The sequence below is a fragment of the Nonomuraea deserti genome (genome assembly GCF_004348685.1).
GTDB classification, from domain to species: Bacteria; Actinomycetota; Actinomycetes; order Streptosporangiales; family Streptosporangiaceae; genus Nonomuraea; species Nonomuraea deserti.
In genome coordinates, this window is record NZ_SMKO01000034.1 from 1 (window position 1) to 54524 (window position 54524).

60 protein-coding genes and 3 pseudogenes (1 of these 63 running past the window's edge) are annotated in these 54524 nt (G+C 70.0%); 23 read left to right on the forward strand and 40 right to left on the reverse strand.

What is annotated here, in order from left to right:
* Nucleotides 1-193: 193 nt before the first annotated feature.
* On the forward strand, nt 194-772 hold the full coding sequence (locus E1292_RS15590) for a dihydrofolate reductase family protein (protein ID WP_132595867.1): 579 nt from the start codon (nt 194-196) through the stop codon (nt 770-772).
* On the opposite strand, the gene E1292_RS15595 is transcribed toward E1292_RS15590, so the two are convergent.
* Complete coding sequence (locus tag E1292_RS15595; protein ID WP_132595868.1) at nt 748-3591, reverse strand: helix-turn-helix transcriptional regulator; 2844 nt, start codon at nt 3589-3591, stop codon at nt 748-750. The genes E1292_RS15590 and E1292_RS15595 overlap by 25 nt on opposite strands.
* A 168-nt stretch (nt 3592-3759) precedes the next feature.
* On the opposite strand from E1292_RS15595, the gene E1292_RS15600 reads away from it, so the two are divergent.
* The 4 genes from E1292_RS15600 (at nt 3760) to E1292_RS15610 (ending at nt 7019) form a co-directional block, all read left to right on the forward strand.
* The gene (locus E1292_RS15600; RefSeq protein WP_132595869.1) at nt 3760-4311 is read left to right on the forward strand and encodes a dihydrofolate reductase family protein; all 552 of its coding nucleotides are present in this window, start codon (nt 3760-3762) and stop codon (nt 4309-4311) included.
* Nucleotides 4312-4368: 57 nt separating this feature from the next.
* Nucleotides 4369-5841 carry a DUF6298 domain-containing protein gene (locus E1292_RS51090; RefSeq protein WP_165974556.1) on the forward strand — a complete coding sequence of 491 codons (1473 nt, stop codon included), beginning with the start codon at nt 4369-4371 and terminating at the stop codon, nt 5839-5841.
* Between the two features lie 5 nt (nt 5842-5846).
* Nucleotides 5847-6308, forward strand: coding sequence for a pyridoxamine 5'-phosphate oxidase family protein (locus tag E1292_RS51095; RefSeq protein WP_246090142.1), 462 nt, complete (start codon nt 5847-5849; stop codon nt 6306-6308).
* A 96-nt stretch (nt 6309-6404) separates the two neighbouring features.
* Nucleotides 6405-7019, forward strand: a complete 615-nt coding sequence (locus tag E1292_RS15610) for a dihydrofolate reductase family protein (RefSeq protein ID WP_132595870.1) — start codon at nt 6405-6407, stop codon at nt 7017-7019.
* A 143-nt stretch (nt 7020-7162) separates the two neighbouring features.
* Here E1292_RS15610 and E1292_RS15615 read toward each other — a convergent pair whose 3' ends face one another.
* The 4 genes from E1292_RS15615 to E1292_RS15630 form a co-directional block, all read right to left on the reverse strand.
* Nucleotides 7163-8041, reverse strand: coding sequence for an alpha/beta fold hydrolase (locus E1292_RS15615; protein ID WP_132595871.1), 879 nt, complete (start codon nt 8039-8041; stop codon nt 7163-7165).
* 3 nt (nt 8042-8044) lie between these two features.
* On the reverse strand, nt 8045-10795 hold the full coding sequence (locus E1292_RS15620; RefSeq protein ID WP_132595872.1) for a helix-turn-helix transcriptional regulator: 2751 nt from the start codon (nt 10793-10795) through the stop codon (nt 8045-8047).
* A gap of 83 nt (nt 10796-10878) precedes the next feature.
* Entirely contained in the window at nt 10879-11799 is a 921-nt protein-coding gene (locus E1292_RS15625) for an RNA polymerase sigma-70 factor (RefSeq protein ID WP_132595873.1), read from the reverse strand.
* Complete coding sequence (locus E1292_RS15630) at nt 11796-12704, reverse strand: NAD-dependent epimerase/dehydratase family protein (RefSeq protein ID WP_132595874.1); 909 nt, start codon at nt 12702-12704, stop codon at nt 11796-11798. The genes E1292_RS15625 and E1292_RS15630 overlap by 4 nt, the downstream gene beginning before the upstream one ends.
* A 197-nt stretch (nt 12705-12901) precedes the next feature.
* On the opposite strand from E1292_RS15630, the gene E1292_RS15635 reads away from it, so the two are divergent.
* Complete coding sequence (locus E1292_RS15635) at nt 12902-13660, forward strand: SDR family oxidoreductase (RefSeq protein ID WP_132595875.1); 759 nt, start codon at nt 12902-12904, stop codon at nt 13658-13660.
* A 293-nt stretch (nt 13661-13953) separates the two neighbouring features.
* Entirely contained in the window at nt 13954-15375 is a 1422-nt protein-coding gene (locus E1292_RS15640; protein ID WP_132595876.1) for a purine-cytosine permease family protein, read from the forward strand.
* A 28-nt stretch (nt 15376-15403) separates the two neighbouring features.
* Here the strand turns inward: E1292_RS15640 and E1292_RS15645 are convergent, their stop codons facing one another.
* The 3 genes from E1292_RS15645 to E1292_RS15650 are packed head-to-tail and all read right to left on the reverse strand — an operon-like array spanning nt 15404 to nt 17342.
* On the reverse strand, nt 15404-16009 hold the full coding sequence (locus E1292_RS15645; RefSeq protein WP_132595877.1) for a TetR/AcrR family transcriptional regulator: 606 nt from the start codon (nt 16007-16009) through the stop codon (nt 15404-15406).
* 19 nt (nt 16010-16028) lie between these two features.
* Nucleotides 16029-16193: a hypothetical protein gene (locus tag E1292_RS51100; RefSeq protein WP_165974558.1), complete on the reverse strand. Its 165-nt coding sequence runs from the start codon at nt 16191-16193 to the stop codon at nt 16029-16031.
* A gap of 3 nt (nt 16194-16196) precedes the next feature.
* Nucleotides 16197-17342: an FAD-dependent oxidoreductase gene (locus E1292_RS15650; RefSeq protein WP_132595878.1), complete on the reverse strand. Its 1146-nt coding sequence runs from the start codon at nt 17340-17342 to the stop codon at nt 16197-16199.
* Between the two features lie 179 nt (nt 17343-17521).
* Here E1292_RS15650 and E1292_RS15655 point away from each other — a divergent pair, with 179 nt between their 5' ends.
* The gene (locus tag E1292_RS15655) at nt 17522-18118 is read left to right on the forward strand and encodes a nitroreductase family protein (protein WP_132595879.1); all 597 of its coding nucleotides are present in this window, start codon (nt 17522-17524) and stop codon (nt 18116-18118) included.
* A 165-nt stretch (nt 18119-18283) separates the two neighbouring features.
* Here E1292_RS15655 and E1292_RS15660 read toward each other — a convergent pair whose 3' ends face one another.
* From E1292_RS15660 to E1292_RS51105, 6 genes are all read right to left on the reverse strand, one after another.
* Complete coding sequence (locus E1292_RS15660; protein WP_132595880.1) at nt 18284-19510, reverse strand: cytochrome P450; 1227 nt, start codon at nt 19508-19510, stop codon at nt 18284-18286.
* Between the two features lie 103 nt (nt 19511-19613).
* Entirely contained in the window at nt 19614-20513 is a 900-nt protein-coding gene (locus E1292_RS15665; RefSeq protein WP_132595948.1) for an RNA polymerase sigma-70 factor, read from the reverse strand.
* Nucleotides 20514-20827: 314 nt separating this feature from the next.
* Nucleotides 20828-21679 (reverse strand): SDR family NAD(P)-dependent oxidoreductase, encoded by an 852-nt coding sequence (locus E1292_RS15670; protein WP_132595881.1) that lies wholly within the window; start codon nt 21677-21679, stop codon nt 20828-20830.
* Nucleotides 21680-21954: 275 nt separating this feature from the next.
* Nucleotides 21955-22368 (reverse strand): DUF6463 family protein, encoded by a 414-nt coding sequence (locus E1292_RS15675; RefSeq protein WP_220446858.1) that lies wholly within the window; start codon nt 22366-22368, stop codon nt 21955-21957.
* 170 nt (nt 22369-22538) lie between these two features.
* On the reverse strand, nt 22539-23048 hold the full coding sequence (locus E1292_RS15680) for a hypothetical protein (RefSeq protein WP_132595882.1): 510 nt from the start codon (nt 23046-23048) through the stop codon (nt 22539-22541).
* Between the two features lie 4 nt (nt 23049-23052).
* Nucleotides 23053-23205: a hypothetical protein gene (locus tag E1292_RS51105; RefSeq protein ID WP_165974559.1), complete on the reverse strand. Its 153-nt coding sequence runs from the start codon at nt 23203-23205 to the stop codon at nt 23053-23055.
* A gap of 282 nt (nt 23206-23487) precedes the next feature.
* On the opposite strand from E1292_RS51105, the gene E1292_RS53745 reads away from it, so the two are divergent.
* Both E1292_RS53745 and E1292_RS15690 read left to right on the forward strand, forming a co-directional pair.
* A complete protein-coding gene (locus tag E1292_RS53745) occupies nt 23488-23829 on the forward strand; it encodes an SRPBCC family protein (protein WP_132595883.1) in 342 nt (113 codons plus the stop codon).
* Entirely contained in the window at nt 23826-24224 is a 399-nt protein-coding gene (locus E1292_RS15690) for a VOC family protein (RefSeq protein ID WP_132595884.1), read from the forward strand. The genes E1292_RS53745 and E1292_RS15690 overlap by 4 nt, the downstream gene beginning before the upstream one ends.
* Nucleotides 24225-24352: 128 nt before the next feature.
* Here E1292_RS15690 and E1292_RS15695 read toward each other — a convergent pair whose 3' ends face one another.
* The 7 genes from E1292_RS15695 to E1292_RS15730 all read right to left on the reverse strand — a co-directional run bounded on the left by E1292_RS15695 (nt 24353) and on the right by E1292_RS15730 (nt 30714).
* Complete coding sequence (locus E1292_RS15695) at nt 24353-25537, reverse strand: MFS transporter (protein ID WP_165974560.1); 1185 nt, start codon at nt 25535-25537, stop codon at nt 24353-24355.
* 228 nt (nt 25538-25765) lie between these two features.
* A complete protein-coding gene (locus E1292_RS15700) occupies nt 25766-26137 on the reverse strand; it encodes a DoxX family protein (protein ID WP_132595886.1) in 372 nt (123 codons plus the stop codon).
* Nucleotides 26138-26606: 469 nt separating this feature from the next.
* Nucleotides 26607-26828 (reverse strand): hypothetical protein, encoded by a 222-nt coding sequence (locus E1292_RS15710; RefSeq protein WP_132595887.1) that lies wholly within the window; start codon nt 26826-26828, stop codon nt 26607-26609.
* Nucleotides 26825-27256 carry a S26 family signal peptidase gene (locus E1292_RS15715; RefSeq protein WP_246090143.1) on the reverse strand — a complete coding sequence of 144 codons (432 nt, stop codon included), beginning with the start codon at nt 27254-27256 and terminating at the stop codon, nt 26825-26827. The genes E1292_RS15710 and E1292_RS15715 overlap by 4 nt, the downstream gene beginning before the upstream one ends.
* Nucleotides 27256-29067 (reverse strand): ABC transporter ATP-binding protein, encoded by a 1812-nt coding sequence (locus tag E1292_RS15720; protein WP_132595889.1) that lies wholly within the window; start codon nt 29065-29067, stop codon nt 27256-27258. The genes E1292_RS15715 and E1292_RS15720 overlap by 1 nt, the downstream gene beginning before the upstream one ends.
* Nucleotides 29064-29573 carry a TlpA family protein disulfide reductase gene (locus E1292_RS15725; protein ID WP_165974561.1) on the reverse strand — a complete coding sequence of 170 codons (510 nt, stop codon included), beginning with the start codon at nt 29571-29573 and terminating at the stop codon, nt 29064-29066. Before E1292_RS15725 ends, E1292_RS15720 begins: the two co-directional genes overlap by 4 nt.
* A gap of 622 nt (nt 29574-30195) precedes the next feature.
* Nucleotides 30196-30714, reverse strand: coding sequence for a hypothetical protein (locus E1292_RS15730; RefSeq protein WP_132595891.1), 519 nt, complete (start codon nt 30712-30714; stop codon nt 30196-30198).
* 120 nt (nt 30715-30834) lie between these two features.
* Between E1292_RS15730 and E1292_RS15735 the strand changes: the two genes are divergently transcribed.
* Complete coding sequence (locus tag E1292_RS15735) at nt 30835-31539, forward strand: TetR/AcrR family transcriptional regulator (RefSeq protein WP_132595893.1); 705 nt, start codon at nt 30835-30837, stop codon at nt 31537-31539.
* 373 nt (nt 31540-31912) lie between these two features.
* On the opposite strand, the gene E1292_RS15740 is transcribed toward E1292_RS15735, so the two are convergent.
* On the reverse strand, nt 31913-32356 hold the full coding sequence (locus E1292_RS15740; RefSeq protein ID WP_132595895.1) for a GNAT family N-acetyltransferase: 444 nt from the start codon (nt 32354-32356) through the stop codon (nt 31913-31915).
* 157 nt (nt 32357-32513) lie between these two features.
* Here E1292_RS15740 and E1292_RS15745 point away from each other — a divergent pair, with 157 nt between their 5' ends.
* Nucleotides 32514-33239 carry a VOC family protein gene (locus E1292_RS15745; protein ID WP_132595904.1) on the forward strand — a complete coding sequence of 242 codons (726 nt, stop codon included), beginning with the start codon at nt 32514-32516 and terminating at the stop codon, nt 33237-33239.
* Nucleotides 33240-33453: 214 nt separating this feature from the next.
* On the forward strand, nt 33454-34059 hold the full coding sequence (locus E1292_RS15750) for a hypothetical protein (protein WP_132595906.1): 606 nt from the start codon (nt 33454-33456) through the stop codon (nt 34057-34059).
* A 167-nt stretch (nt 34060-34226) separates the two neighbouring features.
* Here the strand turns inward: E1292_RS15750 and E1292_RS55405 are convergent.
* A pseudogene (locus E1292_RS55405) lies at nt 34227-35032 on the reverse strand (SDR family NAD(P)-dependent oxidoreductase).
* Nucleotides 35005-35139 carry a hypothetical protein gene (locus E1292_RS54925; protein WP_281284036.1) on the reverse strand — a complete coding sequence of 45 codons (135 nt, stop codon included), beginning with the start codon at nt 35137-35139 and terminating at the stop codon, nt 35005-35007. The pseudogene E1292_RS55405 and the gene E1292_RS54925 overlap by 28 nt, the downstream one beginning before the upstream one ends.
* 445 nt (nt 35140-35584) lie before the next feature.
* On the opposite strand from E1292_RS54925, the gene E1292_RS15760 reads away from it, so the two are divergent.
* Nucleotides 35585-37093: an alpha/beta fold hydrolase gene (locus E1292_RS15760; protein ID WP_165974562.1), complete on the forward strand. Its 1509-nt coding sequence runs from the start codon at nt 35585-35587 to the stop codon at nt 37091-37093.
* Between the two features lie 250 nt (nt 37094-37343).
* Here the strand turns inward: E1292_RS15760 and E1292_RS15765 are convergent, their stop codons facing one another.
* Complete coding sequence (locus tag E1292_RS15765) at nt 37344-38084, reverse strand: IS66 family transposase (protein ID WP_165974563.1); 741 nt, start codon at nt 38082-38084, stop codon at nt 37344-37346.
* Between the two features lie 11 nt (nt 38085-38095).
* Entirely contained in the window at nt 38096-38410 is a 315-nt protein-coding gene (locus E1292_RS15770; protein ID WP_132595910.1) for an IS66 family transposase zinc-finger binding domain-containing protein, read from the reverse strand.
* A gap of 799 nt (nt 38411-39209) precedes the next feature.
* On the opposite strand from E1292_RS15770, the gene E1292_RS15775 reads away from it, so the two are divergent.
* Together E1292_RS15775 and E1292_RS15780 are read left to right on the forward strand one after the other, a co-directional pair.
* The gene (locus E1292_RS15775; RefSeq protein WP_246090135.1) at nt 39210-40187 is read left to right on the forward strand and encodes a zinc-binding dehydrogenase; all 978 of its coding nucleotides are present in this window, start codon (nt 39210-39212) and stop codon (nt 40185-40187) included.
* Between the two features lie 22 nt (nt 40188-40209).
* A complete protein-coding gene (locus E1292_RS15780) occupies nt 40210-40623 on the forward strand; it encodes a PPOX class F420-dependent oxidoreductase (protein ID WP_132595912.1) in 414 nt (137 codons plus the stop codon).
* A 14-nt stretch (nt 40624-40637) separates the two neighbouring features.
* Here E1292_RS15780 and E1292_RS15785 read toward each other — a convergent pair whose 3' ends face one another.
* The gene (locus E1292_RS15785) at nt 40638-41297 is read right to left on the reverse strand and encodes an MBL fold metallo-hydrolase (protein ID WP_132595914.1); all 660 of its coding nucleotides are present in this window, start codon (nt 41295-41297) and stop codon (nt 40638-40640) included.
* Nucleotides 41298-41329: 32 nt separating this feature from the next.
* Here E1292_RS15785 and E1292_RS15790 point away from each other — a divergent pair, with 32 nt between their 5' ends.
* The 3 genes from E1292_RS15790 to E1292_RS15800 all read left to right on the forward strand — a co-directional run bounded on the left by E1292_RS15790 (nt 41330) and on the right by E1292_RS15800 (nt 43812).
* Nucleotides 41330-42382 carry a P1 family peptidase gene (locus E1292_RS15790; protein WP_132595915.1) on the forward strand — a complete coding sequence of 351 codons (1053 nt, stop codon included), beginning with the start codon at nt 41330-41332 and terminating at the stop codon, nt 42380-42382.
* Nucleotides 42383-42460: 78 nt separating this feature from the next.
* On the forward strand, nt 42461-42790 hold the full coding sequence (locus E1292_RS15795; protein WP_246090136.1) for a PadR family transcriptional regulator: 330 nt from the start codon (nt 42461-42463) through the stop codon (nt 42788-42790).
* Nucleotides 42787-43812 (forward strand): hypothetical protein, encoded by a 1026-nt coding sequence (locus tag E1292_RS15800; RefSeq protein ID WP_132595917.1) that lies wholly within the window; start codon nt 42787-42789, stop codon nt 43810-43812. The genes E1292_RS15795 and E1292_RS15800 overlap by 4 nt, the downstream gene beginning before the upstream one ends.
* 160 nt (nt 43813-43972) lie before the next feature.
* On the opposite strand, the gene E1292_RS15805 is transcribed toward E1292_RS15800, so the two are convergent.
* Nucleotides 43973-44518 (reverse strand): TetR/AcrR family transcriptional regulator, encoded by a 546-nt coding sequence (locus E1292_RS15805; RefSeq protein WP_165974564.1) that lies wholly within the window; start codon nt 44516-44518, stop codon nt 43973-43975.
* Between the two features lie 77 nt (nt 44519-44595).
* Between E1292_RS15805 and E1292_RS15810 the strand changes: the two genes are divergently transcribed.
* Nucleotides 44596-45012 carry an SRPBCC family protein gene (locus E1292_RS15810; RefSeq protein WP_132595920.1) on the forward strand — a complete coding sequence of 139 codons (417 nt, stop codon included), beginning with the start codon at nt 44596-44598 and terminating at the stop codon, nt 45010-45012.
* Nucleotides 45013-45040: 28 nt separating this feature from the next.
* On the forward strand, nt 45041-45169 hold the full coding sequence (locus tag E1292_RS54930) for a hypothetical protein (protein ID WP_281284037.1): 129 nt from the start codon (nt 45041-45043) through the stop codon (nt 45167-45169).
* A 96-nt stretch (nt 45170-45265) separates the two neighbouring features.
* On the opposite strand, the gene E1292_RS53750 is transcribed toward E1292_RS54930, so the two are convergent.
* From E1292_RS53750 to E1292_RS15835, 6 genes and pseudogenes are all read right to left on the reverse strand, one after another.
* Complete coding sequence (locus tag E1292_RS53750) at nt 45266-45520, reverse strand: serine hydrolase family protein (protein WP_246090137.1); 255 nt, start codon at nt 45518-45520, stop codon at nt 45266-45268.
* Nucleotides 45521-45588: 68 nt separating this feature from the next.
* A pseudogene (locus E1292_RS55765) lies at nt 45589-46416 on the reverse strand (serine hydrolase domain-containing protein); the annotation flags it as partial.
* Nucleotides 46417-46457: 41 nt separating this feature from the next.
* Nucleotides 46458-47765: a hypothetical protein gene (locus E1292_RS15820; RefSeq protein WP_132595922.1), complete on the reverse strand. Its 1308-nt coding sequence runs from the start codon at nt 47763-47765 to the stop codon at nt 46458-46460.
* 66 nt (nt 47766-47831) lie between these two features.
* Nucleotides 47832-48467 (reverse strand): hypothetical protein, encoded by a 636-nt coding sequence (locus E1292_RS15825; protein ID WP_246090138.1) that lies wholly within the window; start codon nt 48465-48467, stop codon nt 47832-47834.
* 45 nt (nt 48468-48512) lie between these two features.
* Nucleotides 48513-48773 carry an ATP-binding protein gene (locus E1292_RS53755; protein ID WP_281284038.1) on the reverse strand — a complete coding sequence of 87 codons (261 nt, stop codon included), beginning with the start codon at nt 48771-48773 and terminating at the stop codon, nt 48513-48515.
* A gap of 246 nt (nt 48774-49019) precedes the next feature.
* Nucleotides 49020-49451: a MarR family winged helix-turn-helix transcriptional regulator gene (locus tag E1292_RS15835; RefSeq protein WP_132595925.1), complete on the reverse strand. Its 432-nt coding sequence runs from the start codon at nt 49449-49451 to the stop codon at nt 49020-49022.
* 104 nt (nt 49452-49555) lie between these two features.
* Between E1292_RS15835 and E1292_RS15840 the strand changes: the two genes are divergently transcribed.
* Nucleotides 49556-50941 (forward strand): MFS transporter, encoded by a 1386-nt coding sequence (locus E1292_RS15840; protein ID WP_132595927.1) that lies wholly within the window; start codon nt 49556-49558, stop codon nt 50939-50941.
* Nucleotides 50938-51339 (forward strand): PNPOx family protein, encoded by a 402-nt coding sequence (locus E1292_RS15845; RefSeq protein WP_132595929.1) that lies wholly within the window; start codon nt 50938-50940, stop codon nt 51337-51339. Before E1292_RS15840 ends, E1292_RS15845 begins: the two co-directional genes overlap by 4 nt.
* A 422-nt stretch (nt 51340-51761) precedes the next feature.
* On the opposite strand, the gene E1292_RS15850 is transcribed toward E1292_RS15845, so the two are convergent.
* The 6 genes and pseudogenes from E1292_RS15850 to E1292_RS15875 all read right to left on the reverse strand — a co-directional run.
* Complete coding sequence (locus E1292_RS15850) at nt 51762-52499, reverse strand: hypothetical protein (protein WP_132595930.1); 738 nt, start codon at nt 52497-52499, stop codon at nt 51762-51764.
* The gene (locus E1292_RS15855) at nt 52496-52993 is read right to left on the reverse strand and encodes a SigE family RNA polymerase sigma factor (protein WP_132595932.1); all 498 of its coding nucleotides are present in this window, start codon (nt 52991-52993) and stop codon (nt 52496-52498) included. Before E1292_RS15855 ends, E1292_RS15850 begins: the two co-directional genes overlap by 4 nt.
* 88 nt (nt 52994-53081) lie before the next feature.
* A complete protein-coding gene (locus E1292_RS15860; protein ID WP_246090139.1) occupies nt 53082-53198 on the reverse strand; it encodes a hypothetical protein in 117 nt (38 codons plus the stop codon).
* 181 nt (nt 53199-53379) lie between these two features.
* A complete protein-coding gene (locus E1292_RS52670) occupies nt 53380-53922 on the reverse strand; it encodes a hypothetical protein (RefSeq protein WP_246090140.1) in 543 nt (180 codons plus the stop codon).
* A gap of 37 nt (nt 53923-53959) precedes the next feature.
* Nucleotides 53960-54091: pseudogene (locus E1292_RS55770) on the reverse strand (PLP-dependent transferase); the annotation flags it as partial.
* 79 nt (nt 54092-54170) lie between these two features.
* Nucleotides 54171-54524 carry the end of a class I SAM-dependent DNA methyltransferase gene (locus E1292_RS15875; RefSeq protein WP_132595934.1) on the reverse strand. The gene runs 414 nt beyond the window's last position, so 354 of the gene's 768 nt are visible here — the last part of the coding sequence; its start codon lies beyond the right edge, outside the window; the stop codon is at nt 54171-54173.

A 54524-nucleotide genomic window follows, 5' to 3' on the forward strand; every position in this document is an offset into this window, starting at 1 on the left:
ACCTGCTGCCCGCCACCCGCGCGGACCTGCTCAGCCGCCTCGGCCGTACCGCCGATGCCGTCGCCGCCTACGACGAGGCCATCACCCTGGCCACCAACGACACCGAACGAACCTTCCTGCAGACGCGGCGGGCACGCCTGACCCGGGACACCTGACCACCGCCCCACCCGACCAGCACTTGAAGGAGAGCATCATGACCGCTACCTACACCTTCGACGTCTTCTCCAGCCTCGACGGCTTCGGCGCCGCCGGCGGCGACTGGACCGGCTACTGGGGCAAGCAGGGCCCCGAACTCCTGAACCACCGCCTCGCCTTGTACGACGAGGAGCAGCGGATGGTCTTCGGGGCCAACACGTATCGGGCGTTCGCGCAAATGCTGGCCTCGAGCACCGAGGAGTCCGAGGTGCGTGACCCATGGGTCACCCGGATGAGGAACCTGCCGGCGACGGTGGTGTCGACGACACTCGAAGGACCCCTCGACTGGCCGGACGCGACCCTCGTGAGCGGTGACGCCGTCAACGTCGTCGCCCGGCTCAAGGAGGAGTCCGAGGTGCCGTTGCGCTCGCACGGCAGCCTGTCGATGAACCGGGCGCTGATGGCCGCCGGCCTGGTCGACCGCGTCCAGGTGACGGTCTTCCCGGTGATCACCGGTCGGACCGGGGCGGACCCCGTCTTCCAGGGTGCGGCCGACTTCGACCTCGAGCTGATCGGGAGCCGGACGCTCGACGGCCGTACCCAGGAGCTCGTCTACCGGCCCACCCTGCATGCCTGAGTGTTCCGGCCACCTCCCGATGGTCCGGTGGACGGAGCCGTAGCGAGCGCGGCGAGTTCGGTGCGGTTGGCGACACCGAGCTTGGCGTAGACGTGGGAGAGGTGAGTCTTGACGGTGCTTCGGCTCATGAAGAGGCGCGCTCCGATCTGCGGGTTGTTGAGGCCCGCCGCGGCCAGCCGCACCACGCTCAGCTCGGTCGGGGTGAGGCTGTCCCAGCCGGATGCCGGCCGGTCGCGGGCACCCCGGCTACGGCGGACGTAGGCGACCGCGTCGTCGAGGGACAACTCGGCGCCCGCCGCCCATGCCGTCGCGAACTCGTCACCGAGCGCCTGCCTGAGCCGGTCGACCAGCTCGTCGTACTCGCGTCGTTCGGCGACGCGCCGGGGATACCCCATGGCGGCGCGTGCCGTGGTGCTCGCGGCCAGGGTCCGCACCGCGTTCGGCGGGGCCAGGTGGGCGGCGATGGCGTCCAGGCTGTCCACCCAGAACGTGCGTAGCCCGTGGGCGACGCGAATGATCAGTGCCTCGTGGTGCAGGTCGGGGTCGCCGGTGAGGTGGGCCCGTTGTTGCAGCACGTCCGCGAGGACGCGTGGCATGCCGAGCTCGCCGGCGATGGCTGCCGCCCGGTCGAGCTCGCCGCGGGCGTCCTCGTACCGGCCGGCGAGCCGTAGCGCCTCTGCGTAGCCGGCGTGCGCCTGCGCTGCGAGGTAGGTCGGCGCGACGTGCCCGGTCTGCCGTACATCGTGCTCGAACCAGCGCAGCGCGCCGTCGAGATCGCCGCTCGCCACCTGCACCCGTGCCAGTGCCGACCCCATGCCTGGCACGAACACCGCTGCTGCGGCGTTCTCCATGAGAAGGAGCAGAGGCCGCATCGCCTCGAGCGCCGCGGTCACGTCTCCGGACGCGGTGTGCGCGGCCGCCAGGGCACTGCGCGCCATGCCGACGCGCAGGTAGTCGCCGAGCGGCTCGGCCAGTTCGAGCGACTGCCCGGCGAGGCGGCGGGCCTCGGCCGGCCGGCCGCTCGCGAGCGCTCCGCTCGACAGGAATGCCAGCGCGGTCGACGCGATCCCGCGGTGACGCCGGCGGAGGCCGTCGAGCGCCGTTTCCAGCAGCGGCCGGGCCTCGTCGTGCCGGTCCTGCAGGTTTCGGATCATGCCCTGCAGCGCCAGCTGAGCATGCCTGAACAGCTGGTCGCCCGCGATTTCGGCAGAGCGGCTCGCCTCGACGGTGAGGTCCCAGGCGACGGTGAAGTCGGTGTAGAACCGGCCGACCGCGGCCAGCGAGAGGCACTGGCTGCGCAGGCTCTCGTCGCCGTGCGCGGTGGCCAGTTCGAGCGCCTGCCGTGCCACGTCGTATTCGAGATCGAGCGGGCTTGTGGTGTCGGCGACCAGCGCCAACCCGCTGAGCAGCCGTGCCTGTAGCGGCGAGCGGTCCGTCGGCGCGCGGCCGATGGCGCGTCGCAGGAAGGCGATGCCCTCGTGGCCGTGCCGGTGCAGATGCCACAACCACGACAGCTCGGCGGCCAGGCGGCGTCCCCTGTCGGGATCGGCGGCGGCCAGCCCCCACTCCAAGGCGGCGCGCAGGTTGTCGTACTCACCCTCCAGCCGGGCGCGCCAGGCGTCGAGGTCGGCGGTCCGCTCGGGCCCGTCGGCGGCGAAGGCGAGGAAGTGGCCGAGGTGCCGGTCGCGGACGAGGTCGCTCTCCCCGGCCTCCCGTAACCGGTCGGTGGCGTATTCGCGGATGGTCTCCAGCAGCAGGTAGCGGGACGCGTCGCCGCGGGGCTCCGCGACGATCAGCGACTTGTCCACCAACCGGCCGATGCTGCCCAATACGTCGTCGCGCGCGACCACTCCGCCCGCGCAGACCGTCCGTACGGCATCCAGGTCGAACCCGGAGGGGAACACCGCGAGGCGGCGGAACACCGCACGGTCCGGCTCGTCGAGCAGGTCGTGGCTCCAGGCGATGGACGCCGCAAGGGTCTGCTGGCGCGCGGCGACGCCACGCGGGCTGCGGACGAGCAGGCCGAACCGGTCGTCCAGGCCATGCTCGATCTGTTGCGGGGTGAGTGAGCCCAACCATGCGGCCGCGAGCTCGATGGCGAGCGGGATGCCGTCGAGCCGGGAGCACAGCACCCGGACGGCGGCCTCGCCCGCCTGGTCCAGGCCGAACCGCTGCCGGACCTGGCGGCCCCGCTCGACGAACAGCCGCAACGCCTCGTCCGGGGCCAGCGGCGGCACCCGCCACACCACCTCGCCCGGCACTGCCAGCGGCTCGCGGCTGGTGATCAGCACCGACACCTCCGGGCACGAGGACAGCAGCGCGCCGGTCAGCTCGGCGGCGCCGTCGATGATGTGCTCGCAGTTGTCCAGGCAGATCAGCGCGCGGCGGCCGCGCAACTGCGCCGCCATCGACCGCACAGGGCCCTGAACGGGTTCGACGAGCACGCCGAGCCTCGCCGCGACCAGTTCGGCGAGTTGCGTCTGGTCGCTGACGGTCGCCAGCTCGACCCACCGAACACCATCCGGCCGGCGCGCGACCTCGGTGGCGGCGATCTGCGCGGCGAGCCGGGTCTTGCCGACGCCGCCGGGGCCGGTCAGCGTCACCAGCCGCTCGGCCTCCAGCAGGGCGCGCACCGCGGCCAGCTCGGACCGCCTGCCCACGAAGCTGGCGAGCTGGACGGGCAGGTCAGTGGGCGCGGCGGACGTCATGGCACGGCTCAGTCTGCCATCGAAGCGCAGGAACCGGCCACCGGAGATTCCGGCCTCGGCCACCTGGCCGATGTTCTCCCCAGCCGCCGACGGCAGTCTTTCCCCGAACACCCCAACACCCGAACCGCGTCCCACGATCCGCGAACACCCCAACACCCCAACACCCGAACCGCGTCCCACGATCCGAGAACACCCCAACACCCCAACCGCGTCCCACGATCCGCGAACACCCGAACACCAACCCTGAACACCCGAACTCGACGACCAGGGAGCAACGCGATGGGATCCGTCGTCGCCCGCATGTCCATGTCTCTCGACGGCTTCGTCGCGGGGCCTGACGACGAGGTGGACCACGTGTTCGCCTGGCACAACGCCGGGCGGGCCGGGGTCGAGGCGGACGGCGCCGAGGTGTTCCCGCCCGGCGCGCTGGGGTCGCTGGTCTGTGGCCGCCGGTTGTTCGAGCTGACCAACGCGTGGGGCGGCAGACACCCGATGGGCGTGCACGTCTTCATCGTCACCCACAGCGTGCCGGACGGCTGGCCGCGCGAGGACACGCCGTTCACCTTCGTCACCGACGGTGTGGCCGGCGCGGTGCGGCAGGCCAAGGATCTTGCCGGTGACCGCGACATCGCCATCGCCACGCCCAGCATCACGCGGCAGTGCCTCGCCCTCGGACTGGTCGACATGATCGCAGTGGACCTCGTGCCGGTGTTGCTGGGGGAGGGCATCCCGTTCTTCGCCGGACTCGTGAAGGCACCACTCGAACTGGGCACCCCCACGGTGGTCGAGGGCAAGGGCGTCACGCACCTGCGCTACCCGGTCGGCCACTGACGCAGTCGTAACTCGAAAGGAGACGCCATGTCGGACATATCTGCATACCGTGATCGGATGCCCGGCCCGTTGGAGGTGTCCGCGGACAACCCGCGCTACTTCACCGTACGTTCGGACGGCCGGGCGGTGTATCTCACAGGCTCGCACATCTGGAACAACTTCCACGACGGCATGGGGCCCGGTGCGACCGCACCGGCCTCGCCCGAGAAGCTCGACTACGACTCCTATCTGGATTTCCTGACCGCCCGCGGGCACAACTTCATCCGGCTGTGGCGCTGGGAACAGTTCTCGTCGCAGGCCGCGGGCGGCGCGTACCACCTGAACATGAGCCCGCAGCCATGGCCGCGCACGGGGCAGGGAACGGCCAAGGACGGCGCACCGAAGTTCGACCTGTCCCAGTTCGATCCGGCCTATTTCCGGCGGCTGCGCGAGCGGGTCATAGCGGCCGGCGAGCGCGGCATGTACGTGGCCGTGATGTTGTTCGAGGGCTGGGCGCTGCACCTCAGCCCGGCGCCGGACAACGTCGAGGGGCACCCGTTCCATGCCGCCAACAACGTCAACGGCATCGGGATCACCTCGATCCTCGACCACCAGGTCCTGCCGCTCGACCCCGCGGTGCGGGCGCTGCAGGAGGCCTACGTCCAGCAGGTCGTCGACACCGTGCACGATCTGCCCAACGTCCTGTACGAGGTCGCCAACGAGTCGTCCGGCGGTGGCGCGGTCAGTACGGAGATGGCCGACGTGCTCGGCGTGCCGACGGATACCGAGTGGGGTGACTCGACCGACTGGCAGTACTGGGTGATGGAGTTCGTACGACAGTACGAGCGGCAACGCGAATACGATCCGCGCCCGATCGGGATGACCATGCAGTTCCCGGTGGCCGACCAGACCCTGGTCAACGCGCCCCTGTTCGACGGGCCCGCCGACTGGATCTCGCCCGGCTACGACGATGAGGTCTTCCGCGAGGGCGGTCATCCCGGCGCCCCCGACGGCCCGCCGTCGCGATGGCTGGAGAACCCGCCGCCCGCCGACGGCCGGAAGGTCCTGCTCAGCGACACCGACCACTTCGCCCCCGGCCGGGGCGACGCGCTCTGGGTATGGAAGGCGTTCCTGCGCGGCCACAACCCGATCCTGATGGACTTCGGCCTCATCGACGGCATCCCGCCGTCACCGGACGCCTTCGAGCCGGCCCGCCAGGCGATGGGCGACACCAGGCGCTACGCCGAGAGGATCGACCTCGTCCGCATGCCTCCTCGCGGCGACCTCAGCTCCACCGGCTATGCGCTGGCGCACCCCGGCAAGGAGTACCTCATCCTGCAGCCGAGCGAGCCGAGCGAGCCGTTCACCGCCGAGCTGCTGGCCGGCAGCTACACAGCCCACTGGTACGCCGTCGACGAGCGGACATCCCTGCCCGGCGACGAGGTGACGGTGCCGGGCGATGGTCTGGTGAAGTTCACCGTGCCGTCCACGATCGACGGCCCGGTCGTCCTGCACCTGGCGGCCGCCGAGCACAAGGTCCACGGCCGGTGAGCGAGATGTGGGCGGTGGTATCGCGGCTGCTCGGCGACAGCCGCTACCTCGTGCTCGCCACCGCCGACCGCCAGGGGCGGCCGTGGGCCACACCCGTCTTCTTCGCCGTCCGTGATGAGGACCGGCTCTTCTGGGTGTCGGCACCTGACAGCAGGCATTCCCGTAACCTCGCCGAACGCCCGGACGTGGCCGTCACGGTCTTCGACTCCCACGCGCCCATAGGCGGTGCCGAGGCGCTTTACCTCGAGGCGACCGCCGGCCCCGCCGACGACCCCGTCGAGGCGCTGACCACGCTCAACGCCCGCCTCCCCGCAGGCAGGAAACTCAGCGGCGACGACCTCGCGCCGTCCGGCCCCTGGCTGGCCTACTGCGCCGACGTACGGCGGCACTTCGTCCTGATCCGGGGAGGGGATTCGCGCTTCGACAACGTCACCGACGCACGACTCCGCGTCACACGCCCCCAGTAGAGGGGCCCACCATGGATGAGCCCACCCACCACGACGATCACGTCATTCGACGACCACATGAACGACGCGGACGGCACCTTCGGCTAAGGAGCCGGTATGACGCGCATCATCGCTGACATCTCGGTTTCCCTCGACGGCTTCGTCACCGGGCCCGATCCCGGCCCGGACAACGGTCCGGGCGTCGGTGGGGAGGCCCTGCACACGTGGGCGTTCTCCGACGATCCCGACGACCGCCGGATCCTGCGGGAGGCGACCGCCCGCTCGGGTGCCGTGCTTCTCGGGCGGCGGCTGTTCGACGTGGTCGACGGGCCGTACGGGTGGGACGACACGTCCGGTTACGGCGCCGGCGAGGTGGGCAAGCCCGCGTTCGTCGTCGTGACGAGCTCGCCGCCGGAGTCGGTGCGGCTCGCCGACCTCGACTGGACGTTCGTCACCAGCGGGTTGGCCGACGCCGTGGCCGCCGCGCGCGAGCGAGCCGTGGCCGCGTCGGCGCGGAGCGGCAAGGAGCTCGACGTCGTCCTGATGGGTGGCGGCGCCGTGATCGCTTCGGCGCTCGACGCCGGGCTGGTCGACGGGCTGACGCTGCACCTCGCGCCCGTCGTGCTGGGCGCGGGGACGCCGCTGTTCACCGGCGGAGCGCCGCGCACGCTGGTGCGGCGGAGCGTGACCCCGACATCGACCGCGACGCACCTGACCTACGACATCCTCTGACGACGTCGTTCGGCAGGAGGACTCCATATGTCACACAGCCGCCGAGCTCGGAAGAGCCGCGCGCAGGCCCGGCCGGCCAGCTCGTCGCCGATCAGGAACGCGCCGGCGAGCCGGCCGACGGTGAGCATCGGCACTTTCCCAGGTCACCCGGCCGTGTGCGCGAGGACGGCCGCGGCCAGCTCCTCGTGCACCTCGGGCGGCAGTGTGTGCCCCATGCCCGCCACGATCATCAGCCGCGCCCCTGGGATCTGCTCGGCGATGATCGCGCTGTGGCCCGGCTTGGCCGGCTCGTGGCTGCCCTCGATGACCAGTGTGGGCGCCTTCACCTGATGGAGCACGCCCACCGGCTCGAAGTCGGGCTTGGCCATGGCGGCCAGCCGGTGGTTGGCCACCGCCGACAGGTCGCGGGCCCGGTCGTAGATCCGTTCCTGCAGGCGGCGCGCCGCGTCCTCGTCGAACGGCAACCCGGTGCCGTGCAACAGGCGCTGCTCGGCGATCATGCCGTCGATCCGCGCGCGCCGGTCCGCCGGTGGCGGGGCGGCCATCAGCGTACGGTAGAAGGCCACGAACTCCGGTGCCGGCTCCGGCAGGCTCCCCTCGGGCTGCGACCGGCCCATCAGGGCCCGCATGATCACCTGGCCCTCGCCGCCGCCGAGCGGGGAGGAGCCGATGACGGTCAGCGACCGCACCCGCTCCGGCCGCTCCACGGCGACGAACTGGCCGAGCAGGCCGCCCGCCGAGTGGCAGACGAGGTGCGCGCTCTCCAGACCGTGGTGATCGAGCACGCGGTAGACGTCGTTCTTGATGTCGTCCCACGTGTACGGCTCCGCCTCGAAGTCGACGGTGCCCGACATGCCGGTGTCGCGGTGGTCGTACCGGATCACCCGGCGGCCTCCTGCGGTCAGCCGGCCGACGAACTCGTCCGGCCACAGGATGCCCTGCGACATCGAACCCATGATCAACAGGATCGGCGCGTCCGTCCGGGCGCCGAACTCCTCACTCCAGATGTTCACGTTCCGCATGACTCAAAGCATGTCGTCTTCGGCTACGGGCGCCTTCTGTAGAACTACCAGCCGCGCCAGATCCGTACGGGAGCCGATGCCCAGCTTCGGATAGATCTTGTACAGGTGATACTCGACCGTGCGCGGGCTCAGGAAGAGCCGGGCGGCGATCTGCTTGCTCGACAACCCCTCGGCGACCAGGCCCGCGATCCGCAGCTCCTGCGGGGTCAGCGCGTCGAGCACGGCCGCGGGCGGGGCCTGCCCGCTCTCGCCCGCGGCCCGCAACTCCTCCTGAGCGCGCCGCGCCCACGGCCGGGCGCCCGCCCGTTCGAACGTCTCCCACGCCGTCCGCAGATGCGCCCGCGCCTCGCCCGGCCGCTGCGTCCGGCGCAGGCGCTCACCCAGCAGCAGGGCCGTCCTGGCCGCCTCGAACGGGTTGGTGTGCAGCCGCAGCGCCTCGCCGAAGGCGTCCTCGGACGACTCGGCCAGGCCCCGGCAACGGGCCAGCAGGGCGTGCGACTCGGCCGTGGCGGCGTGCGCCGACCACTGCTCGTACGCGGCCAGCGCCGCCCGCGCGCCCGCCTCGTCGCCCGCGCCCGCGGCCGCCTCGACGCGGTCCGGCGCGGTCCGCCACGCCACGATCGGATGCCCGGCGCCCGGTCCCGCCGCGGCGATGGCCGTGAAACGGTCGTGCGCCGCCCCGTAGCGGCCCAGGCACAGATCGAGCAGCGCCAGCGCGTACGACGCAACGCCGGCGCGCAGCCCCACCCGGTGCGGGAGGGCGATGGCCAGCGCCTCGCGGGCCAGTCGCTCACAACGCTCCTCCTCGCCCCGCAGCGCCGCCAGCACCGCCAGGTTGGCCAGGTGCGCGGCCACCGTGTTCGTGTACCCGGCCTCACGAGCCAGCTCCAGGCCCTCCTCGGAGACGGCCTGGCTGCGCGCCGGCCGCCCCGCGATGCGCTCGGCCGTCGCCACGAACTCCAGCACGACCGGCAGCTGCCCGCTCATCCCCGACACCCTGGCCACCCGCCCGGCCCGCTCGGCCATCTCGCCGGCCAGATCCGGCTCGCCCAGAGCGCTGGCCGCGGCCGATGCCCACAGGTGCCCCGCCGCGTCCTCCAGCTCGCCGGACCGCGCCAGTGCCCGCCGCAGCAGCACCGGCCCGTCCGGGTCGCCGTCCAGCGTCAGGCCGATCCCGGCCACCGTGTCCCGCAAGAACCCCTCGGGGTGCGCCGCCGCCCGTCGGCCGAGCTCGACGATGGCCGCCGTGTCGCCGACGTACGAGGCCGCCTCCACGGCGTCGGCCAGCATGTCCAGGCTGTTCCCCGCCGCCAGGATCCGTACGGCCTCGGCGGCGTTGCCCGAGTTCAGCTCGAACCGGCCGCGGAGCTGGGCGATCTCCATGGCGAGCGTGGTGTCGCCGTCGGCCCCTTCGCGCGCCTCGGCCAGCAGCGACTCCGCCTGTCCAGGGCGGCCGCCGAGCCAGGCCGCGACGGCGGCGTCCTTCAGGCGGACGGCGCGGGCACGCGGCTCGGGGGTCAACTCGGCGGCCCTGGCCAGGGCGGTGGCGGCGGCGCCGTACCCGCCCCGGTCACGGGCCCGCTCCGCGGCGGCCACCAGCGCGGCGGCGACCTGCTCGTCCTGCCCCAGGGCGGCTCCGGCCAGGTGCCAGGCGCGGCGGTCATCCGAGGTCAGCTCCGCGAGGACGGCGTGCACGCGGCGGACGTCGGCCGGAGTGGCCGCCTCGTGCACCGCGGATCGGATGAGCGGATGAGCGAACCGCACGCTCGTGCCCGACACCTCGGCCAGTCCGGTCCTCTCCAGCTCGGCCAGCGCGACCCGCCCAGCCCCGTCCTGCGTCCCAGCCCCGTCCTGCGTTTCGGCACCGGATGGGAGCGATCGGGCCACGCGCGCGCCGGGCTCCACCGGTTGCTGGGCGAACAGCCACTCGGCGGCGCGCAGAACCAGGCCGAGGTCAGCCTCTACGGCGGCAACCAGAGCGACCAGCCGGGCAGAAGCGGACAACCCGGCCACTCGATCGCCGAAGAGCCGGGCGCCCACGGGCAGCGGATCGGGCAACGGCTCGCGCCCGGCGAGCTGCGCGGGCGTCAGGCGGGCGGCGATCTCACCCAGGGCGAGCGGGTTCGCGCCGGTCAGCGTGACGAGTTCCCGTTTCACCTGCGCGGGCAGCACACCGTGGCGGGATTCCAGCAGCTCGGCCGCGGCGGACTCGGCCAGGCCGCGCACCTCCACCGTCAGCGGCACGCCCTTGACAGGGGCCTCCCCGCGTACGGCGAACACCATCGCGATCCGTTCCGTCCCCAGCCGCCTGGCGGCGAACAGCAGCGCATCGGCCGAGGCCCGGTCGACCCACTGGAAGTCGTCGACCACGCAGATCAGCCCGTCCGGCGCGGCCGCCTCGGCCAGCAGCGAGAGCACACCGGCGCCCACCAGGAAGCGGTCGCCGATGTTGCCCGCGGCGAGCCCCAGGGCCGCGCGCAGGGCATCGCGCTGCGGCTCGGGCAGCGCGCCGAGCGAACCGGTCGCCGGCCACAGCACCTGGTGCAGCGCCGCGAACGCGAGGTCGGACTCGGACTCGACGCCGGTGGCCCGCAACACCCGCATCGCACCACCGCGCGCGGCCGCCGCGTCGAGCAAGGCGGTCTTGCCCGCGCCTGCCTCGCCCCGCAACACCACCGCGCCACCGAACCCGTCGCGAGCCCGCGCGATCATCTCGTCGAGTGCGCTGATTTCCGCAGATCTGCCGTAGAGCACGAACACCCACTGTAGGAGGCCCTTGCTGCCGTGCCCGAAGGCCCCGCCACCGCCCTGCGCCGGCGCGCTCGGTCAGGTCGGCTTCATCCGGGCCCGCGGGCCCGGTTCGCCTCGCGCACGACCGCCCAGGCGTCCGCCACCGGGCCCAGGTGCCGCAGTTTTTCGGGGTTGAGCATGGCGCGGATCGCCTGGACCTGCCCGTCGAGGATGTCGAGCGTCAAGGTGTTGACGATCTTGCCGTCCCGGTCCCGGAAGATCGCGCCCGGCTGGCCGTTCATCTCGTGCGGCTCCACCACGCCGCCGATCCGTGCGAACGGCGTCGCGATGGCGGCCAGCGTACGGGCCACGTTCCCGGCGCCGAAAACGCCGTCACCCCACAGCGGCGCCTTGCCGCCGCTGTCGCCGACCATCCGTACGTCGCCGGCCAGCAGCACGCGCAGCCCGTCCACGTCTCCTTCCCTGAAGGCGTGGAAGAAGCGCCCGGCGAGTTCGTCCCGCTCGCGGCGGTCCGCCTCGAACCGGGCGCGCCCGTCGTTCATATGGCGGCGCGCCCGGACGGCGAGCTGGCGGCACGCCACCTCCGAGCGCCCCACCGCGGTGGCGACCTCGCCGAAGCCGAACCCGAACACCTCCCGCAGCACGAAGACCGCGCGCTCCAGCGGGCTGAGCCGCTCCAGCAGCAGCAGCGCGGCCATCGACAGGGAGTCGGCCAGCTCCGCCGACCGCTCCGGATCCGCGTACGGGTCGGCCAGCAACGGTTCGGGGAACCACCGCCCGGAGTATTCCTCCCGCCGCACGCGCGCCGAGCGCAGCACGTCGATCGAGATCCGGGACACCGTGGCCGCCAGGAACGCCTTGGTCGACCTGGGCTGTGCCGGTGAGGCCTCGTAACGCAGCCAGGTCTCCTGGACCGCGTCCTCCGCTTCGCTCACGCTGCCGAGAATCCGGTAGGCGATCGAGAACAGCAGCGGCCGCAGCTCCTCGAACTCCTCCGCCCTGCTCACGTCAGCTCCTTGAAGCCCTGCCGCCAGGAGGGGTGGCGCAGCCGCCAGCCGAGCTCCCGTTTGGCCTTGGCGTTGGAGAAGCCGCGTCCCTCGGTCATCATGGTGACCGCCGTCTTCCCGGCCAGCAGCCGGGCCAGCCATACGGGGATCCGCATCGGCGGCTTCGCGCCCGCGCACGCCGCCAGGTGGGGAAGCCACTCGGCGGCCGGGGCGGGCTCGTCGTCAACGATGTTGAACACGCCTCTGGCCTGGTGTTCCACGGCCAGGACGGTGGCGGTCGCCGCGTCGTCGAGGTGCACCCACGAGCTGTGTCCGCCGCCGTCGCCGATGATCGGGTACTGTCGCCTGCGCACGAGCTCGACCTGGTCGTCGGTGGCCCCCGGCCCGTAGAAGGCGCCGTAGCGCAGGACAGCGCCGCCCGCCCTGACGACCACCTCCTCGAGGTGGCGAATCGCTCGTGCTCCCTGGCCTGTGCTGGTCGGGTCGAGCGGGTCCTCTTCCGTCTTCACCCATCCGCCGGTACGGATGCCGTTCCAGGCGCCGTAGCTCTGCGCGACGACATGGGACACGCCGACCGCTTCCGCGGCGGTCAGCAGGTGGTCCGTCCCTTCGAGGCGCAGCCGGTTGGTGGTGGCGAACCAGCGGTCGAAGTGCTTGATGTCCGGGTGGCCGGAGATGGCGGTCATCTGGTGCACCATCGTATCCGGCCTGGCCATGGCCACCGCCTCACCCACCGATACCGCGTCCAGGCCGTCCATCACGACCCCGTCTGCGCCCAGTCGCTCCAGCAGGCCCAGCTTGTCCGCGTTCGTCGTCGTCGCCGTCACCTGATGGCCGCGCGCCACCAGCTGCGGCACCAGCCGCCGCCCGAGCACCCCGGTCCCGCCCGCCACGAATATCCGCATGAGTCCTCACTCCTCTGACATAGGCGCCTTTCTCCCGGGACGAGACAGCCAGGTCGTTCCGTGACATAGGAGCGAGAGAACCGGGGAAGATCTCGCGACTCGGCCCGATCCCGGGGAAGTCGTCTCCTTTCCGTGTCACAGAACGGCCGGGCTGTCTCGTCCCGGGCAGACAACACTCATTCGGACAGGAGCTCGGCATGAACGAGAACCAGAAACTGGCTTTGGTCACCGGGGCGAACAAGGGAATCGGCCGGGCGGCCGCCGACCAACTCGCCGCGCTGGGCATGACGGTTCTGATCGGCGCGAGGGACGCGCGGCGCGGTGAAGAGGCCGCGGCAGCGGTGCGCGCGGAGGGCGGCGACGCGTACGCGATCGTCCTGGACGTCACCGATCCGGCCACCATCGAGGAGGCCGCGAGGTGGATCGAGGGGAGCTACGGCCGCCTCGACGTGCTGATCAACAACGCCGGCATCACCGGCTCTGGGCGGGTCTCACCCGCGGAGGCCATCGACCAGATCCCGAGCACCGTGGACCTGGACATGGTGCGCGCGGTGTTCGAGACCAACGTCTTCGGAGTGATCGCGGTGACCAATGCCATGCTCCCGCTGCTGCGGCGCTCACCGGCGCCGCGGATCGTCAACGTCAGCAGCGGCGGCGGGTCGCTGGCCATCGCCAGCGACCCGGACGGCCCGTTCACGGGGCTGCCGACGTCGGCCGCGTACTCGCCGTCCAAGACCGCGCTGAACGCGCTGACCGTGCAGTATGCCAACGAACTTCGCAAGGAGGGCTTCCTGATCAACGCCGCCGCCCCCGGCTACGTCGCCACGGACATCAACAACCACAGCGGGTTCCTCACCCCCGCGCAGGGCGCCACCGTCCTGGTACGCCTGGCCACGCTCGACGCCGACGGACCGACCGCCGGGTTCTTCAGCGCGGACGGCCCGGTGCCCTGGTAGCAGTCGGGCGTCCCTCCGGAGCTTCGTCGCCGGGGGCGAGGCTCCGGGGCGCCGCGCGTGGCTCGAACCGCTCGCGCACACAGGGGGACAGGCCGGGCAGTTCGGTGTTGGGCGCCCGGCGACCGGCTCGTCCATCGCCCTGACCAGCACGGCAGGGACGAACGATCCAGCAAGGAACGAAGGGGGAACACGATGTGGCTCTATCCAATGGATCAACGTAGCCATGGAGAAGTCTCCATCCATCTCGGATGACGCCACGTGGTTGTGTGGGCCACATCACCAAGGAGGCAACCATGCGCCCGAGCACGAACACTCCCACGGACGGCGTGCCCTTCGACGACCACGGAGTCGAGCCCATCCCCGCGTCCGCCAGAGACTCCACCCCCTGGCAGCAGTTCTGGATCTGGACCGGCGCCAACATCGCGCCCATCAACTGGGTCCTGGGATCCCTGGGGGTGACGCTCGGACTCAGCCTCATCGAGACCGTCGCGGTCATCGCGATCGGCAACCTCGTCGGGTGCGCGGTGTTCGGCCTGTTCAACCTGATGGGCCACCGGACGGGCGTCAACCAGATGGTGATCGGCCGGGCGGCGTTCGGGATCAAGGGAGCCATAGTCCCGGGAGTCGTCCAGGGCCTGCTGACGATGGGCTGGGTCGGCGTCAACACCTGGGTCGTGCTGGACCTGGTCCTCGCCATTCTCGCCCGCATGGGGGTGCAGGGCGGTGTCGGCCTCAAATACCTGGTCGCCGGCGTCATCATGGCCGTCCAGCTCCTGCTGGCGCTCTACGGTTTCTACGCGATCCGTACCTTCGAGAAGTACACCGTGCCGGCCACCGTGGTGATCATGGCGATCATGACCGTCCTGGCCGTCGCCCAGGTCAACCCGGACTGGACGGCAGCCACCGCCACCACGCCGACCGACAAGGTGACGGCGATCACGCAGTTGCTGACCGCGATCGGCGTCGGATGGGGCATCAGCTGGTTGCCCTACTCGGCGGACTACAGCCGTTTCGTCCGCCCGAACACGCCCCGCTCATCGGTCTTCTGGTCGACGGCCCTCGGCATGTACGTCCCCACTGTCTGGCTCGCCGCCCTCGGCGCCTACCTGAGCAGCAGCGGGACCGGAAGCGACCCCTCCGACCTGGTGACGAACACGTTCGGCCTGCTCGCGGTGCCCGTACTGCTCCTCGTCATGCACGGTCCCGTGGCCACGAACATCCTCAACCTCTACTCCTGCTCGCTGGCCGCCCTGTCGGTCGGCATCCGGATCGCCCGCTGGAAGCTGACCCTGATCGCCGGCGGCGTCGCGTCCGCCGTGCTGGCGGTCTTCGTGCAGGCCGACGACTTCGCGCAGGCCTTCGACCACTGGATGGTCTCCATCCTGGTGTGGATCAGCCCGTGGGCGAGCATCCTGCTGGTGGACTTCTTCGTCACGAGGCGCGGCCGGCTCGAGGTGGCGTCCCTGTATCGTGCGGACGCCTCGCCGTACGGGCCGGTCAACGGCCGCGCGCTGCTCGCGCTGGTCGCGGGGCTCCTGGCGGCATGGAGCTGGCAGTACGGCATGGTGCCGCTCACCCAGGGCCCCATCGCCCGCGCGCTCAACGACACCGATTTCTCCTGGCTGTCGGGCGGACTGGTGGCCGGCGGCCTGTACTACGTGCTGGCGCGGGCCCGCGTCCGGGCGCAGACCCGGGCGAGGGCAGGAAGGCCCTGAGGGCTCGGCGAGCCAGCGGGTGCGTCGGTTACTCGGACACCGTGAGGCCGGCGGCGATGATGTCGATGAGCCGGTCGAGGATCTTCGGATAGAGGTCGGGACCGGCCAGACGGTCCCGGTGCAAGGGCATCATGAGGACGGTCTGCAGGATGCCGACGATCAACGCCGGGTCGTCGTCGACGAGGTCGTCGCTGTGCTCGGCCAGGAAGGCCGCCAGCGCGGTGACCGGATTGTCCGGCGCCGAGGTCACACGTGCGGGGTCCAGCTTCCTGGCCACCGCCTCCATCTCTTCAGGATGTGTCATCAACCTGCCGTACAGCGGGTTGCCGTCCAGCTCGGCCAGCGTGGCGTGCAGGAAGGCCCGCAGTCCGGCGCGGGTGCCGGGCTCCTTGCCCAGCGCCCCGTCGATGACCCTGCTCTTGACCTCGGCCATCTGGATGAGCATCAGCTCCAGATAGAGCGCCTCCTTGGAGTCGAAGAAGACGTAGAAGGTGCTCTTGGCGATCCCGGTCCCGGCGACCAGGTCCTCCAGGGAGGTCTTGCGCAGCCCCTGGGTGGTGAACAACCGATGACCGTTGTCCAGGAGCAGCCGCGTGATGCGGCTCTTTTCCGCAGCGGAGAAAGCGGGAGGCATGAGCCGATCCTTCCGAGGGTCAGAACGTGTCGGCCAGGGTCTCGCGCAGTGGCCGGAGCGCGAGCCCGGAGGCCGGGGCGACGGAGACGCCGGCGTCGTGGATGCCCGCAGGGCGGGGATCGCGGTGTGCCCGCGCGCGTCCGACGTGACGCGTCCCGCCCATGACCAGTACACGCGTAACCATCTCTCAACCCGCCAGCTGGAACTTGCGCTCGACCATCCGGCGCACCGGGCCCCACGACGCCAGCCGCAGCGGGAGCTGGGTGAGCTCCAGGAGGAGCGGGTTGCGGGGCGCGTAGACGCCCTTGACCCGGCGGCCGAGCCTCTGCTTCTTGTCCGCCTCCGGGCGCAGCTCGGCCTCCCACGCGGCCAGGGCGGCCAGCACGTCATCGCCGTGGTGCTCCAGGGCCGCGCCGAGCCTGTCGGCACCGCCGACGGCCAGGGAGGAGCCGTAGCCGGCGAACAGCGTGACGCACCAGGCCGCGTCGCCGAGCAGCACGACCCGGCCCTTGCTCCACCGGTCGACCACCATCTGGCTGATGGTGTCGAAGTAGACCGAGTCGGCCGTCATCAGGCCATCCAGGGCCTGCGGGACCAGCCAGCCCATGTCGCCGTAGATCTCGCGAAGATCGTCCAGCGAGGCGCCGGCCCGGCCGCGGTCGGTCCGGTAGCCGAAGAAGGCGGCCGTGCGGCCGTCGCCGACGCTCATCATGGCGAACGTGCGGCCGCCCGCGCTGATCGAGCCGGTCGTCTCCGCGGGAAGTCCCTCAGGCCGCTCCTTCATCATGTAAACCGCGACGCTGTGCCCCATGTCGAGGCGGTAGGCCTCTTCCGGGCCGAAGACCAGGGCCCGCGTCGCCGAGTGCAGTCCGTCGGCGCCGATGAGCAGGTCGGCGCGCTCGGTGGTGCCGTCGCTGAGGGTGACGTGCACCGCGTTCGCGTCCTGCTGGACGGCGGTGATCGTGGTGCCGAACCGGATCGTCGTGTGCTCCGCGACGGCCTCGTACAACACCGCTTCGATGTCGCCGCGCAGGATGTTGAACGCCTTCCTGCCCATGGTGGCGACGATCGTCTCGCCGCTGAGCGCGAAGCGGCGCTGACCGTTGGTCTTGCGGTAGACCAGCTCGCGCGTCACGAAGGCGCGCCGCTTCAGCTCCGGCAGGACGCCCATCCGCTCAGCCCCGTCATAGCCGATGCCGCCGAACGTCACCCCGTAGCCGCCGCCGCGACGCTCCGGGGCACGCTCGACCACCAAGGTCTCCCACCCCGCCTGGTACAGCCTCAGCGCCGCGGCGAGTCCGGCGATTCCCGCTCCGATGACGATGGCACGCATGTCCGGGTTCTCCCTTTCATCTTCTGTGACTATAAAAACATGTTAGTACTTTGTTTTCAACGGGATGCTCACGCCGGTCGACGATGTCGATGTGGCCGCCGGGTTCCCTGTAGCGCAGGCACCATCCGCGCCGAGGCGGCATAGACACGTGGGCTGGGGAGTTGTGGTGGGTTGTGACGATGGACCGCGATCTCCGGCTGGATCTGCACCCGCTCCTGGCGGATCGGTTCAGCCCCTACCAGTTCGACCCGGCCGGCGTCATCGATGACGAGAGGCTCAGGCTGTTACTGGAGGCCGCGCGGTGGGCGCCGTCCGCGGGAAATTCCCAGCCGTGGGGATTCCTCCCGGTCCGTCCAGGCGAACCCGACCATGCGCGGGTCACCCGACATCTCGCACGGAGCTCGGCACGATGGGCACCGAACGCCGGGCTTCTGATCGTGAATCTGACCCGGCGGTCCGTCGGCGACACTGACCTGGTCTATTCGGAGTTCGCCGACTACGACCTCGGCCAGGCCGTGGCACACCTGACCGTGCAAGCACAAGCGATGGGACTGACATGCCACCAGTTCCGCGCCTTCGACAGGGAAGGTCTGACCGCGGACTTGCGCCCGAACCCGGGCTGGGTGGTCATGTCGATGACGGCCGTCGGCGTAGCGGCCGATCGCGGGCAGCAGGTGCGGTGGCGGCGCAGCGTGGCCGAGCTGTGCAGCGGTCCATGGAGCGAAGACCGCATCGAGGTGGGTAGGGCGGGTCACGGTACCGGCCGGACCGTCTGACGATGGCCTCTCAGACCTGTGGGACGACGGCGAACGTGCCGCGATCCCGGCCCGCGGTCGGAGCCGACGCAAAGGCCCGCGGTCGGAGCCGACGCAAAGGCCGGCGGTCGGAGCCGACGCAAAGGCCGGCGTCGGCTCCGATCCGTTGCGCGTCCGCCCTGTGCCTTACCAGGTGACCGGGAGTTCCTCGACGCCGTAGATGATGGCGTCCTTCTTGAACGGCAGGTCCTCAACCGGTACGGCGAGTCGCAGGGTGGGGATGCGGCGGAACAGCGTGTCGAAGACGACCTGCAGTTCCATCCTGGCGAGGTTCTGGCCGAGGCACTGGTGCGGGCCGAAGCCGAAGGCGAGGTGGTGGCGGGCCCCGCGCTCGATATCCAGTTCGGCCGGATCGGTGAACACCGCCGGGTCCCAGCCGGCCGAGAGGCTGGAGACGATGACGCCCTGGCCGGCCTTGATGCTCGCCCCGCCGATCTGCACGTCCTCGATGGCCACCCGGGAGGTGACCGTGTCGGCGATGGTGAAGTAGCGCAGCAGTTCCTCCACGGCCATGGGCGTCTTGTCGGGGTCGGCCGTGATCATGGCCAGCTGCTCGGGGTGCTTGAGCAGCCCGATCACGCCGAGCGAGATCATGTTCGCGGTGGTCTCGTGCCCGGCGGTCAGCAGCAGGAAGGCCAGGCTCACCAGGCCGGCGTGGTCGAGGGTCCCCTCCTGGCGTTGCCGGGCGATCTGCCGGCTGAACAGGTCGTCGCCGGGTTCGGACTCCTTGCGGGTGATCAGTTCGTCGATGTAGGCGCGCAGTTCGAGGAAGGCCCGCTGCCGCTCCTCCGGCGACGAGCTCCGGCGCACCGCCACGGCGGTGCGGCTCTGGAAATAGTCGTGGTCGCTGTACGGCGCGCCGAGCAGCTGGCAGATCACCAGGGACGGCACCGGCAGGGACAGCGCCTGCACCAGGTCGGCCGAACGCTGGCCGTTGGCGAGCATGTCGTCGATGAACTGGTCGACGATCTCCTGGATCCGCGGCCGCAGCGCGCCCAGTCGCTTCACGGTGAACTCGCTGATCACCGGACGCCGGGTCGCGGCGTGTTCCTCGCCGTCCATGCCGAGCATCAACTGTGGCTGGCTGCGCAACTGCCGCATGGTCGCCGCATCGAGGTTGAGCAGCGGGAAGCCGTCCTTGCGCCGGTCGGAGGAGAAGCGGCGGTCCGCCAGGATGGCACGGGCTTCCTCATACCCGGCCACCCACCACGCCTCGGTGCCGCCCGCCAAGCGGACCGTGCTGATCGGCGCCTGCTCGCGCAGCTGCTCGTATTCGGCGGGTGTGGCGAACGGGCAGCCGCGCTCGACCGGCAGTTCCAGATCAGCGAGTTCGCCGACGATGCTCTTCGTCATTCATGACCTCCCAATAATGGATCTGACTGAGTTTGTCCGAAACTCCTCGGGGGTGAAGCCGGACGCGGTGCCTGGCCGGCCGCGGCTGCTCCGCCACCCGTGCTCATCGCAGGGTGAGGAGGGTCTCGGACTCGATGCGGGTCAGCTTGTCAGGGTTGCGGACGTAGTAGAGGCCGGTGATGCGGGCGTCCTCGACCCGGATCGCCAGGACGCCGTCGATCTCGTCGTCCATGCGAACGAGGAGTGCCGGGTTGCCGTTGACCATGGTGAGATCGCCGGTGATCGCGACATTGACCTTGCCGACGCCGCCGACGATCATACGGGCCACCTTGTCCGCGCCGATGATCTGCCGCGGCACGGCCTGCTTCACGCCGCCGCCGTCGCTGATCATGGCGACCTCGGGGGCGAGCACGTCGAGCAGGCCTTGCAGGTCCCTGGTTTCGACCGCGCGCTGGAACGACTCCAGAACCGCCCGGGCTTCGCCAGGTGAGACCACCTCGCGAGGGCGGCGGGCATCCACGTGCCGGCGGGCGCGATGCGCGATCTGGCGGACGGCCGCGGGGCTCTTGCCGACGGCGGTCGAGATCTCGTCGTAGCCGACACCGAAGGCCTCGCGCAGCACGAACACGGCGCGCTCGGTCGGCGAGAGCCGCTCAAGGACGATCATGAGTGCCATCGACACACTCTCGGCGAGCTCGACGTCCTCGGCCACGTCCGGAGAGGTGAGCAGCGGCTCGGGCAGCCAGGGGCCGACGTAGGACTCCTTGCGCCGGCCGAGCGTACGCAGCCGGCTCAGCGCCTGCCGCGTGGTGATGCGGACCAGATACGCGCGTTGATCCCGCACGGTGCCGAAGTCGACGCCCGCCCACCGCATCCAGGTTTCCTGCAGGACGTCCTCGGCGTCCGCGGCCGAGCCGAGCATCTCGTAGGCGACGGTGAACAGCAGATTGCGGTGGGTGACGAACGCGTCAATGGCGAGGTCCGCAGGGCCGTTCCCGCCCATGCCCTCGGCGCCCTCTCCAGAGTGGTCCGCAACGCTGGCCATGGTGTCTCCTGACTGTCCGTTCTCTACTGCTTCACTGGAGGAGCCGCGCACCGCCGGTTCGTGACACCAGGACGGCGAAGAGCGCAACGCGTACTTGATCAGGGCTATGTGCGGGCACTTCCTGGCCCGCCACCCGCCGGGGAGAACCGCCGCACTGGTGCGACACTCCTCCCCGGCGAGCCCGCCTTCGTCGAGCGCCGAACTCCAGCGGGGGCGTGCATCGGGCCAAAGGGAACGACGCGGCTGTGGGTTCAGGAAGGCTCAACCGGGGGTTACCGACCTTCTTGATCGAGCTGGCCGTGCGCCTCCATCGAAAGGTGCTCCCAGTCGGCCCAGCTCTTGAGGCGGGCGGCGTAGGCCTGCGGGACCATCTGGTGGCCCATGGGGCCGAAGAAGACCCGCAGCGGCGGGTTGTCGAGGTCGACGATCTTGAGGAGTGTCTGGGCCGCGGTGGCCGGGTCGCCGGCGGGCTGGTGCTTCACGAGAGCCCCGAGGCGCTGGCGGAGGCCGTCGTAGATCGGCTTGGGCTCGGCCACGTGGCCGTTGTCCAGCGGATTGGGGTTCTTGCCTGACCTGGTGGCGAAGCCGCCAGGTGCGATCACGGTCACCTTGATGCCGAACTCCGCGACCTCTTGGGCGAGGGCTTCGTTCAGGCCTTCCAGGGCCCACTTGGAGGCGTGGTACGCGCCGCCGAGCGGCAGCGCGATGAGCCCGGCCACCGAGGACAGCTGGATGATGTGCCCGGAGCCCTGCTCGCGCAGGTGGGGCAGCGCGGCCTGGATGACCCACACCGCGCCGAACAGGTTGGTCTCCATCTGGTCGCGCAGCTGCTGCTCGGTCAGCTCCTCGATCGCACCGACCTGACCGTAGCCGGCGTTGTTCACGATGACGTCCAGACGGCCGAAGTGCTCCTTGGCCCGACTCACGCTCTCGACGACGGCGGCCCTGTCGGTCACGTCCATCGCGAGCGGGAGCACCGCCTCGCCGTAGGCGGCGACCAGGTCATCAAGGCTTTCGGTGGTCCGGGCGGTCGCGGCCACCTTGTCGCCGCGCGACAGGGCGGCCTCGACGAACTGGCGGCCCAGGCCACGGGACGAACCTGTGACGAACCATACCTTGCTCATGATCTTCTTTCCGATCTTTCGTTGTTGGGTGGTGCCATGAACTGCTCGGTCGCCCATGAGACTCCGGCCGCCCGAATTCTGTGACCGCCCAGCTGGGTGACGTGTGCCACAGCCAGGTTGGGTGGACCTCGGCGTCCTCCCCACGGGAATGACACCCGTTCCCGTGCCACGGGCGGCAGCGTCGAGTCCGTGGCCGGACCGCCGACACGATCACGCGCCACCCCGGACCTGGCCCCAGAGGCCGGTTACGCCGCTCGGCACCGAAGCCGCCGGCCCTACGACCGGACCCTTCTTCTCGCCGCCGCCGGCCGCTTGCCGGTGAGGCTCGCCGCGATCAGCAGTCCGGCGGGAACGAACCCGAAGAGGAACCCGCTCGGCCCGATCAGGAAGACGGCGAACACCACCCACGCGAGCATCGCCCAGCCGACGTACGCCGGGACATGCTGCCCTTGCCGCCCCGCCCGCGACACCAGCAGCCCCAGCAACACGAGGACGACGACCCACCCGCCAGGAAGGGCCCAGAACGTCGCCACCGAGTCGCTGCTCGCGGTCCCGTTGCGCAGGTCACCGGCCAGCCAGCTCGCCCAGGGGGCAGCGCCGACGAACACGACGGTGTGCAGTACGGAGATGATGATCATGGTGTAGCCGGCCCAGACGGTGAGCCGGCTCGGGGGCGTGTCAGTGTTCATGGCAGCCAGCCTCGCCGGGTCATGACCTGCGGGACTCCCCTGCGGGCGGGATCCGCATCCCCCGCTCCGGGGAGAAGCCGCGAACAGTGATCCGACACACGGTCACCGCGGCACTCCGCGCGCGAGGACCTGTCCGCCAGGGGCTTGGACCGCGCCTTCCCGGCTGCCGGTCAAGGCCGGCGGAGCGAGATGGGCAGGCGGAAGCGGCGGGCGATCCAGACGATGGCCGTGTCGCACAGGACGAGCCCCACCACGGCGGGGAGCAGAACGGCCCAACCGCTGTCGTCCCCTTCGCCGACGCTCCAGACGACTTTGAGCAGGGCCATGAGATTGATGATCACCAGGCCCCAGCCCAGGGACCGATGCCAGAACGCCAGGCACAGGGCGGTCAGGCTGCCGATGACGGCCAGCACGCCGAGCACATGGAAGGGGGACAGATCGCCGATGCTGAGGATGAGCTCCTTCTCCATGTCGAGGAACGCCTGCACGTGAGGATCGACCCGTTCCGGCGGCGGGAACCAGAACATGCTGGTCAGCAACGCCACGATCGTCAGGGCTATGCCCTTCCAGCTGCGCCGCCAGGCGAAGTAGGCCAGCGGGAGGACGAACAGCGGGCGGATGTACCAGCTCAGGGTGTTGGTGTGCCGGGCATAGGCCCAGTCGAGAAATTCCTGCAGCATGCGATCACCAGGCCCAGGTGACGTAGCCGGCGGTGGTTTGCCCGGGCAGGTTCCCGCCCCGCATGACCAGGCGAGCGTTCGCCTCCAGCTGCCGCTCGGAGGCCTGTGCGAGCTGCTCGATTCCGGAGCTGGCGCCGGTGATGGGGATGGACGGCATGCCGTGAGTCTACTCTGTTCGGAAATATCCGAACAAGTTGGAAGCAGCCGCAGGCATCTCCCTCGCCGAAGTGCTGCGCCGCGCCCTGTCCTGAACCATCCCTGGAGCCGGAGAAACTCGCGGCCCGCCCGTCGCCGAAGCTGGCCGGCCAGGCCGACCTCACGGTCTTCGCCAGGTTTGACTTATATAAGCAGACGCTGAAATACTCGGGTCGTGCACGCGTTCGAAACCGGCTCGTGGTGGACGCGCACGCCGCATCACCGGTGAGCAAAGGGACACCTGATGGACTTCGTCGACGAGATCAACCGGGCGCATCGCGAGCTGGCCGACGGCGAGTGCAAGGTCCTCACGCTGCGGCGGCACTACGACGCCGAGGTCAACGGCAACAACCCCGGTTTCCCCGAGGTGGAGGTGCGCCTGTCCGCCGCTGCCGGTGGCACCCTGTTCGAGCTGATGCACGCCGCCGAGGTGCCGGACTTCTGGTCCGGCTTCGGCCCGGGTGCCGCCGGCGTGGGCTGGGATCTGGCGTTGCTGGGCTTGGGCCTGCACTTGTCGCTGAGCGGCTCGCCGGACCAGGTCGCCGCCACCACCACCTTTCACACCCACCAAGAGGAGCAGTCATGACCCAGAAGACCACGACTTTCCTGATGTTCCAGAACGGCGACGCGGAGGAGGCCATGACGTTCTACGTCTCGCTCTTCGACGAGGCCAAGGTGGTGCACGTCGAGCGCTTCGCAGCCGGAGAGCCCGGCCTGGAGGGCAAGATCAAGCATGCCACGTTCACGCTGGCCGGCCAGGAGTACATGTGCATCGACAGCGACCGGCAGCACGCCTTCACCTTCACGCCGTCGATCTCGATCTACGTCGCGTGCGACACCGAGGAGGAGATCGACCGCCTGTACGCGGCGCTGGGCGAGGGTCGTCAGGCGCTGATGCCGCTGGGCTCCTACGGCTTCAGCACGAAGTTCGGCTGGGTCAACGACCGTTTCGGGGTCTCCTGGCAGCTCAACCTCCTCTGATCCCCGCGAGCATCCGCTTGGTCGTGGCGGTCAAGATGCTCGCGCCGGTCCAGCCCGTACCATCGTCCCGATGCCGGCTCAGGCGAGAGTCACGATGAACGCGGCCTGAAGCATCGCGACCATCGTGATCACGTGGGCGGGGGCGACGCACTGACGGCCCTGTTCCAGGCCAGCAGTACCGGCACTCCCGCGACCAGCCCGGCGGCACCGGCGATCGCCAGGCCGTACTCCGGTCCGGCCGCTTCGACGAGGAGGCCGCCGAGCAGGATGCCCAGCCCCTGGGCGGCGACCATGCCGGAGGAGGCCAGGCCGACCGCCTGTCCCCTGCTCTCCGGCGGTGCGATCCTCACGTACTCCGCGTTGGCGGCCACGTGGTAGCCGGTGAGCACCCCGCACACCGTCCACAGGAGCAGCAAGGGCACGTAGCCGGGATCCGCCACGCTGGCCACCAGCGGCACACTGGCCGCCACCGCCATCGGGGCCATCAGCGCCATCCGCCGCGATTCGGACAGGAATCTGGCCAGCACGAACACGCCGATGACGTTGCCCACGGGCAGGGCGGCCATGAGGAGCCCCGCCTCCGCGGTGCCCAGGCCGAACGAGGCGGCGTACGGCACCGCGATCGCCTCGGGGATGACGTGGAAGCCCGACAACATGGCCAGGCCGAGCAGGCTGCGCAACGCGCGATGCCCGGCCACCAGCCGCAGCCCGCCGAGCAGGGAGATCGGCTCCTTCCCCGCCGCCGCCGGGCGCCGGCGCACCGTGGCCAGGGTGAGTGCCGCGGCGGCGGCGAACGTGACCGCGTTGATGAGGATGGCCGTCCCCGCGCCGACCAGCGCCACCACGATGCCGCCGCCGGCGAAGCCGAGCAGCGTCACGACCTGGCCGCTGAGCTGGTGGACCGCCACTCCGCTCTGGTAGAGCTCGCGGGGCAGCACGTCGGGCGTCAGCGAGATGCGCGCCGCCCTGCTCGGCGAGTCGAGCAGTTGGGAGGCGAAGACCAGGGCGCACAGCGCGGGCAGCGGGAGACCGGGCAGTGCGACGAATCCGATGAGGACCGTCCTGGTCACATCGCAGACGATCGTGACCTCGCGCCGCGGGTAGCGGTCGGCCAGCCAGCCCAGCGCGGGCCCGCCGATCAGCGCGGGCACGAACGTCATCGCGTAGACGAGCGTGGTGATGGCGGCCGAGCCGCTGCGCTCGTAGGTTAGGACGGCCAGCGCGACGCGCGCCAGCTGGTCGCCCGCTCGCGACAGCAACCCGCCCAGCCATAAACCGCGAAACTCGCCGATCGCGAGCACTTTGGCGTACATCGATTCCGTCCGGTCCGACTCGACTGTCCTCGCCGCCCTCGAGGAACCCGCACTCCGGCAGGTCCTGCCATGCTCCGGGAACCCGCGCGGGATCAGTTGCCCGGCGCGCATCCTGGCCAGTTCGTCGGGATCCAGCGCGCCGGCTCCTCGGAGCGGGGTCCGGGCGCTGCCGAACCGGGCCGGATCCGTGTGCTCCAAGCACCGGACGCCCACGCCGGCCGAGGGCGGTCACCCGGCGTAGGGGCCGAACCGGCCCCAGGCGACGAGCCCGGCGAGCGCGAAGAGGACGACGGTGACCAGCAGCCCGGACGGCTCCTTGCGGCGGATGTGCACGGCGGCCGCCATGATCATCATCACCGCCAGACCGGCCGCGGCGATCGGCGTCAGGACGGGCGCGATCCCGGTGGCGGCGGGCACGACCAGCCCGGCCGCGCCCAACAGTTCCATCACGCCGATGAGCCGCACCGCCCCCTGGGAGAACGTCTCCATCCACGGATACCTGCCGACCAGCTCGTCCTTCGGCCGGGTGAGCTTCACCAGGCCCGACGAGGCGAACGAGGCGGCCAGGAGCCCCTGCACGATCCACAGGAACACGTTCATCGAGGGGTCACACCGTCGGCTCTCGGCCTGGAAACCGGCGTCGACGCGGCTGTGCCGCCCGCGCGAAGGCCGGAGAAGTTGTCGCTCATATCCAGGCGACGAACGGGCGGCCTCCCGGGGGACACCTCGTACCCAGATATCCAGAACTGTTCGAGCCGGCGGGTCAGGAACCACCGCTCGGGCGTCGAGGCCGCTTCACGGTCTCCTCGGGGACCAGCAACGCGCGGGCGATCCGGCCCCGGGCCGAGCTTCGAGGACTTGCCCGGCCAGCCGTGGATGACGACCCGCGGAGACGTGGAGGGGGCGGGCTTCGCCGCGCTGCCGTCCGACGTCGAGAACCGTTACGCCACCGTGCCGACCCGGATCGAGCCCGCTCTTTCTGCTCGGACCGGCCCTGACGGCGGCCGCGGGAGGCGGCCGGGCGCGCTCCGTTGCCGGAGCGCACCCGGCCGCTACCGCCGCTACCTGGTCAGCAGCACTTCCGCCCGGGGTACTTGCTCCAGAAGCACCCACCGTTCGGCGGGCAGTAGCAGGTGCGCTTCGTCTTCTCGTACCCGCTGCCGCAGCCGGGGTTGTAGTAACACCGGGTCCAGTAGTAGTAGCCGTCAAAGGGGCAGCTGGCGGCGGAGGCCTTTGCCGCGGGCACCACCCAGCTCAGGGCGCGGTCCGCGAGCATTCCTATGGTTTTCAACTTTCTCCTTCTTCTGGGGTGAGCGCCGTCACCTTCCTGACGGTGACGGCGTGGACATCGGAGATCGGGAAGAAGCCGAGGGCACGGGAGTCGAAACTCGTGCTCGCGTTGTCTCCGAGCAGGACGAGCCGCCCTTCGGGCACCCGCTCGTCGGCGATGACGTCCTTCGCGATCTCGGGCACCCGGTCTCCCGGGAGCGCGGCTATACGCTTGATGACGAAGCCCGCATCGCGGGAGGACCGGTCGGCGACCACGGCTATCTGGTCGCGCCGCAACCGGGAGGGCGGGACGCGGCGAGCGAGGATCCTGTCGCCGTCGAGGAGGGCCGGGGCCATGCTGTCGCCGTCGACACGGATGATCGAATACGTGCGGCGCAGCCGTACCAGCAGGGCGATGAGCAGGCAGGCACCGGCGAGCGGCCACAACATCACGAGACCACCGCCTGGGGCGGCTCGACGTATCCCTGGGCCTGCAGGTTGAACAGCCGGGCGTACCGGCCGCGGGCGGTCATGAGCTCGTCGTGCGTCCCCGACTCGACGATGGCGCCCTGCTCCAGGACCACGATGTGGTCGGCGTCGCGGACGGTGTTGAGCCGGTGGCTGATGAGCACGCTCGTGGCGCCCTCGCGCTGGTTCCTGGTCCTGGCGTGCACGTCGGCCTCGGCCTCGGGGTCGAGCCCCGCGGAGGGTTCGTCGAGGATCATCAGGTCGCGATAGCCGCGGAACATCGCCCTGGCGAGCGCGGTGCGCTGCCACTGGCCGCCGGAGAGCTGCACGCCGATCTCGGGGTCGTCGGCTTCGTCCTCCTCGAAGAACATCCTGGTGAGCAGGGTGTCGTAGCCGCGGGGAAGGGAGGCGAGCTTGTCGTCGATGCCCGCCCGCCGCGCGGCGGCACGGATGCGCTCACGGTCGTCGCGGGCGGCGACGAAGCCGATGGAGACGTTGTCGGCCGCGGACATGTCGTACGTCATGTGGTCCTGGAAGAGGCCGGTGAGGCGATGCCTGAGGTCCTCGGGACGGACCAGGCGGATGTCCACGCCGTCCCAGGTGATGGAACCCCGCTGCGGGTCGTAGAACCTGCACAGCAGCTTGACCAGGGTGCTCTTGCCCGCGCCGTTCAGGCCCACGATGGCCACCGCCCGGCCGGCGGGGATGAACAGGTCCACGCCGCGCAGGATCCACGGATGCCGGTCGCTGTAGCGGAACCAGACGTCGGAGAACTCGATGCCGTGGCTCAGCCGGGGCAGCTGCCGGGGATCGGCGGGGACCGGCAGGTCGGAGCCCGCCCGGGTCACCGCCACATAGTGGCCGAACATGATCAGGTCCTGGTGCAGGGCGGCGATGCCGCTGACCAGGTTGTGGAGGGCGCCCTGGACCGCCGCCACGGCCGCGATCAGCAGGGACACGTCGCCCACGCTCAGCGCGCCGGACCTGGCGGCGATCACCGCCCAGACCAGCCCGCCCCCGGCGACCGCCGCGCCCATCAGCGTCAGCGCGCCCTCGATGGCCAGCTCTCTGAGGTCCATCCGGCGGTGGGCGGCGTTGGCGTTCTGCAGCTCGGCCATCATCCGGCCGCGAAAGAACCTGCCGCTGTTGAAGAGCCTGATCTCCTTGGCGGCCTCGACGGTGCCGAGCAGCGAACCGTAGAACATCTGGCGGCGCTCCGTCGGGCCGATCTCCCACATCAGCGAGGCGCGGCGGCGGGACAGGCGGAGCTGGGCCGCCAGCGCGGGCACTCCGGTCAGCAGGACGATCCCGGTCAGGACAGGGCTGATCACCAGGAGCGAGCCGACCATCCCCAGCAGGGTGATCGATGACCGGATGGTGCCGAACGAGCCGGCGACGATGCTCTGGCCGGACTGCAGGCTGCTCTGCGCCAGCCGCAGCCGGTCGTGGAAGTCGGGGTCCTCGAACGGCTTCAGGCCGGCGAAGCGCAACGTCGCCGTGAACAGCTGCGCCGTGGTCCGTGCGGTGAAAGCCCTGGCCATCTGGTTGCCCAGATAGTGGCTGACCTGGGGAAGCACCGCGATCAGCACGCCGGTCACGGCCAGCGCGGCAGCGAGGGGGACCAGCTCCGCGACCGGGCCGCCGCCCGCCAGGTCGTCCACGACCAGCTTGGTCAGCCAGGCGATCGCGATCGGCGTCATCGCTTCGACCAGCATCACCAGGACGAACACGGCCATCATGCCGGGTGCCGTCCGCAGCGCGACGTCGGCCGCCGCGCGTGCCGTACCGATCATGCGTGAACCTGGTGCGGCAGGGCGGCATCGCTGAAGACCACGGTCCCCGTGGCGTCCGTCGCGATCACCGTCGGGTAGCCGGAGACCTTGAACACCTGCTGGACCGGACCCTGGGGCGCCTCGCTCACGACGCGCGCCACCTTCTCCAGCCGCGCGATGTCCATCGCGGGATCGTCCTGCGGGCCGGCGACCACGACGGCGAGCACCGGGCCAGAGGCCTGCTCGGCTTGCTTGACGAACTCCGGCAGGAGCTCCTGGCAGGGCCGGCAGCCGGGGGAGAGGAAGCCGATCAGGGCACGCCCCTCCAGGTATGCAGCAGAGATCGGCTCGCCGTCGGTGGCCGTGGCGGTGAAGTCCGGGATCGTCTCCCCGGGCTGCAGTCCCTCCGGCGGCAGCTGGGGGGCGTCCTGCATCGTGCGCAGCCGCCGGATCACGCCGAAGAGCAGCAGCAGATTCGCCAGGCCCAGCAGCCCGACCAGGACGACTGCGGCAATCAGATAGGACATCACACACTCCCCGAGGTTTCCTTGAACAGACCAGCGATGTCGTCTCGGGCGATCATCAAGATCGCCCCGGACAGGCGCGCGGGCCGCTTCGCATCGTGATGGCGATCGCGGCGCAGAGCCCGCACGGCAAGACCCCGCCGGCGGCAGGCCCACCGGTGGGGCCGCCATGAGCACGACCGCGGCCGCCGCGGCCGCCGCGCCCACCGCCGCACCCACCGCCACAACGCCGGCCATCGGAAGGAGGAGACGCGCGGGGAGCATCGTCAGGGACGACGCGGACGACCGCATGGCACCGCGGCCGCGGAGCCTGGTGAACGCGGAGCCCGCGAACACGGCCCCGATCAGCACCTGGCATGCGACGTGCGGAAGACCCACGGCGGGATACTTCTTGATCGTGCTAGCCCGTCTCTAGCGGGCCGCTAGCCCCGACTTTCATCGGGGCGAACGACAGCATGTGAGAACGCAGTGGTCAGCAAGATCGATTCCCGCGCGCAGGGATCCGGTGCTGGGCGGCTGGGGCGTGGACGCCGTGGATGGCTCTGGCTTCGTTGCGGACGTCGCGGCTTGAAAGCAGGGCCTTCGCGGCGAGGGCATCACCGCGAAGGCCGGGGAGGGGAGAGGTTCAGGCGTAGGAGACGGCGACCAGGGCAATGGCGGATCCGAGGAAGACCGTCGTGTTGCGGATGCAGGTCTGGGCGCGTACCCAGCGGGGGAAGGCGTCCTCGGCGGCCCTGAGGAAGGGCGCGACCTCGACGCGGGCCAGCTCTGGGTCGCCCTTGCGGCGAAAGGCGGTCTCGACCGACCTGACCGCGGTGAGGTTGCTGTAGACGATGCCGGCGTTCATCACCAGGACCAGCGAGGAGAAGATCCAGGTCATCAGCGGGGCCAGGCCGGCGTCGGCGAGGTTGAGGGCGGCGGTGACGGCCATGATCGCGGCGACGGTGGCCGGGGCGGCGGTCTCGTGGCCTCCGGCGTCGAAGCGGAGCTTGTTCTCCTCCAGTACCTCGGGGCGGACGTTCTGGCGGCGCAGTTCGGCCACAGCGGCGGCCTTCGCGACGCGGCCGTAGCGGTGGCGGACGACCGGGATGCTGACGAAGGCGACGGCGACCAGCAGTTGCATGAGGGCGGCGAGGGTGTTCACGGGGGCTCCGTTCCGACTTGCACAGTGTTCAAGTGGCTGACGGGAAGAACGCTAACCCATGACTTGAACGCTGTGCAAGTACCTGCTTGAACACTGTGCAAATTGCCGTACGGTAAGGACATGCCACGCGACACCCTCACCCGGGAGCAGATCGTCCACGCCGCCGTCGAACTTCTGGACGCCGAGGGCCTCGAAGGTCTGAGCATGCGCACCCTGGGCCGGCGACTCAACTCCGCCGCGACCGCCGTGTACTGGCATGTCAAGAACAAGGACAACCTCGTCCTGCTCGCCGCCGACCACGTGTGGGGCGAGCTCGCCCTGCCCGATCCGGACTCCGCGGACTGGCGCACCACCGCCGCCACGATGGCGACCGACCTGTACGGGATGTTCGCCCGGCACCCCTGGCTGGTGCAGGCGTTCACCGCACACGTCCTCTATGGCGAGGGCAAGTCCCGCCACGACGACCACACCCTCGCCGTCTACGAGGCCGCCGGTTTCACCTCCGGCCAAGCCGACCAGGCCGCGGCCGCCGTCTTCACCTACGTCCTCGGCAACGCGGCCGGCGCCGCCGCAACCGCCTCGCTGACCCGCAATCTCACCGCCGGCGGCACCACCGCCCAAGAGCAACTCCAGGGCGCCATGGCCCAGGCCCAGGAGATCGCCATGCGCTACCCGCGCCTACGCACCCGCCTGGAAACCCCGGCGGCGACCGACTACGCCGCCTCTCCCGACCATGCCTTCGAGTACGGCCTCCAAGCCCTTCTCGATGGCCTGGAACGGCAACTCTCCACCCCGGATCCGGCTCCGCCCGCAGCCTCTATTTGATCTTGTTGGGTACGGGACCTTCCGGACGCGAAGGTCCACATCGCGCAACCGCCCGCCGGCACCGACCGGCTACCAGACCCGAAGCCAACCTCTGCCCCCAATCCAGAAACTCGTGGTGGGCGTCCCGGACAACTGCGCCACCCACCCGGTCACCGTCGAGGAGACCACCACACGTGTGGTGCTCTCGGTGACGGGGGCAGCGGGCCCTGGACATGGACAGATCTCCCAGCTCCGACGTGGACACCCTGAAGGAGACCTGCGCCGTGGACACAGGCTGCCCGCCCGACCCTCTGCACGGCCGGGCACGCCGTATGGTCGTCAGTCCCACGACACACGGCCGTATGTCCTCGCATCCGCGGACAGGCCCAACCAGCTAGAGGCTCCCCGGGTCGCGCACCCGCAGGCCGAAGGCCGACAGACCCTGCTCGTGGTGCTCGATCAGGCCGAGGCGGCGGTAGAAGGCATGGTTCGCGGAACCTTCCGACGTGGATTCGTGGTCGGTGGTGAGGACGAAGTAGCGGCAGTGCGCGTACCGATCCTTGAGGTACTCCAGCAGCCGGCGGCCGATGCCCTGGCCGTGGTGTTGGCTGTTGACCACCAACTCCTGCACATAGCAGACGATCTCGTCGTCGGACACCGTCCGCGCCAGGCCGAGCAGCTTGCCCGACTCGTCCCTGGCGGTGATGACCCGGTGCGAGTTGACCAGGCTCCGGCACACCCGGGCGACGTCGCGCGTCCACGGGTGCCAGCCGACCGAGTCGTAGAGCTCGAACACCTCGGCCTCGTCGAACGATGTCTCCTGAGCGATGATCGTCACTTATCGGGCTCCCTGAAGTTCTCGGCGTAGAGCGACGCGTCCGAGCCTATGCAGCGGAGGCCGTGCCTGCGGGGCGAAGCACAAGCCGAGCCGCAAGGCTGGCAGTAGGGCCATGCCCGCTTGACTCTCGGGTAGCCCGAGGCCAGATGCTGTCTGGGTGAGCAGCGACGATCTCCTGAGCATCGGTGTCTTCGCCCTGGTAAGCGGCCTGTCGATCCATGCCTTACGGCACTACGACGAACTCGGCCTGCTGCGGCCGGCGGTTGTCGATCCGGCCACTGGTTATCGCCGCTACCGTCCTGAGCAGGTACGGCAAGCCAGGCTGATCTGCGCGCTGCGGCGCGTCGATGTGCCGATCGACGCCGTTCGTGTCGCCGTGGACGACCCGGACGGCGAGTCGCTGCGCACCGTGCTGCACCAGCACCGGGAGCGGCTGGAGGATCGCGCCCAGGTTCTTTCCCGCATGGTCCGCGTTGTGGACCATTACCTCGAACACGGAGTGGCTATGCCTGATCTGAAGACACCGCGCATCGTCCAGGTGACCATCAACGTCTCGGACCTCGCCGACTCGATCTCGTTCTACCGGGCCGCGTTCGACGCCGTGTACAACGAGGAGATCTCCTCGTTCCAGTTCGGTACCTGGCCGAGTGAGGAGTTCTTCCTGCTGACCGTCGCGCATGAGCTCAACGAGCATGGCCGGCACGACGGCCCGGCCGGGGCGTCCCGGTTCGGCCTCCTCGTCGAGGACGTGGACGCCGCGCACCGCCGCGCCGTTGATGCCGGGGCCATCGAGGTCTACCCGCCGGTGGACAAACCATGGAAGCCGCGCTCTTCGTGCGTGGCAGATCCCAGTGGGAACCGCATCGATCTGTATCAGAGCTGAGGGCAGCCCGTGGCGTGGCTGCCCGGCCCGGTGTCCCGCCGCCGTCCGGGATCCTGATCTCCAGCGACAACGGCCGTGACCTGGGCGAAGGACGGTCCGAGTGACCGCTATTGACTGCTGTCGACCGCCCCTAACGGCACGCTGATGGCACGACAACCAGGCTCCGAGTGCCGTCATGGGGCATCTTCCTACGCGGATCGATACGCTGATCTCTATGGGCGACGGCGACGCATCATTGCGGCTGGCGGACGTGACTACGGCATTGGACACGGCTCTCACTGCGCTGAGAGCTGTGGACGCCGACCCGGTATATCGCGTGGTTGGCACGAGTGCCGCTCTTCTGCAAGGCGTCCATCTGCCCGTCGGGGACATCGACCTCCTGGCAACTCGACGAGAGGACGTGAACACGTTCGCTGCCGCCCTCTCATCGTTTCCCTGCCTCCACGCCGCCTCCTGGCTGCCCGAAGCTTCGCAGTACTTCGCCAATTACGAGGTGAACGGCGTCGCGGTCGGGATGAGCACCGTGGAGAAGCAGGTTGACTCAGATGAAATGGAATGTGTTGGTCACGGACCGTGGCAGCACTACGTCCTGATCAGGTGTGGCTCTTATCGTGTTCCTGTGGTCCGCCTGGAACTACGGTTGATCACCGAGCTGCGGCGAGATCGGCCTGATCGATATGAGCCTCTCCTCGGCTACATGGGTACGCATGGGTTTGATTCTGATCTCTTGCAGAGGGCGATGACTGCTCGCCGTTTACCGGCGGAACGCCGGCAACTGGTTCAAGAGCTCCTCGCGCCATCTTCCCCCTGCCCCCGCTAGCTGCCCCGGACACTCGGGCGGCGGGTGCAGGGGACCACGTACGGCGGCGGCGTGGCGCTGCGGTCGGCGGGTCCGATGGGTACGGCGGCGGCTTGTGCGGCGGGCCGCACGCGCAGCGCGGGAGGGGCTGTGCGGGAGGCGGCGGCGCGCCGCGCCGCCGCCTAAATTTAGCGCCCAAGGCCGAGCTGATGTTCTCGTCTATCTCCACGAGATCGTCCGGGTTGATCCAGCGCGTGCGGGTCGTCGCCGTACCGCTCATCTGGCGAAGATGGGTCGAAGGAGACGATCGTGCGCCCGTCGCGGGGGTGAATGACGGAGGCGGTCCATGCTGAGACCGAGGGCATCACGGCCGCTTTCGGCGATATGGCGTACGACTTCGCGGTCGGCCTGCGCCGGCACGATGCCGATCCAGCTGTTGGCCTCCCCCACCCAGCGAGATCCATCGTCGATGGCGTGGTCAGGCGACACGGGGTACTGGCGAGATCCATGCCGAAGGTTCTGGCGAGGGTGTCGGGGCTCAGCCCTTGGCCCAGGTGGCAGCGAAACCTGGGGTTCACATTCAGGATGGCACCGGTGGTCCAGCTGGAGGCGGGCGAGAGCAGAAAGACGATGGCGTCCGCCACCTCTTGCGGAGTGCCCGCCCGGCCCAGTGGGTGAAGGGCGCCGAGGCCGCGCAGGGCCTCGTGCAGCTGGTCCTGTGAGAAGACCTTCTCGAACAGCGGCGTCGCGGTGACGGCGGGCGCGACGGCGTTACCCTGATGCCCTGCCCGGCCAGTTCGATGGCCAGGTTGTGGGTGAGGGCGTGCAGACCGGCCTTGGCCATCGAGTACCCCGCCGACGGGGTCGCCGCGATCGCCTGGTGGGCCCACATGCTCCCGATGTTGACGATCGCCCCGCCCCGGCCGCTCGCCACCATGCCCCATACCACGGTCTGGGTCAGGAAGATCAGATGCGATGTGCGGCGGTTCGGCATACGGCTGAAACGAGCCGCGGGACGGCGTAGCCGCTGTTCAGCTCCTCGATCGTCAGTTGCGCGGCCTGCCGCGGGCTCCGCAGAAGCGAGCCGAACGAGCTGGCCATCCCTCCTCCTCAACGCTGTTGGCACTTCGGCCACCGGGCGGTTGAATGCCAACGACCGATGTGGCGGGTGCGCACGTCCGTGGAACTGCGTGGGCGGGCGGTCATGATGCGGTCGAGCTCCTGGGCGGTGTAGCTGCCGGTAGAAGTGTTTCGGGTCGGCGAGTATGCGGCCCGACCAGCCAGATGGCGTCGACGAAGGAGCCGGTGTCGCCGGCCAGGTGGTGATGCCGAGCATCCAGTCGCGATTGCCACGCCCGACCCCACACTGCCTTTTCTGGAAACAGAGAGGAAACGGCCGCTGTGGCCGAATAGTACGAACGTCGAAACCGGTGTGCCGCGGGACCTCTGGTCCGGCCAGGTGGCTCTCGTTCCCCGTAGAAGGAATCAACCAATGAATCGTGCGGCTGCGGCCCGTTCGGCCGGTCTCCTTTCAGGAGCGTTGCTGATGAGTTCTCTCGTCGTCGCTACGCCCGTCTCGGCGGCCATCGGCGAGGTGGGGGTCGCGGCCAGGGCGCCTGCCATCGAGTGGCAGGAGTGCCCGGAATACTCCGACGAGGACCTGCGCCGGTTGGGCGTGTCGGAGGAGAAATTCGAGGAGTACAGGCAACTGCTCGGCCGTACCGAGTGCGGGACGATCAGCGTTCCCCTGGACTATGACGACCCGGCGGGCAAGCAGATCGGCATCGCCCTGACCAGGTTGAAGGCGGCTGACCAGAAACACCGTCGGGGCAGCCTGGCGTTCAACCCCGGGGGCCCCGGCGGGTCCGGCTATCTGATGCCCCACCGGATCGTCACGAATGGGGCGGAGCTGGACGAGCGCTACGACCTGATCGGAATCGACCCGCGAGGCGTCGGCTCCAGTACGAAAGTCGCGTGCCCCGAAGGTCAATGGAGCGAACGCCCGCCGGGCCCAGTCACCGAGGAACACGCCAGGAAGGCCTACGCCGAGACGGTCAAGATAAACCGGGAGTGCGCCCAGTCGAATCCCGAATTCCTCGAACAGGTCACGGCCGCGAACGTGGCCCGTGACATCGACAGGATCCGTGCCGCGCTGGGCGAGCCGAAGATCAGCTTCCTCGCCGGCTCCTGGGGCGCCTGGCTCGGCGCAGTGCTGGGCAGCCTCTTCCCCGGCAAGGTGGACCGGATGTGGCTGGACAGCGTCGCCTCTCCCGACCACAGGAGGGACACCGGTGTGGAGGCCGGAGCCAAGGCCGCCCACCGCAACTTCCAGCGGATGGCCGCGTGGATCGCGAAGCGCGACGACACCTACGGGTTGGGCACGACCACGAAGGACGTGGTGGCGGGACTTGAGGACATGCAAAAGGCGTACGACGCCGATCCGCTGACATTCACCGACATCGACCTCACCGTGGACGGGACACTGATCGCCGAGGCCGCGGTCCGGCCCAGTACACAGTGGCCAAGGGCCGCCCAGGTGCTCAAGGAACTGGCCGACGCCGAGGGCCCGACCGCGCCGCCAGCGGTCAAGAAGATGTTCGGCCCCCAGCAGGACGGCAGGGAACTCACGGCGAACCTGGCGTTCCAATGCAACGAGGAATTGGGCGATCGAACGTTCGCGTCGTGGTGGAACGCCTATCTGAAGCGTGTGCAGCGTTACCCGGTGACCGGACGGACCGTGGCGGCGACCCCCTACGTCGCGCCGTGCGCGGGGTGGCCGTTGCCGGCGCAGAAGACGGACCTGCGGCCCTTCGGCGGCTCACGGATGCTCTCCGGCCACCTCCACGAAAGCATGTCGCCGTACGAGTCCACGCCCGCCATGCGCGAGGCCATCGGCGGGACCGTGGTGACCATCGACGACGACGTGCACGGCTCCGCCTTCCAGGTGCCCGGCTGCATCGAGAAGCTGGTCGACTACTTCGAGACCGGGAAGCGCACCACCACATGCCCAGGGATGCCGCTGCCGGAATCGGCCGTAACCCGCAACCGCGTTTGACCCCGCAACCGATCAAGGTACGGTGGACACCCGCCACCTACAGGTGTCCACCGCATCAGCCCTCATCGTGACCCCGGCCCGCGCCGTCGCCAGGGCCACGTGCCAGTACCAGGCGCGGCCTGGGTGGTGTGGTTGCGGGGTCACCATTTCACTCCGCGGTCGCGCTGGATCTGCAGCGGGAGATCGGCGATCGTCGGGGTGAGGCCGCGACCTGGCAGGCGGTTCTGTGACGCTGGGTGATACGTGCTGATCAGGCATCAAGTGCGACGGGCGGCATCCACAGGTTGCCGGTGAAGGCGCGGAGGATCGCCTCGAAGGTGCTCAGCCCGTGCTTGCGGGCGCTGTCGAGATAGGAGCGGACGGTCAGCCGGTGCGCGGCGCCATCTTCGGATTGATGGCAGCCGGAGATCTTCACCTGGGTCTTGACCGGGCGCAGCGCGCGCTCGCCGGTGTTGTTCGTGAACGGCACCCAGCCGGGGATATCGGCGAAGCGCAGCACGTCAGCGGCCCGGTCCCGCAGGCGTTCCAGCAGGTTGCGGGCCGGGGATTGTTTCCGTCCTGGGGCACGGGGATGCAGCGACAGTCCGACCGCGATCCCACGGTGGAAGGACTCGAGGTAGATCCGCGCCCGGTCGGGCGGGATGTCGGTCAGCCCGGCCTCGCGGGCCTTGATGGCCTGTTTGTTCAACTCGGCCAGCGCCCAGCGGATCTGGGCCGGCCACCGCTGGCCGGGGTGGTCTTCAGCCGCCGCGGTCAGCTCCCTGACCAGATGGGCCCCGCACAGTTGATGCCGGGCCCTGGGGTAGCCGTTGTACAGCGACAGCGAGTCGTGCACCAGCACGCCCTGGAACTCGGGCAGCACGCCGAGGTCGTTGGCGCCTTGAAGGGAGCGTTCGCCCAGGCCGAGCAGGGTCAAGGTGGTCGTGCAGGCCACCTGCAGCCAGTGGCTCCTGGCCCCGACCCGGGTGGTGGTCTCATCGACGTGCAGCACATGGGTGAGCGTCAGGCGGCCAAAGCGCGCAGGTTCGGCCCGTACGACGACGGCCCACCCGCGACCGCCTCAGGCAGGTCCGCGCTGGTGACAGCGCCGCAACCGCCGCACCGGCAGCGATGCGCCCGGTGTTCGGTCACCGTCACGGTGACCAGGGGAATGTCACGGACCTGGCGGCGCGCATATCCGACACTGTCCTCGGTCGACAGCTGCTGCCCGCATCCGCCGCAGCCAGCCGGGACGTGGTCTTTCACCTCGTCGGGGTTCTCGACCATGGCCAGGCCGCTTCCCGGCGCTCCGGGCTGGCCCCGCTTGCGGCCGCTCACGGGCGGCGGCTTCTTGCCCGGCCGGACGAAGGTGTCGCTGGACGGCGAACGACGAGTTCCCCGAGTTACGGCTCTGTCGGCGTTCCAGCTCAGCGACCCGCGCGGTCAGCCGCTCTACCGTCGCTTCCAACCGGGCGATCGTCTCCCGTTGGGCCTCGATCGTCTCCATCTGCCGGACCGCGAGCGAGGCCAACTCGTCGTATGACGGGCGGCGATCCGGGGTCCTCGGCACCCGACGATCATCCCATCCCGCGGATGCCGCTCACGTCAGCATGATCACACACTTCTGAATGCTCACAACCTGGGGCCCACAGGTCCATGTCGCTGTCGAGCCCTCGGTGAGGAAGAAGGGGGCATCCCGAGGGATGCACCCTCCTGAATGGTGGGTTACCGGATGGCTTGCTTCATTGTCGCGTAGAAGGCACTCAGGTCACGACCGGAGGCCTTGTTCTGGTCTGTGGTGACATACCGGACGAAGCGTTGGCAGCGGGAGAGTCCAGGCGTTGTTCACAAGCTTGCCCTCCGATCTGGTTCATGGAGGTGGCGTTGGTTGCCGGCGGTACGTTCCTTTGTGAGCAGGCCGTGGGCTTCGTATAACCCGCACGGCTGAGGACGCCGCCCCGCTGGTGCGAGCCAGATTCCCGACGGCCAGATACGGCTGCGAGGTGACGCTGCCGGCAGGGTGACCCTCCCCACGCTTGACTTCAACCAATGTTGAACTTCTAGCGTAGCGAGCACCGCAAAAGCGGAAGCCGGTGATCAGCCCCTGGTGGGACGAGCAGCAGAACGGAGCGTGGGTGTGGTGCGTGCAGCGACGGTGTCGAGGTTCGGTGGTCCGGAGGTGTTCGAGTTGGTCGAGACACCCGATCCGGTGCCGGGCGCCGGGGAGGTTCTGGTCAGTGTTGAGGTGATCGACACGCTGTGGCTGGAGACGATGGTGCGCTCAGGGGCGGGCCAGGGCTTTTGGCCGATGCGTCCGCCGTATGTGCCCGGAGGCGGGGTCGCCGGCCGTATTGCACAGGTCGGCGCGGGAGTCGACCAGAACCTGCGTGGTCGCAGAGTGGTGGCCCTCACCCGCGGGGAGGGCGGTTACGCCGATCGCGCCGTGGTCGCGGCCGAGGCGGTGGTGGCGGTGCCCGACAGCGTCGACCTCACGGTGGCTGCGGCCCTGTTGCATGACGGAGTGACCGCCCTCGCCCTGTTCGACACGGCAAAGGTCGGCCCGCGGGACGGGGTGCTCGTGGTCGGAGCCAGCGGGGGCTTGGGAGTGCTGTGCGTACAACTCGCCCGCGCCCGCGCGGCGAAGGTGGTCGCGGTCGCCCGTGGCGCGAAGCTGGAGCGGGTCGCAAGTCTCCGTCCCGATGCGTTGATCGACTCTGCTCGACCGGACTGGGTCGAGCAGGCCCAAGCGGTGTTCGGCCAACACGGTGCCGACGTCGTGCTGGACAATGTCGGCGGCCTGCTGGGGGAAGCCGCCTTCACGCTCACCGCTCGCGGAGGACGGTTCTCAGCCCACGGCACGCCCAGCGGGCGGTTCGCGAACATCGACCGGCAGGCCGCCGACGAGCGAGGTGTCTCGGTAACCGGTATCGAGGCGGTGCAACTGTCCCAACGCGACCGCACCCGCTATGTCGAGCAGGCGCTGCGTGAGGCCGCCGCGGGTGTGATCGCGCCGATCATCGGGCAGGCATTTCCGCTCGATCAGGCCGGGGCCGCGCATGCCGCGATCGAAGGCCGCACCGCGTTCGGGAAGACCCTGATCACCACCCACGTGTGATCCGAGCCGGAGGGCATCCGTTATGCGTTTCACCGATGTCGAGATCGCCTACATGCATACGCAAGGCCTTGGCCGACTGGCAACCGTCCAGGTCAACCCGGTCATGTTCCGGTACCACCCCGACTACGACGCGATCGAGATAGGCGGTCGGTCGATGGCCACCACTCGCAAATTCCGTAACCTGGCCGGCAACCACCGCGTCACCCTCGTCATCGACGATGTGCTGTCCCGACAGCCTTGGCGAGTCCGCTACCTGGAGGTCCGCGGCACGGCCGAACAGGTGTACACCTCGGCTGGTCCCTGGCCCGGTACGGACGGTGCGATCATCCGCATACACCCTCGGCGGATCATCAGCTTCGGCCTGGACGAATCCGATTCTCAGCTCGGCTCCGAGCGAAGCAGCTCCCGCATACCATGCGGGGTCCGTGGAACATGATGACTATCGACATATCACTCATAGCGGCCTAATTCGGCCTCATCAAGCAACCGCTCGATCAAGTCGACCGCATATCCGTCGTCCGGCTCCCGCAGATGGAACGGCGGCGGATAGAAGCAGTCTCCTAACAGCAACACGCCGGAGTCCGGCACGGCCACCACCGTCGAGTCCTCGGCGTGCCGCCCCCCGACGTGACGCAACTCCACTCCGCACGGCAAGGTGAGCGCATCATCGAACTCGATCTGCGGCGGAATGATCGCAAATCCCTCCCACGAGGGCATCGCCCACGCACGGGCCCGGAAACTGGGACCGAGCCGGGGGTTTGCCTCGACCTCGCCGCGCAGGTATTGATGACTCCACGGGCGTCGAACCTCCGCCGCCAGAATCCGCGCCCCCGCGCGGTGACCAACGACCTCCACATCGGGCCAGGCGCACGCCCCCCACACGTGATCCCAGTGGTGATGCGTATAGACCAAGTGCCGTGCGGGCGGCAGCCCCGCGGCCTCCATGGCGGCCTGCACGCGACGTGCCGCCCGCGGACTGTTTCCGGCATCCACCACCACAGAGCCCGCATCGTCGGCAATGACCGCGACGCCACCCTGAACATTGTCGTGGTCCTCGTCGTGGGGATACCACCAAACCCGACCCGCCAAGTGCCGTAGCGACACACGCATCGGCCGATGGTAACAGCGACCACAGGAACAGCATGAAAGACCTGCCTCGCCACGTCCAAGGCAGCGCACGCGTACGGGCGCGTGCCCTGGGCATCGTCGTCGGCACGTTGCCGACCGGACACCTTAACTCGATCACCGACGTCGAGGGAGTCCTGGTCGGGCACAGCACGATCGACAACGGCGCCGATCTCCACACGGGAGTGACGGCCATCGTCCCCACGCAGCTGACCGCGGCACGACCAGGACTGCCGGCGGCCGTCTACACCGGCAACGGACATGGGAAGCTGATCGGCTCAACCCAGATCGACGAACTCGGCGTCCTGGAGTCTCCCATCGTCCTGACCGCCACTCTGTCGGCGTTCCGGGCGGCCGACGCCCTGCTCACCTACCTCATGGCGCGCGACCCGGACAGATTGTCGTTCAACCCGCTCGTGGGCGAGACCAACGACGGCTTCCTCTCCGACATCCGCCTCCGTCCTGTCACGGAGCGGCATGTCCTCGATGCCTTGGAGGGCGGATCCGAGGGCCTGCCCTTGGAGGGCTGCGTGGGTGCCGGCACCGGGACGACGGCCCTGGGATTCAAGGCCGGGATCGGCACCGCCTCCAGAACGCACCTCATGGAGGGCATCCCAGCGACGGTCGGCGTCCTGGTCCAGTCGAACTTCGGCGGCGTCCTCACCGTGCAGGGCACCCCGATGCCGGTCGACCGACTTCTCGACGAACAGGACCACGACGAGCCCTCCGGCAACTCCTGCATGATCGTGGTGGCGACCGACGCGCCGCTCGACGCCCGCCGGCTGGGCCGCCTCGCCCGTCGCGCCATCTTCGCGATGGGGCGGGTGGGAGCGTCGTACGCCAGCGGTAGCGGCGACTATGCAATCGCCTTCACCACGGCGCCACCACAGCTCCCACTCCTGCCCGACGACGCGATCAACCCCATCTTCACCGCCGTCATGGACGCCGTCGAGGAGGCGTTGCTCAACTCCCTGCTCATGGCGACGACCACCACCGGCCTCCACGGCCGCACGCGACACGCCGTACCGTACGCAGGGCCGCTCCGACCCACGCTCAGGAGCGGGGGATGAGCACCTTCTGATGTGGATGGCCCTGAAGCCGTTATCGCGTACCTAACGATATCTTGCGAGACAGGATATCGTGGATGGGTGAATATCACGGAGCCAATGTTCCTGGCGATGACCGCGCTGGTGGACGAGCCCCGGCACGGCTACGGGATCGTCCAGGAGGTCGATCGGCTGTCCGAGGGGCACGTGCAACTCAAGATCGGCACCTTGTACGGGGTGCTCGACCGGCTCTCGGCCGCCGGCCTGGTCGAACTCGACCGGGAAGAGGCCCAGCAGGGACGGCTGCGGCGCTACTACCGGCTGACCGACGACGGCGCCAAGGTGCTCAGGGAAGAGGCCGCCAGGATGGCCGCCACCGCCGAGGCCGCCACCGTCCGCCTGCGGGCCAGGACGGCTGGAGGCGCCGCATGAGCCTGCTCGAACAACGCTACCGCTCCGTCCTGCGCCTGCTGCCGGCCTCCTACCGCGCCGAGCGCGAGGAGGAGATGGTGGACGCCTTCATGGAGCTGTCTGGCGAGGCACCCGACGAGGTGAACCCGCGGCCTCGGTGGGGCGAGATCGCCAGCGTGCTGTCTCTGTCCTTGCGGGTGCGCCTTGGCGGCGCGGGCGCTTCTCCCCGCTTCGTCGCCTGGGGCGAGGCCGTCCGGCTCGTGGCGCTGCTCGGACTGGGCTACCAGGCCGTGGGCAGCGTCAACCAGCTCCTGCAGTGGGGTCACGCGCTGGCGTTCGGCACGCACGTCGCGTGGACGGGCCCGCCAGGCTCCGTCGAACGGCTGGTGTCGATCGTCTCCGCGGCGGACCTATGTTCGGCAGTCGCGTTCGTAGCGATCATGCGCGGCCACGTCAGGACGGCGAAGGTCATGGCCGCGATCGGCGTGGCACCCACACTGGTCTACATGCTGATCCCGATGATCCTGGCCGGACCCCTGACTGACCGGCCGCTGTCGGAATCCGCGACCCTGGTGTTCACGGCGGCGCCGGTGATCGCGCTCCTGCTGGGCTTCCACAGCGACATCACGCCGCGACGCCGGTCGTGGGCGGCCAGCCTGTGGCCGGCGGCCGCCGGCCTGGCGGTGCTGGGCGGCACCTGGCTGGTCGTCGCCCTGCGACCGTACGACCTGGACTGGCTCCACCTGTGGCTGGGCTTCGGCACGACGATCCTCGTGTGGGCGGCGGGCGCCGTGGTCGTACTCGCCCGCCGGAGCTCCCCGCCATGGGCGCTGGCCATGACGGCCACCGGGCTGCTCCTGCTGGCGGTGCGGCTGCCGCTGCTCGACAACCTTCCCGAGGGCGCCTCGTGGACGATGGTCTGCGCCCAGTGCGCGGTGCTCTGGGCTCTGTCCACCGCGCTCGCCTGGATGGGTGCGCGGGGCCTGCCGGGCGCGTCCGGGACCTCAGCCCTGACTTCCGAGGTCGGGGAAAGATCGGGATAGGCGGCAAGGCGATCGGGTAGATCGCCGGCCGCCTCTGCCTGCCGCCAATCCGGTCCGATCCTCCCCGAGGCGACCGAGACACTCACATCGACGCCTACCAGGGTCCGCTCCGGCGTGGCGCCGACCTGTCGGGTCTGCGGGTGGCGTCAAGGAACAGGCTCTATGACGGCGGGAGTGCCAGTCCGGCCATGACCTGGTCGATGAAGTCGGTGAGGGGCTCGTCGCTGGCGCCGAGCCTGCGGAGCGCGGCCACCCCGAGATAGCTCCCGTAACCCACGACGACGCGTCGCCGGGCGAGGTCGGGGGGCGTGCCCATCTCCTCCAGCGCGGCCTGCATGAATGCCAGGCGCCGCTCGCTCACCCGCCGGGCTATCTCAGCGATCCCGGGATCGTCGGCGGCGCTGATCAGCCGGAAGGAGATCGCCGCGTCGACGGGATCGGCCATGGCGTTCTCCAGGAGGGCGCACATCCGCCGCGCGGGATCGGCGATCTCGTTCAGCGCCGCGATCACCTTCTCGGTGTCCTGCTCCCACAGCGCGAGCGCCGCCTCGACCAGCGCACGCCTGTTGCGGAAGTGCCAGTAGAAGCTGCCCTTGGTGGTGCCCAGACGTACCGCTATCGGCTCCACCGCGACGGCGGCCAGCCCGCCCTTCGCGAGGGCTTCCAGTGCCGCCTTCGCCCAGTCGCCGGCCGACAGGCGGCTCACGTTACCGACCTCACAGTGCCAGTCTTCCATACGCAGGCGTATGGTAGTTCCCATACGCTGCCGTATGGAGGCTGGGAATGGTCTACAACATGCACGAGCGCTTCATCGACGCCGAACCAGAGCAGGTCTGGGAACTGCTCGCCACGATCGGCGGCGACCAGGATCGGCTCTGGCCGGAGGGAACGGGCCCCTTCCGGCTGCCGGAGGGCCTCGTCCCGGGCGCGCCGGTCGAGCATTCCGAGCTCCGCTACCGCGTCGGGGCGGTGGAACCTGGGCGCCGGCTGTGGTTCGACACCGGTAAGCAGCTCAGCGGCGGACACGGATTCACCCTTCACCCCCAACGCGGGGGCACTCTCGTACGGCATGAGCTGAAGGGACGCACCGGCGGGATGTTCCGGCTGATGTGGCCGCTGGTCATCCGCCGGCAGCACGACATCGTGATCGAGAGGCTCCTGGACAACCTCGAACGCGAGGCCGCCCAGGAGCCGCGGTAGTTCCGCAAGATCCGCAGGCTCACGAACCTTGGCGGGTGCCGGCGACCAGGAGGCCACGCTGCCGGCCCGCGACCCCGCCGCGCACGCCTACCTCCGCGTGACCGAGCAGGGCCACCAGGTCGGCGGCGAGGCGGTCGGGGCAGGCCCACGGTCATGATGGTGCCGTCCATCACCATCAGCCGCTGCGCGGCGGGTATCACCAGCAGCGCGAGGCCGCTCCCCTCGGGATGGCCGGCGTTGATCGAGGTCCCTTTCAGGAGGCGGCGCGGTGGACCGCGGCGGCGAGCCGGTCGTGCTCGGGGTAGGACCAGCCGAATCCGAAACGGCGCCGCGTGTAGCCGAAGGCGATGCCGCTGACCGGGTCGGCGAAGGACTCAGAACCGGCCGAGCCGTCGTGTCCGAACGCGTTCGCGCCGAGGAACGTATATCGCAGGCCCTTGGCCTGGAACCCGAGCGCGTAGTTGCCCTGTTGCCCCCGGACCAGGTCGCCGCCGGTGGAGTGCAGCATGGAGAACTCCCCGACGGTCTCCGGCTTGAGCAGCGGGGGGCGTCCGTCGAGGCCCCAGACGGCCGCGCGTACAGGCCGGCCAGGCCGCGCGCGCTGCCCACCCCGCCGGCTGACGCCTGCCCGTTGGCACGCACCGCGCGGGTGTTGGCGAAGGCCACCTGGTCCAGCGGCGGCGTGCTGTCGAGCCCGTACCCGATGCCGAGAATGCTGTGCGGACCAGGCAGATTCGACCAGAACGCGGCCTCCTGCTCCGGCGTTGCCGTCCACCACTGGATCGGCCGGAACCGCTCCTCCTCGGCCGCGGGCAGCCCCAGGTAGAGGTCCAGCCCGTATGGGGTCCGGATGCGCCCGTCGTAGACCTGCTGCAGCGACTGCCCGGCCACCCGCCGGATCACCTCGTTCACCATGGCGAACGAGACGAACCCGCCGTAGCCGTAGGCCGAACCGGGACGCCAGTACGGCCGCTGCCCCGCCAGGCGTCGCGCGATCACCGTGTCGTCGGCCAGTTCGGCCACCGACAGCCCGCCGTCAACGCCGATGACGCCGGAGCGGTGAGTCGGCACGTCCCGCAGCGTGATCCCGTCCTTGCCCGCGGCGGCGAACTCCGGCCAGTGCCGGGCCATCGGCTCGTCGAGATCGAGGACCCCCTCCTGCACCAGCAGCGCCGCCACCAGCGTCGCGGCGCCCTTGGTGGAGGAGTAGACGCCGGTCAGCGTGTCACCGCTCACCTCGTCCCCGGCCCACAGGTCGACCACCCGCCGGCTGTGCGACGTACGCTGCCGATCAGGGCGTGCCGTGCAGCAGGTCACTGGTCGTCGGGGATGAACTGGGCGATGGCGAGCCGATGACGTCCGGGCTGATCTCACACCTTTTCTGGCCGGAGCCGCCGAGTCCACTGGCCGCAGGTCATGCGTGCGGGCTCTTGCCGGCGATCATGTCAACGAGGGTGTCGGGGCAGCGGCTGCTCTAGGTTCACGGTGACGGTCTCGCCGCGTCGGCGGACCTCTACAGTGCTGCCCTCCGGCGCCCCCGCCGTCCGCAGCGCCTCGCGTACCAGCTCCAACCCTGCGCGCCAGTCGTCGATCAACCTCAGGGAGAGGTCGTCGACTGAACTGCCGTCATGCCGACCCAGCCGGACGGGGCCCGAGTCGGTGGTTCCCAGCCCGGCCGCCCGCAGGGCCGTGTTGAGCGGCGGCTTGAGTTGCGACGCCAGGCCCTTGCGCGGGGCGTCGTGGGCTACGGGCAGGTAGGCGTTGGCGTAGTAATGGCGCAGTGGGCGCGGCGCCTCAGGGCCGGACCGGGCCCGAACCAGACTGCCGGGCTCCACGCCCAGGAGTAGTTCGGCCATCACCAGTGCCCGTAGCTCGCCCGCGTCCGGCGCCAGCGCGCCCAGCACGGCCCGGTCCACGCAGCCTGCGGCCTGCAGGGCCTCGAACAAGCCCGCCCGGTGTGCGGCCGAGGGATGGCCGCCGAACGCATCGGCCGCTGCCTGGACAGGCGCCGCGACCGTCCAGGGCTGTTCGCGCAGGGCCGCGCAGCGGGCGCGCGCCCGGTCCACCGTTGCGGCCAGCGCGGCGAACGGGAAGTCGGAGTTGCCCGGTTCGCGCGTCGAGTACAGCCCGCCGTCGAGGTAGTCTTCGGCGTCCGGATCGTCGCGATAGGGGTCGTGCCACTCCTCGCCGGTGTCCCCGCCCTGGACCGGGTACCACCACCCGGTGGGATCCTTCTTCCAGCGCACGCCGGAGGCGCGGATGTCGCCGCGCGAGGCGTAGGTGTGGCGCTGGTAGCGGTCAAGGCCCGGCAGCGTGGCGAACGCCTCGCGCAGTAGCGGCACGGCGACCGCGGCGTCGGCCTCGGTGCACGCCGGGCCGAAGCGGCCGAGCAGCGCAAGGTGCGGCCCGGGGTAGCCGGCATCGGGATCGGCGAGGGCGGTCGCACGGCACACCAGGTCGACCTCTGACCAGCGCAAAGCGTGAGGATGCCAATGCGCGAGGTCGTCCCAGCCCAGCTCCACCGGCTTCGCCGCGCCTGGGTGGCACAGGCTCAGCGTGACTCCGTAGGAGGCGCAGGACACCAGCAGGGCGTACCCGCCGCCGGCCCCGTACTCGACCACCAGGTCGGGCGCGTACTCCTCATCGCTCACATCGACGTCAACGCCAGCAACGTCGTCAGCATATTCGTCGAGGAAACAGGCCGCCCAGAAGTCTGGCCGCGAGATCGGGAGGCGCGGACGCTGATCGGTCACGCCGTAATCTTCCCATCCAGCAAACGACCAGGGCAATTCGGTCGAGGCGGCCCGTCGTCAGGATGTTCACCGCTGTGGGCTGTCGCCTCGGCGGTTTGAGGCGAACGAGTCCAGTTCGTCTGCTCGGCGAAGGTCCTTGGGGCGGCCTATGGCGCGACGCATCTGGATCAGGTCTTCTCGGGAGACGTAGTGAACTTCCAAGCCGCCCGGATCGACTGCGGTGATCGCGCGGTCGAGGAACTCGCGGACTTGCAGGTTTCCCCAGGGGAGCGCCGGGGTGCAGCAGTCGCCGCTGGCTCCGGGTGAGGTGAACTGCACTTTAGGGCGGAGAAAGGAATCCTGGTGAGTTGCTAGGGGTTTGCCCGTTTCGTCGGCGAGTTGGGCGTTGACGGAGGTGAAGGCGGCCGCCAGGGCCGGGGCGTGGGCTGGGGTGCCGTCCCAGAGCAGGTCTAGATCGCCGGTCAGTTCGGTGGATCCATGCATGATGCCGGCGACTTGCCCGATCACTACGGCCCGGACCCCGTTGTGGTGGAGGGCTTCGAGCAGAGAGAACGGGTCGAACCCGAGGGCATCGTCCGTGCCGATCGTGCCGACGTCGTCGTCGGCGTCCTCGTGGCCCAGGCCGGTGGCCGCCCGATTCAGGGCCAGTTCCCGGGTGCGTCGTGCGGCGGCGCGGAGTCGTTCCAGTGGTTCGTCGGTCATCTGATTCATGCAACACCGGCTGTGCTCCTGGCGCACTCGAATTTCTTAGGGCCGGGGCGGTCGGGTCAGGGGCATGACGCCCTTGCCGGCGAGGGCTTCGGCCAGGCGGTGGGATTCGCCGCTGGTCTCGACCATGTGCGCGTGACGCATGAGGCGATCGACGGTGGCAGTGGCCATGGTCTTGGGCATGATCGTGTCGAACCCGGAGGGATGGATGTTGCTGGTGACGGCGAGAGCGCGGCGTTCGTAGGCGGCGTCGTCCAGGCGGTAGAAGGCTTCGGCGGTTTCGTGGCTGACCGGCAGCAACCGATGTCGTCGACGCTCAACAACGCACGATTCGCCCATCGACTGGTGGGTGATCCCCGCCCGACGACCTGGACGAAGACCTCCCCTTCCTGGACCGGCGCGCCGGGCTGCAGGCATCGTAGGTGCGGCCGGGCCGCCGCGCGCACCCGCGGCCGCCTCGACGGCAGAGCCGGCAAGCCGGCGGCAAAAGCAGATCGCGCTGGCGCGGTCACGCTACGCGGCGCGGGACGCGCGTAAGGTCTCCGTCTAGTGGGTCTGCGCGAGCAGGGTGGTCAAGGTGCCGGCGACCCGCTGCAGGTCCTCGCCCGGCAGGTCCGCGGCCAGCTGCTCCAGCCTGCTGACGATCTCCCCGTGCACCCGCACGGCGAGGACCTCGCCCTCGGGCGTCAGCTCGACCCGGCACGCGCGCCGGTCGGCGCCGTCGCGCACGCGGCGGACCAGCCCGCGCCGCTCCGCCCGGTCCACCAGCCCGGTCAGGCTCGGCTTCTCCAGGTGCAGGAGCCTGCTGAGGTCCGTCATCCCGATCCCGTCGCCGCTCGTCAGCACGCACAGCAGTTGTGCCTGCTGTGGGGTGACGTCGCGCTCGCGGCTGACGTCGGCGAAGACGTGCTGCACCAGGTGCGACATCCGCACCAGCGCCGCGGCGAAGCCCAGCCCGGCGTCTATCGCGCTCTTCATCCGCACCTCCTGCCGCCGAGTGTAGTTGCAGACAGTTCGTGCTACAAACTATGTTGTTAGCACTACGAACTGTTCGTGGAACGAATCAAATCTGGAGGTGAGCCATGCCCGCATCCCCCCGGCAGATCGTGACGGCGCTCGTCACGACGGTCTTCGGCTACTCCCTGATGCAGACGGTCGTGGTGCCCGCGCTCGGCCTGCTCACCCGCGAACTGCACACCACACCGGCCTGGTCGGCCTGGATCCTCAGCGCGTTCCTGCTGTCCAGCGCGGTGCTCACGCCACTGCTCGGACGGCTCGGCGACCTGTACGGCAAGCGCCGCGTCATGGTCGGCGTGCTCGCCGCGTACGCCGTCGGCATGGCCGGAGCCGCGCTCGCCCAGGACATCGCCCAGCTCATCACCGCCCGGGTCGTGCAGGGCGCGGCGCTGGCGGTGGTGCCGCTGTCGATGGCGATCCTGCGCGAGGCGCTGCCCAGAGAACGGCTGGCGTCCGCGATGGGCCTGGTGTCCGGCATCGTCGGCGCGGGGGCCGGAGCCGGGCTGGTGGTCGGCGGGCTGCTCGCCGACCGGCTGTCGTGGCGCCACCTGTTCGTCCTCGGCGCGCTGCTGGCGCTGATCAGCCTCGGCATGGTCGCGCGATGGGTGCCCCGCGGCGAGCGCGCGGCCTCCGGCGGGCTCGACGTGCCCGGCTCTGTGCTGCTCGGCCTCAGCCTCGTCGCGGTGCTGCTCGCCCTCACCCAGGGCCCCTCGTGGGGGTGGTACTCGGCGCCGGTGCTCGGCCTGTTCGCGCTCGGGGCGCTGCTCGCCGCCGGGCTGCTGGCCCTGGAGCGGCGCAGGAGTGACGCCCTCATCGACGTCGCGGAGCTGGCCCACCGGCCGATGCTGGCCACGCATCTGGCCGCGTTGGTGTTCGGCGCGGGATCGTACTTCTTCTACGTGGCGATGCCGCTGTTCGCCCAGCAACGGCCCGGCCCTGACGGCGCCGGCTTCGGCGCCTCGGTCACGGTCGCCGGCCTGCTGATGCTGCCCGGCATGCTGGCCATCATCCCAGCGGGCATGGCAGTCGGCCGGATCTCGCAGGCGATCGGCTCCCGCTGGCCGCTGGCGATCGGGTTCCTGGCGATGACCGCGGGATCGGCGCTGATCGCCGTGGCGCACGGCGCGTACTGGCATCACCCGGTGTTCTACGGGATGGTCGGCGCCGGGTCCGGGCTCGTCATGGGGGCGCTGCCGAAGCTGATCGTCGACATCGTGCCGCGGGCCAGGACCGGCACCGCGAACGGGCTCAACAACATCGCCCGCACCGTCGGCGGCGTCGTCGGCAGCCAGCTCGCCGCCGCCGTGATCGCCTCCGGCAGCGGCGGGCGCGCCGGTGCCGTGCCCGACTCGGCCTTCACCGCGCTGTTCTGGCTGGCGGGAGGGGTGGCGGTGGTCGGGGTCGCGGTCTCACCGTACGCCGTGCGCGCCCTGCGGACGGTGACGGCATGAGCGTCTTCAGCGAACGCGAGCTGGCCTACCTGCGCGGCGAGCGGCTGCTGGGGCGCCTGGCCACCGTCGGCGCCGACGGCATGCCGCACGTCGTACCCGTCGGCTGGTCCCTCGACGAGACCGGCACGCTCGTCGAGATCGGCGGGCGCAACGGCGCCGCGTACAACATGATCGTCGCCATCACCGTCTTGTGGGCCACCCACCTCTACAATCCCTCCACCGGCGTCGCCACCGCCACCGGCGTGCAAGGCCTCGGGCTCCTCTTCGGCCCCCTCACCGGCGGCATTCTCGCCGAGACCACCAGCCTCACCACCGCGCTGCTGGGCGGCGCGTTCATCGTGGCCGTGACCGCGCTGCTCGCGCCCCGCGTCGACCTCGTTCACGGTCAGCCGGACTGAGTCTCATCGCATCTTCCGCCCACCACGTTGCCAGCGAGTGGGGCGCGACGTACGGTCAGCGGTCAGGACATAGCCGTGACCCGGCAGCAGTTGGAGGAACTGCGCCGGCGCGAGCTAGCGCAACGCACGTAAGCGCTCCGCAGCCCGGCGCCGCCGAGGCCGCGTCCACCAGCTCGCTGGTCCACGGCGGCGGGCAGGCCCCGGAACGCGATCGCCGCAGCGTCGACCGCGACCTAGGGGTTTCACAAGGCACGGCTTCGATGCTGGTCCTCCTTGGACCAGCACCAAGGGCTCTCTGCCTGCGGACCCACTCGCTCCTTCGTAGCCGAGGCCTTATGCGACGCGCGGTTCAGAACCGGTGTCCGGCGCCGTGCTCCGGACACCCCCGCGTTCGTGATCCCGGTTGACCATGCCGTCGACTCTCATGAGCCGGGGCGCGGCTCCTGGTCGTAGACCCCGATCGACCAGAGCCCTCGCGAGGGGCCGGTTGCGGCCGCCAGGCGCTCCGGCATCGCGGTGATCGCCTCGCGGTCCCACGGCCCGTCGCACGTCCCCGCCCGCCGGTCGGCGAGGGCACACCTGTCGCCCGTCGTGGGCGATCCGATCGGCGCGTCGGCGGGGAAGACCCAGACCTCCAGACTCTGCGGTGCCCGCAGCCAGTCCGGTGTCACGGACCTCTCCTCGTACTGGACCTGGAGGCCCCGGCCCAGCCGTACGCAGGGGGTGAGATCGTTCCACGTGCCCTTCGTGTCCCGGACCAGCACCCACGCCTTCGGGTCCGCGCACCGGAGCGCGACCCCGGTGTGGACGCTGGTCGGCCGGAACGTGATCCGTTCCCTCTCGCCCACGGACCGATAGGTCTGACCGAAGATCAGCGACACGGGCCCGTACCTGCTCTCCAAGGTCCGCGGCAGTTCGACTCCCGCCTGGGAGCTCGTGGCCGTCTCGCCGGACCACGCCACCATGGCTCCGGTCAGGGGCACGACCGTCGCGGCGGCCCCCGCCAACGCCGCCACGGCCGCCCCCGCCGTCACCCGCCGGCGCAGGCGTGACCTGGTTCCCCGTCGCCTGATCTCGCTCACCCGGGGAGGTGACCCGGCCTCGCGGACGCTGTTCTCGCAGAACACCGCACGCAGGTCGTCCTCGGTGAATCGGGTCATCGGAGCACCTCCAGCTTCAGGTCGTGCAGGGCGGGATCCACCCGGAGCCGCGCCAGCGCCCTGCTCAACTGCTTCTTCACGCTGCCGACCGAGCATCCGAGCGCGTCGGCCACCTGCTGCGGGGTCAGATCGTCGAAATAGCGCAGGACGAGCGCCGCGCGTTGCCGGGGAGGCAGGGCGCCGACCGCCGCCCACAGGGCCGAGCGCCGCGCGACGCCCGTCTCGAAGTCCGGCCCTGCCGGGCCCTCGGGCAGCGCCTCGGTCGGCACCTCGCCCCGCCAGCGCCGCCGCCACCAGGAGGCGTGCGTGTTGACAAGGATCCGGTACACGTACGGGTCGGGGTCGGCCTCGATCCTGCGCCACGCCGTCCATGCCTTGACCAGCGCCGTCTGCACCAGGTCCTCGGCGGCCTGCCAGTCGCGGGTCAGCAGGTACGCCGTACGGCACAGCCGCTCATGTCGTTGCCCGACATAGTCGGCGAACCCATCCGCCATCACGTCCTCCCGATCCGTTCCGTCTCACCGTGTACTACCGGTTGGGGAGGCGGTCCGGGTGACCGGAACGGATCCGTGCGGCCCGCCGTCAGGCGGCCAGGCTCGACTCGCGTACGACCAGTTCGGTGGCGCGCTCGACGTGACGGGACTCGATCTCCTCGCCGGCGACCAGCCGCAGGGCCGTGCGCAGGGCGACGGCCCCCATGTCGCGCAGCGCCTGGCGTACGGTGGTCAGCCTGCGAGGACATGTAGGCGACCTCCGTGTCGTCGAAGCCGACGACGCTGAGATCTTCGGGGGATGCGCAGGCCACGGGGGCCTGGCGGCATGGATCGCACCGAGGACGGCGGCGACGTGCGGCTCATCATGTGCCACCGAGGTGCGGTGATCAGTTCGGGCGGCGGGTGAGGATCATCTCTTCATCCAAGACCCAGGTTGCCCCCTCGTCGGAGGACGTCTCGCCAAGCCATCGCGCCGACGAGGGGGTGATCTCGGTGAAGCGCCAACGCAGCCACGGATCGTCCTCATCGCTGAGCAGGACGATGTCCCCGTCGACCGGCCGCCCGATGAAGCGGCGAACACGGGCGTTGATCGGCTCGATCCAGGTGGAGCGCCACGCGTCCAGATCCGGATCGTAGAAACGCACTGTCGTGCCATGAAAGGCCCTGATGTTCGGTGCTGCCACCTCGTTGCGGCCAGGCATGATCCAGGTGTCCTGTACGGCTCGGCCGCCGAGGACCCAGCCGAAGTGGAGCTCGCCCTTGGCCTGGGCGGAGTCTCCGTCGAGCGCTGGGCCTGACCATTCGATGTCCCAGGATCCTACGAATTGGCCGAAAAGCATGAGCTTGTCGGCATGAGCCCCAGATGGTCCTGGCACGTGCAGGGCTTCGATGAGTCCCTGCTCGGCGGAGAGGTCTGCGTCGTATGTCATGGGTGTACCTCCTCATAGGCATGGGAAGACTGCGGTCGAGATCGCGCCAGAGATCGTCGACGTCCTCCAGCCCGACCGGCAAGCGCAGCAGTCGGTCGCTGATTCCGCTGCGCCGCCTGTCATCGTCGGCGACGATGCGGTGTGAGAGCGAGTAGGGATGCTGGATGAGTGTGTCAACCCCGCGGCACTCAGCCTCCTCGAAGGCCGATCAGCGATGTCCTCCCCCACCGAGGGGGTTGCGTGAGCCCCTAGACGGCCTCCTGCTCATGAGCAGGCCCATTCGTCCGCCGCTCGTAGACGCTGACGTGGCGCCAGCTGGTGGCCGTGTACGGCTCGCCCTCCCAGCCTCCCCACCTTTCGCGCAGGCGTAGGCCCGCGATACGGGCCATGAGGTCGAACTCGGGGGGATGGGCTAGTCGGAGCCTGATGGGGCTGAGGATGATCTCGTCGGTGCTGATGCGAACGTGGTTCCTGTCGAGAATCTGCGTCACGGGGTCGTAGCGGCCGACGTCCAGGCCGACATGGTCGACTCCGAGGTGTTCGGCGTCGACGTACTGGTGGCCGGGGCGTGCGGGAGCGGTCGGTATCCGGCATTCGAGGAC

Excerpts from the sequence above, each read along its gene's own strand:
- E1292_RS15715 (WP_246090143.1), bottom strand. The coding sequence starts at position 27,256 with ATGTTGTGGCCGCTCGCCGGTGCCTGCCTGCTCATCGCCCTGCTGGTA.
- E1292_RS15835 (WP_132595925.1), bottom strand. The coding sequence starts at position 49,451 with ATGAAGAGCGCGATAGACGCCGGGCTGGGCTTCGCCGCGGCGCTGGTG.
- E1292_RS54925 (WP_281284036.1), bottom strand. The coding sequence starts at position 35,139 with ATGGCCAGCTCGTTCGGCTCGCTTCTGCGGAGCCCGCGGCAGGCCGCG.
- E1292_RS15750 (WP_132595906.1), top strand. The coding sequence starts at position 33,454 with ATGGGCGACGGCGACGCATCATTGCGGCTGGCGGACGTGACTACGGCA.
- E1292_RS51105 (WP_165974559.1), bottom strand. The coding sequence starts at position 23,205 with ATGCCGTCCATCCCCATCACCGGCGCCAGCTCCGGAATCGAGCAGCTC.
- E1292_RS15810 (WP_132595920.1), top strand. The coding sequence starts at position 44,596 with ATGGTCTACAACATGCACGAGCGCTTCATCGACGCCGAACCAGAGCAG.
- E1292_RS15850 (WP_132595930.1), bottom strand. The coding sequence starts at position 52,499 with ATGACCCGATTCACCGAGGACGACCTGCGTGCGGTGTTCTGCGAGAAC.
- E1292_RS15855 (WP_132595932.1), bottom strand. The coding sequence starts at position 52,993 with ATGGCGGATGGGTTCGCCGACTATGTCGGGCAACGACATGAGCGGCTG.
- E1292_RS15635 (WP_132595875.1), top strand. The coding sequence starts at position 12,902 with ATGAACGAGAACCAGAAACTGGCTTTGGTCACCGGGGCGAACAAGGGA.
- E1292_RS15645 (WP_132595877.1), bottom strand. The coding sequence starts at position 16,009 with ATGCCTCCCGCTTTCTCCGCTGCGGAAAAGAGCCGCATCACGCGGCTG.
- E1292_RS53745 (WP_132595883.1), top strand. The coding sequence starts at position 23,488 with ATGGACTTCGTCGACGAGATCAACCGGGCGCATCGCGAGCTGGCCGAC.
- E1292_RS15720 (WP_132595889.1), bottom strand. The coding sequence starts at position 29,067 with ATGATCGGTACGGCACGCGCGGCGGCCGACGTCGCGCTGCGGACGGCA.
- E1292_RS15785 (WP_132595914.1), bottom strand. The coding sequence starts at position 41,297 with ATGCGTGTGTCGCTACGGCACTTGGCGGGTCGGGTTTGGTGGTATCCC.
- E1292_RS15675 (WP_220446858.1), bottom strand. The coding sequence starts at position 22,368 with ATGAACACTGACACGCCCCCGAGCCGGCTCACCGTCTGGGCCGGCTAC.
- E1292_RS15780 (WP_132595912.1), top strand. The coding sequence starts at position 40,210 with ATGCGTTTCACCGATGTCGAGATCGCCTACATGCATACGCAAGGCCTT.
- E1292_RS15825 (WP_246090138.1), bottom strand. The coding sequence starts at position 48,467 with ATGACCGACGAACCACTGGAACGACTCCGCGCCGCCGCACGACGCACC.
- E1292_RS15600 (WP_132595869.1), top strand. The coding sequence starts at position 3,760 with ATGGGATCCGTCGTCGCCCGCATGTCCATGTCTCTCGACGGCTTCGTC.
- E1292_RS15695 (WP_165974560.1), bottom strand. The coding sequence starts at position 25,537 with ATGTACGCCAAAGTGCTCGCGATCGGCGAGTTTCGCGGTTTATGGCTG.
- E1292_RS15760 (WP_165974562.1), top strand. The coding sequence starts at position 35,585 with ATGAGTTCTCTCGTCGTCGCTACGCCCGTCTCGGCGGCCATCGGCGAG.
- E1292_RS15735 (WP_132595893.1), top strand. The coding sequence starts at position 30,835 with ATGCCACGCGACACCCTCACCCGGGAGCAGATCGTCCACGCCGCCGTC.
- E1292_RS15680 (WP_132595882.1), bottom strand. The coding sequence starts at position 23,048 with ATGCTGCAGGAATTTCTCGACTGGGCCTATGCCCGGCACACCAACACC.
- E1292_RS51090 (WP_165974556.1), top strand. The coding sequence starts at position 4,369 with ATGCCCGGCCCGTTGGAGGTGTCCGCGGACAACCCGCGCTACTTCACC.
- E1292_RS51095 (WP_246090142.1), top strand. The coding sequence starts at position 5,847 with ATGTGGGCGGTGGTATCGCGGCTGCTCGGCGACAGCCGCTACCTCGTG.
- E1292_RS15700 (WP_132595886.1), bottom strand. The coding sequence starts at position 26,137 with ATGAACGTGTTCCTGTGGATCGTGCAGGGGCTCCTGGCCGCCTCGTTC.
- E1292_RS15845 (WP_132595929.1), top strand. The coding sequence starts at position 50,938 with ATGAGCGTCTTCAGCGAACGCGAGCTGGCCTACCTGCGCGGCGAGCGG.
- E1292_RS15840 (WP_132595927.1), top strand. The coding sequence starts at position 49,556 with ATGCCCGCATCCCCCCGGCAGATCGTGACGGCGCTCGTCACGACGGTC.
- E1292_RS15610 (WP_132595870.1), top strand. The coding sequence starts at position 6,405 with ATGACGCGCATCATCGCTGACATCTCGGTTTCCCTCGACGGCTTCGTC.
- E1292_RS15725 (WP_165974561.1), bottom strand. The coding sequence starts at position 29,573 with ATGTCCTATCTGATTGCCGCAGTCGTCCTGGTCGGGCTGCTGGGCCTG.
- E1292_RS53750 (WP_246090137.1), bottom strand. The coding sequence starts at position 45,520 with ATGCTGCACTCCACCGGCGGCGACCTGGTCCGGGGGCAACAGGGCAAC.
- E1292_RS52670 (WP_246090140.1), bottom strand. The coding sequence starts at position 53,922 with ATGACATACGACGCAGACCTCTCCGCCGAGCAGGGACTCATCGAAGCC.
- E1292_RS15665 (WP_132595948.1), bottom strand. The coding sequence starts at position 20,513 with ATGGGCGGGAACGGCCCTGCGGACCTCGCCATTGACGCGTTCGTCACC.
- E1292_RS15650 (WP_132595878.1), bottom strand. The coding sequence starts at position 17,342 with ATGCGTGCCATCGTCATCGGAGCGGGAATCGCCGGACTCGCCGCGGCG.
- E1292_RS15860 (WP_246090139.1), bottom strand. The coding sequence starts at position 53,198 with ATGGGGGCCGTCGCCCTGCGCACGGCCCTGCGGCTGGTCGCCGGCGAG.
- E1292_RS15640 (WP_132595876.1), top strand. The coding sequence starts at position 13,954 with ATGCGCCCGAGCACGAACACTCCCACGGACGGCGTGCCCTTCGACGAC.
- E1292_RS15790 (WP_132595915.1), top strand. The coding sequence starts at position 41,330 with ATGAAAGACCTGCCTCGCCACGTCCAAGGCAGCGCACGCGTACGGGCG.
- E1292_RS51100 (WP_165974558.1), bottom strand. The coding sequence starts at position 16,193 with ATGGTTACGCGTGTACTGGTCATGGGCGGGACGCGTCACGTCGGACGC.
- E1292_RS15630 (WP_132595874.1), bottom strand. The coding sequence starts at position 12,704 with ATGCGGATATTCGTGGCGGGCGGGACCGGGGTGCTCGGGCGGCGGCTG.
- E1292_RS15615 (WP_132595871.1), bottom strand. The coding sequence starts at position 8,041 with ATGCGGAACGTGAACATCTGGAGTGAGGAGTTCGGCGCCCGGACGGAC.
- E1292_RS15670 (WP_132595881.1), bottom strand. The coding sequence starts at position 21,679 with ATGAGCAAGGTATGGTTCGTCACAGGTTCGTCCCGTGGCCTGGGCCGC.
- E1292_RS15655 (WP_132595879.1), top strand. The coding sequence starts at position 17,522 with ATGGACCGCGATCTCCGGCTGGATCTGCACCCGCTCCTGGCGGATCGG.
- E1292_RS15660 (WP_132595880.1), bottom strand. The coding sequence starts at position 19,510 with ATGACGAAGAGCATCGTCGGCGAACTCGCTGATCTGGAACTGCCGGTC.
- E1292_RS15690 (WP_132595884.1), top strand. The coding sequence starts at position 23,826 with ATGACCCAGAAGACCACGACTTTCCTGATGTTCCAGAACGGCGACGCG.
- E1292_RS15800 (WP_132595917.1), top strand. The coding sequence starts at position 42,787 with ATGAGCCTGCTCGAACAACGCTACCGCTCCGTCCTGCGCCTGCTGCCG.
- E1292_RS15590 (WP_132595867.1), top strand. The coding sequence starts at position 194 with ATGACCGCTACCTACACCTTCGACGTCTTCTCCAGCCTCGACGGCTTC.